This window comes from Pseudomonas sp. NPDC088885 (genome assembly GCF_044750025.1).
In the GTDB taxonomy this organism is placed as follows: Bacteria; Pseudomonadota; Gammaproteobacteria; order Pseudomonadales; family Pseudomonadaceae; genus Aquipseudomonas; species Aquipseudomonas rustica.
In genome coordinates, this window is sequence record NZ_JBIVJB010000001.1 from 346,030 (window position 1) to 402,003 (window position 55,974).

Annotated in this window: 53 protein-coding genes and 2 pseudogenes (2 of these 55 cut by a window edge); 35 read left to right on the top strand and 20 right to left on the bottom strand. The window is 58.3% G+C overall.

Translation table 11 applies throughout. From position 1 onward, the window contains the following. Positions 1-116, top strand: partial view of an NIPSNAP family protein gene (locus ACIP1X_RS01315; protein WP_159811344.1) — the final stretch only. The gene continues 190 nt to the left of window position 1, outside the view; only the last 116 of its 306 coding nucleotides appear in the window; its start codon lies beyond the left edge, outside the window; it ends in the stop codon at positions 114-116. Between the two features lie 30 nt (positions 117-146). On the opposite strand, the pseudogene ilvA reads toward ACIP1X_RS01315, so the two are convergent. Beyond that, positions 147-1,136, bottom strand: a pseudogene (ilvA, locus tag ACIP1X_RS01320) (threonine ammonia-lyase, biosynthetic); the annotation flags it as partial. 358 nt (positions 1,137-1,494) lie between these two features. Between ilvA and ACIP1X_RS01325 the strand changes: the two are divergent. Continuing rightward, entirely contained in the window at positions 1,495-1,830 is a 336-nt protein-coding gene (locus tag ACIP1X_RS01325) for a DUF2834 domain-containing protein (protein WP_400748584.1), read from the top strand. A gap of 129 nt (positions 1,831-1,959) precedes the next feature. Here ACIP1X_RS01325 and ACIP1X_RS01330 read toward each other — a convergent pair whose 3' ends face one another. Both ACIP1X_RS01330 and ACIP1X_RS01335 read right to left on the bottom strand, forming a co-directional pair. Then, positions 1,960-2,883, bottom strand: coding sequence for a magnesium transporter CorA family protein (locus tag ACIP1X_RS01330; protein ID WP_212549427.1), 924 nt, complete (start codon positions 2,881-2,883; stop codon positions 1,960-1,962). A 7-nt stretch (positions 2,884-2,890) separates the two neighbouring features. Next, on the bottom strand, positions 2,891-4,465 hold the full coding sequence (locus ACIP1X_RS01335; protein WP_400748587.1) for a RimK family protein: 1,575 nt from the start codon (positions 4,463-4,465) through the stop codon (positions 2,891-2,893). Positions 4,466-4,557: 92 nt separating this feature from the next. On the opposite strand from ACIP1X_RS01335, the gene ACIP1X_RS01340 reads away from it, so the two are divergent. Next, the gene (locus ACIP1X_RS01340; RefSeq protein WP_400748590.1) at positions 4,558-5,658 is read left to right on the top strand and encodes a GNAT family N-acetyltransferase/peptidase C39 family protein; all 1,101 of its coding nucleotides are present in this window, start codon (positions 4,558-4,560) and stop codon (positions 5,656-5,658) included. A 129-nt stretch (positions 5,659-5,787) separates the two neighbouring features. Here ACIP1X_RS01340 and ACIP1X_RS01345 read toward each other — a convergent pair whose 3' ends face one another. Next, positions 5,788-6,933, bottom strand: a complete 1,146-nt coding sequence (locus ACIP1X_RS01345; protein ID WP_400748593.1) for a PQQ-dependent sugar dehydrogenase — start codon at positions 6,931-6,933, stop codon at positions 5,788-5,790. Between the two features lie 52 nt (positions 6,934-6,985). Beyond that, positions 6,986-7,327, bottom strand: coding sequence for a hypothetical protein (locus tag ACIP1X_RS01350; protein ID WP_400748596.1), 342 nt, complete (start codon positions 7,325-7,327; stop codon positions 6,986-6,988). 191 nt (positions 7,328-7,518) lie between these two features. Between ACIP1X_RS01350 and ACIP1X_RS01355 the strand changes: the two genes are divergently transcribed. After that, the gene (locus tag ACIP1X_RS01355) at positions 7,519-8,373 is read left to right on the top strand and encodes a Ku protein (protein ID WP_400646914.1); all 855 of its coding nucleotides are present in this window, start codon (positions 7,519-7,521) and stop codon (positions 8,371-8,373) included. 148 nt (positions 8,374-8,521) lie between these two features. On the opposite strand, the gene lpxO is transcribed toward ACIP1X_RS01355, so the two are convergent. Beyond that, complete coding sequence (gene lpxO / locus ACIP1X_RS01360) at positions 8,522-9,421, bottom strand: lipid A hydroxylase LpxO (protein ID WP_053120461.1); 900 nt, start codon at positions 9,419-9,421, stop codon at positions 8,522-8,524. Between the two features lie 380 nt (positions 9,422-9,801). Here lpxO and ACIP1X_RS01365 point away from each other — a divergent pair, with 380 nt between their 5' ends. After that, positions 9,802-11,388 carry an ABC-F family ATPase gene (locus tag ACIP1X_RS01365; RefSeq protein WP_082341426.1) on the top strand — a complete coding sequence of 529 codons (1,587 nt, stop codon included), beginning with the start codon at positions 9,802-9,804 and terminating at the stop codon, positions 11,386-11,388. 265 nt (positions 11,389-11,653) lie between these two features. Further along, a complete protein-coding gene (locus ACIP1X_RS01370; protein WP_159811353.1) occupies positions 11,654-12,847 on the top strand; it encodes an MFS transporter in 1,194 nt (397 codons plus the stop codon). 131 nt (positions 12,848-12,978) lie between these two features. On the opposite strand, the gene ACIP1X_RS01375 is transcribed toward ACIP1X_RS01370, so the two are convergent. Both ACIP1X_RS01375 and ACIP1X_RS01380 read right to left on the bottom strand, forming a co-directional pair. Beyond that, complete coding sequence (locus ACIP1X_RS01375; RefSeq protein ID WP_282357606.1) at positions 12,979-14,016, bottom strand: dienelactone hydrolase; 1,038 nt, start codon at positions 14,014-14,016, stop codon at positions 12,979-12,981. 237 nt (positions 14,017-14,253) lie between these two features. After that, complete coding sequence (locus ACIP1X_RS01380; protein ID WP_400748598.1) at positions 14,254-14,865, bottom strand: FMN-dependent NADH-azoreductase; 612 nt, start codon at positions 14,863-14,865, stop codon at positions 14,254-14,256. Positions 14,866-14,993: 128 nt separating this feature from the next. On the opposite strand from ACIP1X_RS01380, the gene ACIP1X_RS01385 reads away from it, so the two are divergent. Together ACIP1X_RS01385 and ACIP1X_RS01390 are read left to right on the top strand one after the other, a co-directional pair. After that, complete coding sequence (locus tag ACIP1X_RS01385) at positions 14,994-15,902, top strand: LysR substrate-binding domain-containing protein (RefSeq protein ID WP_400748601.1); 909 nt, start codon at positions 14,994-14,996, stop codon at positions 15,900-15,902. Next, complete coding sequence (locus ACIP1X_RS01390; protein ID WP_159811356.1) at positions 15,899-16,258, top strand: MmcQ/YjbR family DNA-binding protein; 360 nt, start codon at positions 15,899-15,901, stop codon at positions 16,256-16,258. Before ACIP1X_RS01385 ends, ACIP1X_RS01390 begins: the two co-directional genes overlap by 4 nt. A gap of 115 nt (positions 16,259-16,373) precedes the next feature. On the opposite strand, the gene ACIP1X_RS01395 is transcribed toward ACIP1X_RS01390, so the two are convergent. Together ACIP1X_RS01395 and ACIP1X_RS01400 are read right to left on the bottom strand one after the other, a co-directional pair. After that, positions 16,374-16,802: a DUF1294 domain-containing protein gene (locus ACIP1X_RS01395; RefSeq protein WP_400646926.1), complete on the bottom strand. Its 429-nt coding sequence runs from the start codon at positions 16,800-16,802 to the stop codon at positions 16,374-16,376. Beyond that, positions 16,799-17,629, bottom strand: coding sequence for an undecaprenyl-diphosphate phosphatase (locus tag ACIP1X_RS01400; protein WP_282357602.1), 831 nt, complete (start codon positions 17,627-17,629; stop codon positions 16,799-16,801). Before ACIP1X_RS01400 ends, ACIP1X_RS01395 begins: the two co-directional genes overlap by 4 nt. A 395-nt stretch (positions 17,630-18,024) precedes the next feature. Here ACIP1X_RS01400 and ACIP1X_RS01405 point away from each other — a divergent pair. From ACIP1X_RS01405 to ACIP1X_RS01450, 10 genes and pseudogenes are all read left to right on the top strand, one after another. Next, positions 18,025-18,711 (top strand): annotated as a pseudogene (locus ACIP1X_RS01405) (cache domain-containing protein); the annotation flags it as partial. A gap of 123 nt (positions 18,712-18,834) precedes the next feature. After that, positions 18,835-19,569: a methyl-accepting chemotaxis protein gene (locus tag ACIP1X_RS01410; RefSeq protein ID WP_400748971.1), complete on the top strand. Its 735-nt coding sequence runs from the start codon at positions 18,835-18,837 to the stop codon at positions 19,567-19,569. Between the two features lie 259 nt (positions 19,570-19,828). Further along, entirely contained in the window at positions 19,829-20,392 is a 564-nt protein-coding gene (gene pnuC / locus ACIP1X_RS01415) for a nicotinamide riboside transporter PnuC (protein ID WP_159811360.1), read from the top strand. Next, positions 20,389-20,913 carry an AAA family ATPase gene (locus tag ACIP1X_RS01420; RefSeq protein ID WP_400748973.1) on the top strand — a complete coding sequence of 175 codons (525 nt, stop codon included), beginning with the start codon at positions 20,389-20,391 and terminating at the stop codon, positions 20,911-20,913. Before pnuC ends, ACIP1X_RS01420 begins: the two co-directional genes overlap by 4 nt. A gap of 357 nt (positions 20,914-21,270) precedes the next feature. Further along, positions 21,271-21,720 (top strand): hypothetical protein, encoded by a 450-nt coding sequence (locus ACIP1X_RS01425; RefSeq protein ID WP_159811362.1) that lies wholly within the window; start codon positions 21,271-21,273, stop codon positions 21,718-21,720. 1 nt (position 21,721) lies between these two features. Further along, positions 21,722-22,291: an adhesin gene (locus ACIP1X_RS01430; RefSeq protein ID WP_400748606.1), complete on the top strand. Its 570-nt coding sequence runs from the start codon at positions 21,722-21,724 to the stop codon at positions 22,289-22,291. Positions 22,292-22,364: 73 nt separating this feature from the next. Further along, positions 22,365-23,375, top strand: a complete 1,011-nt coding sequence (locus tag ACIP1X_RS01435) for a hypothetical protein (protein WP_053119822.1) — start codon at positions 22,365-22,367, stop codon at positions 23,373-23,375. Between the two features lie 64 nt (positions 23,376-23,439). Continuing rightward, the gene (locus ACIP1X_RS01440) at positions 23,440-24,120 is read left to right on the top strand and encodes a C39 family peptidase (protein WP_053119820.1); all 681 of its coding nucleotides are present in this window, start codon (positions 23,440-23,442) and stop codon (positions 24,118-24,120) included. A 45-nt stretch (positions 24,121-24,165) separates the two neighbouring features. Further along, on the top strand, positions 24,166-24,975 hold the full coding sequence (locus ACIP1X_RS01445) for a hypothetical protein (protein WP_159811364.1): 810 nt from the start codon (positions 24,166-24,168) through the stop codon (positions 24,973-24,975). Positions 24,976-25,020: 45 nt separating this feature from the next. Further along, a complete protein-coding gene (locus ACIP1X_RS01450) occupies positions 25,021-26,337 on the top strand; it encodes a transporter (protein WP_053119816.1) in 1,317 nt (438 codons plus the stop codon). A gap of 391 nt (positions 26,338-26,728) precedes the next feature. Here the strand turns inward: ACIP1X_RS01450 and ACIP1X_RS01455 are convergent, their stop codons facing one another. Further along, positions 26,729-28,054, bottom strand: a complete 1,326-nt coding sequence (locus ACIP1X_RS01455) for a sigma 54-interacting transcriptional regulator (RefSeq protein WP_400748611.1) — start codon at positions 28,052-28,054, stop codon at positions 26,729-26,731. Positions 28,055-28,399: 345 nt separating this feature from the next. On the opposite strand from ACIP1X_RS01455, the gene ACIP1X_RS01460 reads away from it, so the two are divergent. The 3 genes from ACIP1X_RS01460 (at position 28,400) to nhaB (ending at position 31,975) form a co-directional block, all read left to right on the top strand. Continuing rightward, on the top strand, positions 28,400-28,666 hold the full coding sequence (locus ACIP1X_RS01460; protein WP_053119811.1) for a hypothetical protein: 267 nt from the start codon (positions 28,400-28,402) through the stop codon (positions 28,664-28,666). A 283-nt stretch (positions 28,667-28,949) separates the two neighbouring features. After that, the gene (locus ACIP1X_RS01465) at positions 28,950-30,239 is read left to right on the top strand and encodes a hypothetical protein (protein WP_400748614.1); all 1,290 of its coding nucleotides are present in this window, start codon (positions 28,950-28,952) and stop codon (positions 30,237-30,239) included. Positions 30,240-30,472: 233 nt separating this feature from the next. After that, the gene (gene nhaB, locus ACIP1X_RS01470) at positions 30,473-31,975 is read left to right on the top strand and encodes a sodium/proton antiporter NhaB (RefSeq protein ID WP_400748616.1); all 1,503 of its coding nucleotides are present in this window, start codon (positions 30,473-30,475) and stop codon (positions 31,973-31,975) included. Positions 31,976-32,075: 100 nt separating this feature from the next. On the opposite strand, the gene ACIP1X_RS01475 is transcribed toward nhaB, so the two are convergent. Genes ACIP1X_RS01475 through gnd form a run of 3 tightly spaced genes read right to left on the bottom strand, consistent with a single transcriptional unit; the run spans position 32,076 to position 35,391 of the window. Continuing rightward, complete coding sequence (locus tag ACIP1X_RS01475) at positions 32,076-32,894, bottom strand: HAD family hydrolase (RefSeq protein ID WP_400748619.1); 819 nt, start codon at positions 32,892-32,894, stop codon at positions 32,076-32,078. Then, positions 32,891-34,414 (bottom strand): glucose-6-phosphate dehydrogenase, encoded by a 1,524-nt coding sequence (gene zwf, locus ACIP1X_RS01480; RefSeq protein ID WP_400748622.1) that lies wholly within the window; start codon positions 34,412-34,414, stop codon positions 32,891-32,893. Before zwf ends, ACIP1X_RS01475 begins: the two co-directional genes overlap by 4 nt. Next, on the bottom strand, positions 34,411-35,391 hold the full coding sequence (gnd, locus tag ACIP1X_RS01485; protein ID WP_400748624.1) for a phosphogluconate dehydrogenase (NAD(+)-dependent, decarboxylating): 981 nt from the start codon (positions 35,389-35,391) through the stop codon (positions 34,411-34,413). Before gnd ends, zwf begins: the two co-directional genes overlap by 4 nt. A gap of 274 nt (positions 35,392-35,665) precedes the next feature. On the opposite strand from gnd, the gene ACIP1X_RS01490 reads away from it, so the two are divergent. Together ACIP1X_RS01490 and ACIP1X_RS01495 are read left to right on the top strand one after the other, a co-directional pair. Further along, entirely contained in the window at positions 35,666-35,848 is a 183-nt protein-coding gene (locus tag ACIP1X_RS01490) for a DUF6026 family protein (RefSeq protein WP_212549414.1), read from the top strand. 208 nt (positions 35,849-36,056) lie between these two features. Then, a complete protein-coding gene (locus ACIP1X_RS01495; RefSeq protein WP_400748627.1) occupies positions 36,057-37,808 on the top strand; it encodes a phosphoethanolamine transferase CptA in 1,752 nt (583 codons plus the stop codon). Positions 37,809-37,835: 27 nt separating this feature from the next. Here the strand turns inward: ACIP1X_RS01495 and ACIP1X_RS01500 are convergent, their stop codons facing one another. Further along, the gene (locus ACIP1X_RS01500; protein ID WP_400748629.1) at positions 37,836-38,078 is read right to left on the bottom strand and encodes a hypothetical protein; all 243 of its coding nucleotides are present in this window, start codon (positions 38,076-38,078) and stop codon (positions 37,836-37,838) included. Here ACIP1X_RS01500 and ACIP1X_RS01505 point away from each other — a divergent pair. Together ACIP1X_RS01505 and ACIP1X_RS01510 are read left to right on the top strand one after the other, a co-directional pair. Then, positions 38,053-40,299, top strand: a complete 2,247-nt coding sequence (locus ACIP1X_RS01505; protein ID WP_400748632.1) for a TonB-dependent siderophore receptor — start codon at positions 38,053-38,055, stop codon at positions 40,297-40,299. The genes ACIP1X_RS01500 and ACIP1X_RS01505 overlap by 26 nt on opposite strands. A gap of 279 nt (positions 40,300-40,578) precedes the next feature. After that, entirely contained in the window at positions 40,579-40,788 is a 210-nt protein-coding gene (locus ACIP1X_RS01510) for a hypothetical protein (protein ID WP_053119794.1), read from the top strand. A gap of 76 nt (positions 40,789-40,864) precedes the next feature. On the opposite strand, the gene ACIP1X_RS01515 is transcribed toward ACIP1X_RS01510, so the two are convergent. The 3 genes from ACIP1X_RS01515 to zapE all read right to left on the bottom strand — a co-directional run bounded on the left by ACIP1X_RS01515 (position 40,865) and on the right by zapE (position 43,257). Continuing rightward, a complete protein-coding gene (locus ACIP1X_RS01515) occupies positions 40,865-41,362 on the bottom strand; it encodes a GNAT family N-acetyltransferase (protein WP_053119792.1) in 498 nt (165 codons plus the stop codon). Between the two features lie 177 nt (positions 41,363-41,539). Beyond that, positions 41,540-42,121, bottom strand: coding sequence for a DinB family protein (locus ACIP1X_RS01520; RefSeq protein ID WP_400748634.1), 582 nt, complete (start codon positions 42,119-42,121; stop codon positions 41,540-41,542). 17 nt (positions 42,122-42,138) lie between these two features. Continuing rightward, the gene (gene zapE / locus ACIP1X_RS01525) at positions 42,139-43,257 is read right to left on the bottom strand and encodes a cell division protein ZapE (protein WP_400748636.1); all 1,119 of its coding nucleotides are present in this window, start codon (positions 43,255-43,257) and stop codon (positions 42,139-42,141) included. Positions 43,258-43,539: 282 nt separating this feature from the next. On the opposite strand from zapE, the gene ACIP1X_RS01530 reads away from it, so the two are divergent. Next, positions 43,540-44,592, top strand: a complete 1,053-nt coding sequence (locus ACIP1X_RS01530) for an aldo/keto reductase (protein ID WP_400748639.1) — start codon at positions 43,540-43,542, stop codon at positions 44,590-44,592. A 128-nt stretch (positions 44,593-44,720) separates the two neighbouring features. On the opposite strand, the gene speB is transcribed toward ACIP1X_RS01530, so the two are convergent. Both speB and ACIP1X_RS01540 read right to left on the bottom strand, forming a co-directional pair. Continuing rightward, entirely contained in the window at positions 44,721-45,680 is a 960-nt protein-coding gene (gene speB / locus ACIP1X_RS01535; RefSeq protein WP_053119787.1) for an agmatinase, read from the bottom strand. 22 nt (positions 45,681-45,702) lie between these two features. Beyond that, positions 45,703-46,794, bottom strand: coding sequence for a polyamine ABC transporter substrate-binding protein (locus ACIP1X_RS01540; RefSeq protein WP_400748642.1), 1,092 nt, complete (start codon positions 46,792-46,794; stop codon positions 45,703-45,705). A 99-nt stretch (positions 46,795-46,893) separates the two neighbouring features. Here ACIP1X_RS01540 and ACIP1X_RS01545 point away from each other — a divergent pair, with 99 nt between their 5' ends. The 9 genes from ACIP1X_RS01545 to ACIP1X_RS01585 all read left to right on the top strand — a co-directional run. Then, on the top strand, positions 46,894-47,787 hold the full coding sequence (locus ACIP1X_RS01545) for a LysR family transcriptional regulator (RefSeq protein WP_400748645.1): 894 nt from the start codon (positions 46,894-46,896) through the stop codon (positions 47,785-47,787). Between the two features lie 301 nt (positions 47,788-48,088). Then, positions 48,089-49,555 (top strand): nucleobase:cation symporter-2 family protein, encoded by a 1,467-nt coding sequence (locus ACIP1X_RS01550; protein ID WP_053119783.1) that lies wholly within the window; start codon positions 48,089-48,091, stop codon positions 49,553-49,555. Positions 49,556-49,622: 67 nt separating this feature from the next. Further along, entirely contained in the window at positions 49,623-50,096 is a 474-nt protein-coding gene (locus ACIP1X_RS01555) for an LEA type 2 family protein (protein ID WP_159811380.1), read from the top strand. A gap of 53 nt (positions 50,097-50,149) precedes the next feature. Continuing rightward, positions 50,150-50,695, top strand: coding sequence for a GNAT family N-acetyltransferase (locus tag ACIP1X_RS01560; RefSeq protein WP_400748648.1), 546 nt, complete (start codon positions 50,150-50,152; stop codon positions 50,693-50,695). Positions 50,696-50,705: 10 nt separating this feature from the next. Next, positions 50,706-51,224, top strand: coding sequence for an AAA family ATPase (locus tag ACIP1X_RS01565; protein WP_400748651.1), 519 nt, complete (start codon positions 50,706-50,708; stop codon positions 51,222-51,224). Between the two features lie 58 nt (positions 51,225-51,282). Next, positions 51,283-52,137, top strand: coding sequence for an NUDIX domain-containing protein (locus ACIP1X_RS01570; protein WP_400748654.1), 855 nt, complete (start codon positions 51,283-51,285; stop codon positions 52,135-52,137). A gap of 215 nt (positions 52,138-52,352) precedes the next feature. Then, the gene (gene chrA, locus ACIP1X_RS01575; protein WP_400748657.1) at positions 52,353-53,561 is read left to right on the top strand and encodes a chromate efflux transporter; all 1,209 of its coding nucleotides are present in this window, start codon (positions 52,353-52,355) and stop codon (positions 53,559-53,561) included. Positions 53,562-53,667: 106 nt separating this feature from the next. Then, positions 53,668-54,174, top strand: a complete 507-nt coding sequence (msrA, locus tag ACIP1X_RS01580) for a peptide-methionine (S)-S-oxide reductase MsrA (RefSeq protein WP_400748659.1) — start codon at positions 53,668-53,670, stop codon at positions 54,172-54,174. Between the two features lie 139 nt (positions 54,175-54,313). After that, positions 54,314-55,974 carry the 5' portion of an ABC transporter ATP-binding protein gene (locus tag ACIP1X_RS01585; protein ID WP_400748662.1) on the top strand. The gene runs 199 nt beyond the window's last position, so only the first 1,661 of its 1,860 coding nucleotides appear in the window; the start codon lies at positions 54,314-54,316; its stop codon lies beyond the right edge, outside the window.

Below are 55,974 nucleotides of genomic sequence, written 5' to 3' on the forward strand. Positions count from 1 at the left end.
GCTATCGGCATATCGCGATGACCGACCCAGAGAGCACCGCGCTGGTCGCCTCTTTGGTCGAGAAGAAGTTCATTGTCAGCTACGAGCGCACGTTCCTGCGCCCGCTGCTGCCCTGAACACCGTTACGCCGGGACGCCGCACGCAGCGGCGCGCTCGGCGACGTGACGCAGGCTGTCAAAGTTGATGTTGGCGCCTGAGTCGATCGCCACGAAGGTTTGACCGCGCACGCCGCTTCGCGCCACGTATTGCTTGATGCCCGCGACGGCCAGGGCGCCGGAGGGTTCGGTGATTGAGCGCGTGTCGTCGTAGATGTTTTTGATCGCGGAACAGAGGTCGTCGTTGCTGACGGTGATCACCTCGTCCACGCAGAAACGACACACTTCAAAACCGTATTCACCGATCTGCGCCACGGCCACACCGTCGGCGAAGGTACCGACGTTGGGCAACACGACACGTTCGCCTGCGTGCAGAGCGGCTTTCAGACACGCGGAATGTTCGGATTCGACACCGATGATCCGCACTTCCGGGTGCAGGTATTTGATGTACGCGGCGATGCCGGCGATCAAGCCGCCACCGCCTACCGGGATGAAAATGGCATCCAGCACGCCTTGGTGTTGCTGAAGGATTTCCATGGCCACGGTGCCTTGTCCGGCGATCACGTCCGGGTCATCGAAGGGGGACACGAAGGTGCGGCCGGTTTCTTCGGCCAATTGCAGGGCATAGGCCAACGCAAAGGGAAAGCTTTCACCGTGCAGCCGCGCTTCCGCGCCTCGACTGCGTACGCCCAGCACTTTCAGTTCAGGGGTGGTGCACGGCATGACGATGGTCGCGGCGATGCCCAGTTCGCGCGCCGCCAATGCCACGCCTTGCGCGTGGTTGCCGGCCGATGCGGTGATGACGCCTTGTGCCTTCTGCGCATCGCTCAGTTGCACCAGTTTGTTGTAGGCACCACGGATCTTGAAAGAGAACGTCGGTTGCAGGTCTTCGCGCTTGAGCAGGATGCGGTTGCCAAGCGCTTCGGACAACGCCGGGGCTGCCTGCAATGGCGTACGCACAGCCAGGTCGTACACGGGAGCGGCGAGAATCCTTTTCACGTAGTGCTCAAGCAGGGCTTGCTGGTCGTTGGTGTAACTCATGCTGATCTCCTTGATAGCGATTCGGTCTCGCTCATGTAGGAGCTGCCGCAGGCTGCGATCTGTTGATCTTCAATAATCAACATCAAAAGATCGCAGCCTGCGGCAGCTCCTACATGAGCGGTATTTCGAACCCCGGAGACAGAAAGTAAAAACCCGCCTCTAGGGCGGGTTGGGTGCTGCAGTCGTGAGCTAGCCCGCCAAGTGAGGAATGGCGGTAATAATAATGCTTGGCTGGCAGCGCAATACGTAGGTAGTCATGGCCTGAAAATTAGCCTGAACGCTGCTGGCACGTCAATGGCCAATTTTGCGTGGCGCGGGTAATCTGGCGATTCTGCTCATCAGTTCAAGGAAGGAATGCATGATGTCTGTCGCCCTACCCCTCACGGCTTTGCTGGCTTTTTCCGGTTACACCGTTTCGGTGATGCTCCAGGCTGAACAGTCGCTGATTGATTTTGGGATCAGCTTGATGTCGCGGCCCGACACAGCGCAGGTGGTGATTGATTTGTATCTGCTGGCGACGTTGGCCGGGGTTTGGATGGTCAAGGATGCCAAAACTCGCGGGCAGTCGGTTTGGTCGGTGGTGCCTTATTTGTTGCTGACGGCGGTGTTTGTGTCGGTGGGGCCATTGTTGTATCTGGTGGTTCGTGGTGTTCGGGAGCGTAGGAAGATCAGCAGTTCGGCGAATGCGGGCTGATCCGGATTTTTTGGCGTTTGGGAAATAGCTTTCGCGAGCAAGCCCGCTCCCACAGGGGATCTATGCCATTGCGCAGATCCATTGTGGGAGTGAGCCTGCTCGCGATGGGGCCGGGCCAGACAACACAAATCACCTGGCCAAGCGCCTCAGCCCAAACAACATCCCCCCCGCCCCCATCAACATCACCAGCAAAAACACCGGATAAGACACCCACCACGGTGTCCCCGCCGTCATCATGCTGAACTCCGACATCCCGCCAATACTCGCGATCAGGTTCAGCGGCAAAAACACCACGTTGATCAACGTCAGTTTGCGCAGCAGGTTGTTCATGCTGTTGTTCATCAGGTTACCGCGCGCGTCGATCAGCCCGGAGAACACCGTTGAGTAGATTTCAGCCTGTTTGTAGCACTGGTTGTTTTCGATGATCAGGTCATCGATCAGGCCGAGCGCCTCGCTGGAAAAATGCTGTTTCTCGGCGTGATTACGCAGCCGTGTCAGCACCGCGCCGTTGCTGTGCAGGGCGTTGATGTAATAGATCAGGCTCTCGCTGAGATTGAACATCTGCACCAGATGCTGGTTCTGCATCGAGGCGTTGAATTTTTGCTGCAACTCGCGGGCGACCAGTTTGATCACCTTCAGGTGACCGAGGTAGTGATGGATGTTGTTGAACAGCAGATCAAGCAGCACATCCAGCGGCGTGTTTAATGGCTGCCGAGTGCCGAGGCCATGCAGCGGTGTGTCGTCGGTGGCGATCACCAGCAATTGCCCCGGCGCGAACAGCAAGCCGCAGGACGACACCTCAAAGGCCAGGCTACCGCCACCGGAATAGTTTTCCGGGCGTTTCCAGATCAGGAACAGATGATCGGGGTGAAACTCGATGCGCGAGACTTCGTCCGGGTCGAGCGCCGAGGCCAACGCGTGTTCATCGACCTTGAAATGACTGTGCAGCAAGTCGCGCTCGGCGGCGTCGGGATTGCTGAACAGCATCACCTCGGCGTCCAATCGTTCAACCCGCTGTAACGCGCCGTGGCTCAGTGAGAAACTGCTGATCATCGGCAGATCACCACGCTTGCCCGCGACGTTTGAGTTCCAGCCGCCGCACAAACTCTTCCAGCACCAGCGAATACAAATCGTCCTGTAAATACGCGTCTTCGATGCCTGCATCGAGGTTCGGGTTGTCGTTGACTTCGATCACCACCACTTTGTCGCCGGCCTGTTTCAGGTCGACGCCGTAGAGGCCATCGCCGATCAGGTTGGCAGTTTTCACCGCAAGGTCGACGACCGCGCGCGGCGCTTCATGGATCGCCATGGTTCGGCATTCGCCGTTAACGTCCTGGCCTTTGGCTTTGTGGTTGTAGATCTGCCAGTGGCCCTTGGACATGAAGTATTGGCAGGCGAAGATCGGTTTGCGATTGAGCACGCCGATGCGCCAGTCGTATTCGGTGTAGAAGAATTCCTGGGCCAGCAACAACACCGAGTGCTCGAACAATTCCGCGGTGGCTTCGAGCAGCGCTTGTTGGCTTTCGACTTTGATCACGCCTCGTGAAAAACAGCCGTCGGGGATCTTCAGCACCAAGGGAAAACCGAGGCGTTCGCCGACCCGTTCGAAGTCTTCGGGTCGCTCTTTGTAGAGGATTTCGGTGGCGGGCATGCCCAGTTGATGGCTGTTGAGCAGATCCGTCAAATAGACCTTGTTGGTGCAGCGCAGGATCGACGTCGGATCGTCCATCACCACCAGCCCTTCGCTCTCGGCCTTCTTGGCGAACCGGTAGGTGTGGTTGTCGACGCTGGTGGTTTCGCGAATCAGCAGCCCGTCGTACTCGGCCAATCGTGCGTAATCCTTGCGCTCGATCAACTCGACATCGATGCCCATGGTTTTGCCGACCCGGACGAAACTTTCCAGTGCTTTGGGATTCGACGGCGGCAAGGCTTCCTGTGGGTCGTGAAGAATAGCCAGGTCATAACGCGCAACTTGCGGCGAGCGCGGCACACGCCAGACTTTACGACTGAAACCGTCCAGCGCATTGGCAAACTGATCTTCCTGATCATCGCGTAACTTGTGCAACGCACCGGACTTCACGCCCTCGATGTGCCAACCGTTAGTTCGGCGAAACTCAACTAACAGAATCGGACAAGGAAACACTTCAAACAACTGCCGCGCCAGATCCTGCAACGGCTCGATATGAGTCCTGCCGAAATACAGTGTCAAGGTAAACCCTTCGGTATCGCTGTAGAGGTGATGACTAAGGGCTTTTTCCAGGGTTTTATCCAGGTCATCCAGTGCCAGGCCATAAAGTGATTTTTTCGTCAGTTCGCTGATGGTACGCACCGACGGAATCACCTTGTGCCCACGGGCTTCCGCCAGCAGCGAGCAGTAATAGCCATGGCCCAAGTACTTGTAGCTGCGGCACAGGTTGATCACTTGAACCCGTTTCCCAGGCTCGCTTTCGCGTGTTTGCTCGAGGTATTCCTGAGCGGTGACGATGTCTTCGCTGGGAAAATAAGAAGCCCAATCTTCCTTGCGCTCGACAATGATCAACACTTGACTGGAGGTTCTAACCGCTGGTTTTAAATAAGTTGCCGTCGGCAAACTTTGCTCGGATACTTCGCGCCAATGACCCTGTACCGCTGACATAGAGATTGATCCGTTGGAGAACAAGACCTTTTCTATTAAGCACGAAGTTTTACGAAAGTCTCGTTTCGTTACGCAACTTTTACGGTGGTCATATGAGTACTGTTTTTCGCCTGGCCGTAGTTGAAGACTTGCCGGCGTTGCTGGCATTGGAAATGCAATGTTTCACCACGGATCGGCTCACCAGTCGCAGTTTTCACTGGATGATTACGCGCGCCCATGCGCAGTTGCTGGTCGCAGAACGCGATGAACATCTGCTCGGTTACGCGCTGGTGCTGTTTCATCGCGGCACCTCGTTGGCGCGGCTGTATTCGATAGCCCTGGCTGCCGAGGCTCGCGGCACAGGGCTGAGCAAGCAATTGCTGCAGAAAATCGAGGCCTGCGCGCTGGAACATGATTGCGCTTATCTGCGTTTGGAAGTGCGTACCGACAACCCCACCGCCATTGCCCTTTATGAGCGCAACGGTTACCGAAGTTTTGCGCTGATCCACGATTACTACGAAGACCACGCCGATGCGTTGCGCTTGGAGAAACGCATTCTCCAGCACCGCGACTCACGTAGCATCACGGTGCCTTACTACGCGCAGACTACCGACTTCACCTGCGGCCCGGCCTGTCTGTTGATGGCCATGGGCGCCTTACAGGCCGGACGCTTGCTGGAGCGTCGTGAGGAATTACAGATCTGGCGCGAGGCGACGACCGTGTTCATGACCTCCGGCCATGGCGGCTGCAGCCCTCAAGGTTTGGCACTGGCGGCGTGGCGCAGAGGTTTTCGCGTGCGTTTGGAGCTGAGCCTGGAGGGGCCGCTGTTCCTTGATGGCGTACGCGATATGCATAAAAAAGACGTCATGCGTTTGGTGCATGAAGAGTTCACTGCGCAACTGGCAGAAACCGATGTGGAACGTGTGATCGGCGCAACAGTGGATTTGCCGCGATTGCTCGACGCCGGTGGCCAGCCTTTGCTGCTGATCAGCAGCTATCGTCTGACCCGCTCAAAATCACCGCACTGGGTTGTAGTGACCGATTGCGATGAGGACTTCGTTTACCTGCATGACCCCGATATCGATCACAGCCAGCACCGACAACCGATGGACTGCCAGCACGTGCCAGTCAGCCATGGCGAGTTTGAAAAAATGTGCCGATTTGGCCGAGGAAAACTACGCGCCGCAGTGGTGCTATTCCCCCAAAACCTATAGCCACCAAAACCCCTGTGGCGAGGGGATTCATCCCCGATGGGCAGCGAAGCAGCCCTCTCTTCCTGGAGAAGCTGCACAATCCATCGGGGATAAATCCCCTCACCACAGGTATAGAGCGCTCTCAGCGCCTTACTTCAAGCCAAGCTTGTACAACGAACCCTTCGACTCATCCGTAAGCACATACAAATAACCATCCGGCCCTTGGCGCACATCCCGAATCCGCTCTTTTAGCTCGCCGAGCAAACGTTCCTCATGCACCACCTTATCGCCATCAAACTGCAACCGGATCAACTCCTGCGTCACCAATGCACCAATAAACGCGTTGTGCTGCCATGGTTTAAACCGGTCAGCATCGTAAAACGCCATGCCAGACACACCCGGTGATTTCTCCCAGACATGGTGCGGCGCAACCGTGCCTTCAGCCGTTTTACCCTGCGCTTCAGGGATCGGCTGCATCGAATAGTTGATGCCGTGAGTCGCCAGCGGCCAGCCGTAATTCTTCCCACGCTCGATGATGTTCACCTCATCGCCACCGCGTGGGCCGTGCTCGTTTTCCCAGAGCGTGCCGTTCCAAGGGTTGAGCGCCGCACCCTGCGGGTTACGCTGACCATAAGACCAGATTTCTGGACGCACACCGGATTGCCCGACAAAGGGGTTATCGTCCGGCACTCGGCCATCGGGATAAATGCGTACGACCTTGCCTTGCAGCTTGTCGAGATCCTGAGCGGTTGATCGATCATTGTTTTCACCCAAAGTGATAAACAGATAGCCGTCGCGATCAAACACCAGCCGTGAGCCGAAGTGATTGCCAACCGAGAGCTTCGGCTCCTGGCGGAAGATCACTTTGAAATCCTTCAGCGTTTTCAAATCATCCGACAGGCGCCCCCGCCCGACCGCTGTGCCGGCCTTGTCGCCCTTGCCACCACCTTCGGCGTAAGACAGGTACACCATGCGATCCTGTTTAAAGTCCGGCGACAGCGCTACATCGAGCAAACCACCCTGCCCCTTGGCCCAGACTTGCGGTACGCCACTGATTGGCTCGGACAACTTGCCGTCCGTGCCCACTACACGCAGATTGCCCGGCCGCTCGGTTACCAACATGCCTTGGCGTTCCGGCAAAAAAGCCAGTGCCCAAGGATGGTCTAGTCCTTGAGTAATCGTGGTGACTTCGAGGATGCCCTGTTCGCTTTTCAGCTCTTTGGGCGCTGCGGCGAATACCGGAGCACTGATCAGAACGCCGGCACACAGGCTGGCCAGTAGGGTTTTACGCAACATGCACGATTCCTTATGTTCGCTTGAAAGGCTGACAGAACCTCAGTCCTGCCGTTCAACGGTTGCTGTCGGTACCCCGTGAGGGTGGATTGGGAATAAACGTCGGCGGTGTACTTGGCACCGAACGAATCGGCTGGCCGTTGCCGATGCCACGGTTTTCCACGGTGGGCGTACGCGGCGTCGGCGCAGTGCTCGGCCCACGAATCGGCGGGTTGCTCGGCTGAGTGCCTTGCATGCTGTTGGGGTTGGCCCGGCGGATCGGACTGTTGTAGGGATTATTACTGTTGCCGGTCGGACTCTGCGCCAGCCACAGCGTCGAGGCTGGCACCGAGACGCCCGCATAAGCCCAACCCACGCTCAAGCCGAGGACGGCGATGCCAAGCAGAATTCGGTTCATGGGGCAGCCTCTCGATGCAAGTGGATTAGAGCCTTCGAGTCCACGCTACGCCCAGGGTTCGCATTTGTTAAGTCACAGGCTTTAAACAACATGTAACCAGACACGACCGCTGGCCCCAGAGCCCGCGCAATCACTGGAAACTTTCACGCTGGGCCACAGGTCACCTGATCATCACTTGGGAGATCATCACCATGGCTCGGGCAATCTGGAAAGGCGCGATCAGTTTTGGACTGGTTCACATCCCCGTCGCGCTGGTTTCAGCGACATCGTCCCAAGGCGTGGACTTTGACTGGCTCGACAGCCGTAGCATGGATCCGGTGGGCTACAAACGGGTCAACAAGGTCACCGGTAAAGAGGTCACCAAAGAAAATATCGTCAAAGGTGTGGCCTATGAAAAGGGTCGTTACGTAGTGCTAAGCGAAGAGGAAATCCGTTCGGCACACCCGGTCTCTACGCAAACCATTGATATCTTTTCTTTTGTTGATGCCGAGCAGATTCCACTGCAAAACATCGACACACCTTACTACTTGGCGCCCGACAAACGAGGCGGCAAGGTGTATGCGCTGCTTCGGGAGACGCTGAGCAAAACCAACAAGGTCGCCCTTGCCCGCGTCGTTTTACATACTCGTCAGTACCTGGCGGCGCTGATGCCACTTGAGTCGGCACTGGTGTTGGTGAAGCTGCGCTGGCCGCAGGAGGTGCGCAGCCTCGATACACTAGAGCTTGGGAGTGAAGTGACCAAGCCGCAACTGGCAAAGGGTGAACTGGACATGGCCAAACGGCTGGTGCAGGACATGAGCGCGGACTGGAAGCCTGAAGATTACAACGACGAGTTTGAAGACAAGATCATGGCGCTGGTGGAGAAGAAAGCCCATGAAGGCAAGATCGAGGATGTCGAAACGGTGGGTGGCGAGGAAGAGCGAAAGACTGCCGATGTGATCGATTTGACGGAGCTGCTGAAACGCAGTCTGGGCGGGAAAGCGGCGGCGAAGCCGAAGGCCAAAGCCGCGCCAGCGAAGAAAACGAAGAAAGCGTCAGCCAACTGACAGGTTGCTTTTGCGAGAGTCATGTAACCCAGCCAGACAAACGCCATGTAGGAGCTGCGGCACGCTGCGATCTTTTGACTTTGAAGTGTGTAAAAAACAAGATCAAAAGATCGCAGCCTCGTTGCACTCGATAGCTCCTACAGGAGGATCAGATCAGGATAAAGATCGCCAACAAACTACCGAAGATCGCCCACTTTTCCATGTAGTACAGCTTGCGATTACGTTTTTTCAGCTCTTTACCACGCAGACGAATCTTGTAGATCCTGGCAAACAGACGGTTGATGCCGCCAGTCCGGTCACCGGCATCGTTCGGCGCACCCGCCGCGGACATTACGTTACGGCTGAACCAGCCATTAAACGCCGCCGCCCAGCGATATTTCATCGGACGCTCGATGTCGCAGAACAGGATGATGCGGTTCTTATCAGTGGTGTTTTCCGCGTAGTGAATGAACGTTTCATCGAACATCACCGCTTCACCGTCACGCCAGTGGTAGTTTTCGCCATCGACGTTGATGTAGCAACCGGCATCATTTGGCGTATCGAGACCCAAATGATAACGGTACGAACCGGCGTACGGGTCACGGTGTCGCACCAGTTTCGAGCCCGGTGGCAGTTCGGCAAACATGGCCGCTTTGATCGAGCCGATGCTTTGCACCAGTTCGGTGGTGCGCGGGCACAGTTTCATCGCCGACGGATGGCTGTCGCCGTACCACTTCAGGTAGAAGCGCTTCCAGCCAGTCTTGAAGAACGAATTGAAGCCGACATCGTTGTACTGATCCGAGCGTTTGATCTCGCCGGCACGCAGCAGATTCTGGCCTTCTTCACGGATTTCCTGCCAATGTTCCTGCAATGGACTCAGATCGGGAAACTCCGACGGATCCAGATATGGCTTGTTCGGTTTTTTCGAAAACAGATAGAGGAAGCAGTTGATCGGCGCGAGAAACGACGAATGATCGCTCAGTTGGCGACCCAATTTGTGCCGCACCCGTCCACGAAGATGAACGTATGCAATGGAAATGACATAAATAGCAGCAATGATGAGTTTCACGGAAATCGTCACATGTCAGTAGTGAACAAACTGCGCGCCTAAAGGCCTCTGGCCCGGCGTCTGATGCAGTGGTCGGATTACAAATGGCACGTCCCTGAGCCCGCGCCGTTGAAGGCCGCTGGGTGAATGGATGGCATTTTAGCCACACTTTGTATCCGATAGTGAACCTATAAGTGTTAAAAACTGTCCCGGGTGTGCGCCAATCAGCGGTCATGGCGTGTTCGCCCTATCGTTTAGAGCGCCAGACCAGTACAATTGCCGCCAAACTTTACGCGCCCCCCTTGGTTGATGCCGGGACTTTCCCGCCTCAGCGCACTTTGACTCGGGCCAAGCGCTCCGGCCGCACCCTCGCTACTCAGAATGCTTCGCAGGAATAACTCTTGATCTCTACAGCTAACATCACGATGCAGTTCGGCGCCAAGCCGCTGTTCGAAAACGTTTCGGTCAAATTCGGCGCGGGTAACCGCTACGGCCTGATCGGCGCCAACGGTTGCGGCAAGTCGACCTTTATGAAAATCCTCGGCGGTGATCTCGATCCGTCCGGTGGTCAGGTCATGCTTGAGCCGAACGTACGCCTGGGCAAGTTGCGTCAGGATCAGTTCGCCTACGAAGAATTCACCGTGATCGACACCGTGATCATGGGTCACGAAGAGCTGTGGAAGGTCAAGGCTGAGCGCGACCGCATCTACTCGCTGCCGGAAATGAGCGAAGAAGACGGCATGGCCGTGGCCGAGCTGGAAACCGAATTCGCCGAGATGGACGGTTACACCGCCGAATCCCGTGCCGGTGAACTGCTGCTGGGTCTGGGTATCGGCATCGAACAGCACTTCGGCCCGATGAGCGAAGTGTCGCCAGGCTGGAAGTTGCGTGTGTTGCTGGCTCAGGCACTGTTTTCCGATCCGGAAGTGCTGTTGCTCGACGAACCGACCAACCACCTGGACATCAACACCATTCGCTGGCTGGAAAACATCCTGACCCAGCGTAACAGCCTGATGATCATCATCTCTCACGACCGTCACTTCCTGAACAGCGTGTGCACGCACATGGCTGACCTGGATTACGGCGAGCTGCGCCTGTTCCCGGGCAACTACGACGAGTACATGACTGTGGCGACCCAGTCCCGCGAGCAACTGCTGTCGGACAACGCCAAGAAGAAAGCACAGATTTCCGAGCTGCAATCGTTCGTTAGCCGCTTCTCGGCCAACGCCTCGAAAGCCAAGCAGGCGACTTCCCGCGCCAAGGCGATCGACAAGATCCAACTGGCCGAGGTCAAGCCTTCGAGCCGCGTGAGCCCGTTCATCCGCTTCGATCAGAACAAGAAGCTGCACCGCCAGGCAGTCATCGTCGAGAAGATGGCTAAAGGCTTCGACGGCAAACCATTGTTCAAAGATTTCAGCTTCCAGGTTGAAGCCGGCGAGCGCGTCGCGATCATCGGCCCGAACGGTATCGGCAAAACCACCCTGCTGCGCACTCTGGTCAACGAACTGACCCCGGATGCCGGTAGCGTCAAGTGGACCGACGCCGCTGAACTGGGCTACTACGCTCAGGATCACGCGCACGACTTCGAAGACGATGTCACCCTGTTCGACTGGATGGGTCAGTGGACTCAAGGCGAGCAGATGATTCGCGGTACTTTGGGCCGCATGCTGTTCTCCAACGACGAGATCCTCAAGTCGGTCAAAGTGATTTCCGGTGGTGAGCAAGGTCGCATGTTGTTCGGCAAGCTGATTCTGCAGAAGCCGAACGTGCTGATCATGGACGAACCGACCAACCACTTGGACATGGAATCGATCGAGGCGCTGAACCTGGCGCTGGAAAACTACCCGGGCACGCTGGTTTTCGTCAGCCACGACCGTGAGTTCGTATCGTCCCTGGCCACGCGCATCATCGAACTGAGCCCGGATGGCGTGACTGACTTCAGCGGCACCTACGATGACTACCTGCGTAGTCAGGGTGTGGTGTTCTAAAAGCAGCTTCGAGGTTTGAGCTGCTAGCTGCAAGTTAAAGGCCCTGTCCATGTGACGGGGCTTTTGCATTTGTAGGAGCCGAGCTTGCTCGCGAAGGGGCCATCAGCTTCAGCAACGGTGTTGAATGTTACGCAGCCTTCGCGAGCAAGCTCAGCTCCTACAAGGACGCAGCAGCTGGGATGCTTTAATAGTTAGCCTGCTTCCTTTTATCCCTCACCCACGCCATCATGCGAACTCTCCCACCGCCGCCCGCGAACGAGTCCTCATGTCTGCGCAGCAACTGCCACCGCAAAGCTCCATGGCGATCACCCTGCAGATCGTTTCCATCGTTTTCTATACCTTTATTGCCTTCCTCTGCATCGGTCTGCCGATCGCGGTGTTGCCCGGTTACGTCCACGAGCAACTGGGTTTCAGCGCAATCATTGCCGGGCTCGTCATCGGTTCACAGTACCTGGCCACTCTGCTCAGCCGCCCGATGGCCGGGCGCATGTCGGACACCATCGGCACCAAACGGGCGATCGTGTATGGCTTGCTGGGGATTGTGCTGAGTGGCGTGCTCACCCTGTTTTCGACGCTGTTGCAAAGTTTCCCGCTGACCAGCCTGCTGATTCTGATTCTCGGGCGTTTGCTGTTGGGCGTCGCGCAGGGTCTCATTGGTGTCGGCACGATCAGTTGGTGCATGGGCCAGGTCGGCGTCGAACACACGGCAAAATCGATTGGCTGGAACGGCATCGCCTCGTATGGCGCGATTGCGATTGGCGCGCCGCTGGGCGTGGTGATGGTCGCTGAATACGGCTTCGCCAGCCTCGGGATTGCCCTGTCGGTATTGGCTGCGGGCGCGTTGCTGTTGATCCGCAACAAACCTTCGGTACCGGTGATTCGTGGCGAACGTCTGCCGTTCTGGGCAGTGTTCGGGCGCATTGCCCCGTTCGGCGCAAGCCTGACCTTGGCGTCGATCGGTTACGGCACGCTGACCACGTTCATCACACTTTATTACCTCAACCGTGGTTGGAGTGGCGCGGCGTACTGCCTGACGGTGTTTGGCGTGTGCTTCATTCTGTCGCGACTGCTGTTTATCTCAGCGATCAGTCGTTTCGGCGGTTTTACCTCGGCGATTGCCTGCATGACCATCGAGACTGTGGGACTGGTGATGTTGTGGCTCGCGCCCTCCACCGCGTTCGCCTTGATTGGCGCCGGGTTGGCTGGGTTTGGTCTTTCGCTGGTGTATCCAGCGCTGGGGGTTGAGGCGATCAAACGCGTGCCGAGTTCCAGCCGTGGTTCGGGGCTTGGGGCTTATGCGGTGTTCTTTGATCTGGCGTTGGCGATTGCCGGGCCATTGATGGGCGCGGTGGCGTTGAATCTGGGCTATTCGTGGATTTTCTTCAGTGCGGCGCTACTGTCGGTGATCGGGTTGGGGCTGACCCTACTGCTTAAACGCCGAGCAACAACCCAAGCCTGAAATGCGATCAAAACTGTGGGAGCGGGCTTGCTCGCGAAGGGGTCGTATCAGACAACGCATGGGTTGAATGACACACCGCTTTCGCGAGCAAGCCCGCTCCCAAAGGGGACGTCGGTGTAGCGCAGAGCGGGTTATTGATCCGCGGTCTGCATCCCGGCCCGCGTCGGTTTACCCAGCGCATGCGAGAAGAACCGGCCAGCCTCGGAGATCAGGTTGCGGTGAATGTCTTCTCGATCCACGCCATCAGCGTCGGTACACAACGCCGGCATCGCCATGAGCTGCTCTTCAGTGCACGGCGCCATAAACACAAAGTGCCCTGCCCCGGCCAGCAACTTGAAGTCCGGCGCGGTCGGCAGTTTGCGCGCCAGCGCGGCGGCGTTTTTGTCGAAAGCCACCAGTTTGTCGCCATCACCGCTATAAAGAAGCACCGGCACGTGCACGTCGGCCAAGGTATGACGGCCGAATTTAAGACTCAGCGGCGCCATTAACAGCAAGGCATGTACGCGCGGATCGGCGACAGGCTGCAAATCATCGCGATCCACAATCAACTCGCCCTTAGTATTGCAGGCATCGCGATCGTCAGGACGCTCTTGGCAGTAGCGACGCAAGCGATCCAGATCCGGCTGCGCCCCCGAAAGGATCAGCGCGGTCTCACCGCCTGCCGAATAGCCGATCACCCCGACCTGGTCAGCGTTGACGAATGGCGCAAGCATTGGGTCGCCAAGCGTGGCGGTAATCGCTTCGGATATCTGGATCGGCCGCCCGTAGAGGTTGCTGAGGGTACCGAGCCGGCTGTGATCCTTGGAGTTGTCGCCGGGGTGAATGACCGCTACGACGACGAAGCCTTTACGCGCCAGTGAGGTCGCGAGGTCATGCAATGCGAGCGGCGTGCCGGTGTTGCCATGGGACAACATCAGCATGGGAAAACGGCCAATGGCGATTTTGGTGTCTTCACCCGCCTCGACTGTGTAGCCCTCAAGCAGCGCGGTATGCTCACGATCGCTGGAAGGATAGAAAGCGATGGCGCGCATCGGTTGCAGATCCAGCGGATCAAGGAACGTCATTTCGTGATAGCCGACGCTCCAGCGAGGGTGCAACCCGGGGGCGGCGTGCACTGTATTCAGGCTGCCTAGCAGGCAAATCAGTAACGTTGCACAAAGACGCATCATCGGATGCCCCACCCTGTTGTTACTCAATCGAAAGATCCGCCGTGTTGCGAAGGCCGAAGCGCCGAGGATTCGGCCTTAGGCGATGGCAATACACTCAGACGCTGTTCGTTTAACTGCATAACCCGGGCCAGATTATGTAACAGTCAGAAACAAAAAACTCCGTATTTGGCCCTTGCAGAACCAGAATACAGAGTTTTTTGGGTGTTACCTGAACAACAGCTGTTCTTTACGCAAGCCTTACGCAGCGGCGAACAGTTGCTCGCTGATTTTCGCTTGAGCAGCGGTCATCGCGTTGTTGCGTACTTCGTCGCCGTACGCCAGACCTTCAGCGCGAACGATTTCGATGTCGGTGATGCCGAGGAAACCCAGCACCAGCTTCAAGTAGTCTTCGTGAGCAACGCCGCTCGCTTGACCGGCGTGGATGCCGCCAGCGGTGGACACGATGACGACTTTCTTGCCACCGCACAGGCCTTCAGGGCCGGCTTCGGTGTAACGGAAAGTCTGGCCGGCAACGGCGATGCGGTCGATCCAGGCTTTGAGTTGGGTTGGCACGGTGAAGTTGTACATCGGTGCGGCGATGACGATCGCGTCAGCAGCGATGAATTCGGCCAGGGTGGTCGCGCTCAGGTCGGCTTCGTGCTGTTGTGCGGCGTTGCGCAGCTCAGCGGTGGTGCCGGCGGCAACCAGGGTAGTCGACGAGAAGTGGCTGATGGCGTCAGCGGCCAGGTCGCGGTAAGTGACCACGGCGCTCGGCTCGGCGACTTGCCAGGCTTTGGTGACTTGGCTGCTCAACTGACGGGAGGCCGAGTTGTCGCCCAGAATGCTCGAATCGATATGCAGCAGTTTCATGCGGAATCTCCTGGAATGCATCGCCTGTGGCGACTGAATGGAGACAATCCTACGCAAGAAACCAATGGATGATTAGCCGCCGACAATGCGATAGTTTGTCCCACTGATAGAACAGTTGGATTTCCCTGATGCAAGATCTCAACGATCTCTACTATTTCGCAAAAGTCGTCGAGGCCGGTGGCTTTGCGGCGGCGGGCCGTTTGCTGGGCATTCCCAAGTCACGACTGTCGCGGCGAATTGCCGAACTCGAAGAGCGCCTTGGCGCGCGTCTGCTGCAGCGCACCACACGCCAGCTCAATCTCACTGCGGTCGGCGAGCGTTATCTGCGCCACTGTCAGGCGATGTTGCTGGAAGCGGAAATGGCTGACGAGGCCGTGGCGAGCATGTCCAGCGAGCCACGCGGTCGATTGCGCGTGTCGTGCCCTACCGGGTTGGCCCATGAAATGTTGCCGATGGTCATCAGCGACTTTCTCGGCAAGTTTCCGCAGGTACAACTGGAAGTGGTGCTACTCAATCGACGGGTGGATCTGGTCACCGAAGGGATTGATGTCGCGTTGCGCGTGAGAGAACTGGGTGACGAAGATCCGTTGTTGGTGACCCGTCGCTTGCGTCAGGCGCAAATGGTGGTGATCGCCAGCCCGGCTTTTCTTGAAGGCAAGACGATCGAGCATCCGCAAGACCTGAAAAATCTGCCGGTGCTCGGCGCGCTGGAAGCTGATCGCATGGTGCATGTGCGCCTGCTCGATCAACACGGCAAGAGCTTCGAGCTAAGCATGGAAGCACGTTTGGGGATCGACGATTTTGTGGTGCGCAAGGCCTGCGTACTGGCCGGTCAGGGCTTTACGCTGTTGCCGATGATGTATTGCGAAAGCGAACTGCAAAACGGCACGCTGGTGCAGATGCTGCCGGAGTGGTCGCTGCCCGGCGGCTGGCTGCAAGCGGTGTACCCGCATCGTCGCGGGGTGATGCCGGCGGTGCGCGCGTGGATCGATCATCTGGTCGAGTCGTTCAATGCCTGTGGGGAGCGGTTGCTATGACGAAAGGAAAAATGAGCGAAGCGGACGTCGCCGCGTTTTGCCTGGGCCTGCCCGGTGCTCGGGAAGATTACAAATGGGGCGGCGTGCGCGTGTTCTCGATTGCCGGCAACAAGATGTTTGCCTTGCAGGGACTGCGCGGTGATTCACTGGCGTTCAAGGTTGACAAGGATCTGTTCCTCGGCCATTGCGACCGCCCGGGGATTCACCCGGCGCCGTATTTGGCAAGGGCACAGTGGATCATCATGCACCCGCCCTACCCGCTGGGCGCTGAGGAGTTGCGCGGATTGTTGCAGCGCTCGCACCAGTTGGTGGTAAGCAAATTGCCCAAGAAAACCCAGATCGGCCTACTGCTGTAAACCCAATCCCCTGTAGGAGCTGCCGAAGGCTGCGATCTTTTGATTTTGATGTTTAAAAAGAAAAATCAAAAGATCGCAGCCTTCGGCAGCTCCTACAGGGGGAGTCGGTATTTGTTTAGAACAGGGCCAGCAGGTTCGAGCCGAGGAATATCTGGTCGATCCAGAACACCTGGTGCAGCGCAACGATCATCCAGAACAGCACCTGAAACGACACCTTGCGCGTCTTGTGCCGAAACACTTGCTGGGCGATCAACGCACCCGGCCAGCCGCCGGCCAGTTCCACGGCGTGAAGGATGTTCTCCGGCGTGCGCCATGCATCGGCGCGGGCCTTGCGTTTATCTGCCCAGTACAGAAAAAACGCCAGCACGCTGACAATCCCGTACGCCGCCAAAGGCACCAGCGAGATCCCGCGCAGCCACATCGACAACGAGCCGAACAACGGCAACGCGAGAACGATCAGCAGCACCACCAGTTTCAATTTCAGATGCTGAATGTTGCCGCCCGAAGGTCGCCCTTCCGGCCGGCGTGCGCGGGAATCACTCATGGCTTGGCTGCCGACCAGTCCACCCAGCCAAACTGCCAGGTCGCCAGAATCACCAGACCGAAGACGATCCGGTACCAGGCGAACGCCGCGTAGCTGTGGCTGGCGATGAACTTGAGCAAGCCTTTCACCGCGATCATGGCGAAGATGAAGGCGGTGACAAAACCAATGGCGAATACTGGAAAGTCCGCCGGCACAAACAAGTGGCGGTACTTGAAGCCCGAGTAAACCGCTGCACCGACCATGGTTGGCATGGCGAGGAAGAACGAGAACTCGGTTGCGGTTTTGCGCGACAGACCGAAAAGCAAGCCACCGATGATCGTCGAGCCGGAGCGCGAAGTCCCCGGAATCATTGCCAGACACTGGGCGAAACCGATTTTCAAGGCGTCCGTCCAGCGAATCTCATCGACCGTTTCGGCATGCACTTCATGCTGACGCTTTTCCGCCCACAACATGATGATGCCGCCAATGACCAGAGCCGCCGCAACGGTGATCGGGTTGAACAGGTACTCATGGATCAGGTCGGCAAAAATCACCCCCAATACCACTGCCGGCAAGAAAGCGATCAGCAGATTAGCGGTAAAACGCCGCGCGCTCGGCTGGGTCGGTAAACCGATGACCACGTCGAGAATCTTGCGGCGAAATTCCCAGACCACCGCGAGGATCGCGCCGAGCTGGATGATGATATTGAACGCCATGGCCCGTTCGCCGCCGAAGTTGAGCAAATCGGCAACGATGATCTGGTGTCCGGTACTGGAAATGGGCAAAAACTCCGTGAGCCCCTCTACAACTCCAAGTATCAGTGCCTGCAAGGCGGTCCAAAGATCCATCAATCCCCCAAAGAGCGATGCACGCCGGCATGCCCCGATAGTATTTTTCTTACGTTCACTGCGATCAGCGTAGCTGTTTATGGCTGTACCGATTCCGCGCGCACAGGATCCACACGAAATGGTCAAAATTCCGTGAAATATCAACTTGGATTCAGGTTTTTACGCGCGGGGCCGAAATCCTATCAGACAAGCCGTAAAAGCGCTGCCGCGTTATACGACTTGGGTCGCGTAGGCCGCATCACCGAATCGTGGTTGGATGCTGGCGATGGTTTATGACAATAAAAAGAACCCGGAGTGACAGCGTTATGAACAGCTTGCGCAGTGTGTCGATCAGCCGACGCTTGTGGCTCATTTTGGTGGTAGCGGTTGTGATGTTGTTGACGTTGGGTGCGTTGATGCTCAAGCAGATCCACGCCGACCTCTATCACGCCAAAGCCCAGAAAACCCAGCATGTGGTGCAAACCGCCAGCGGTCTGCTGACCTATTACCACGACCTGGAAACCGCCGGCACCCTGAGCAAAGAGGCCGCGCAGAAGCAGGCGCTGACTGCGATCCGCGGCCTGCGCTATGACCAGAACGACTATTTCTGGATAAACGACCTCACGCCCGTGATGGTCATGCACCCGACCAACCCCAAACTTGAAGGCCAGAACCTTTCGGCAATCCGCGATCCGGACGGTTTTGCGGTGTTTAACGAGATGGTCGCCATCGCCAAAGCCAAGGGCGCTGGCATGGTGGATTACCGTTGGCCAAAACCCGGTGCCAGCGAACCTGTGGCCAAGACTTCGTACGTCAAACTGTTCGAGCCGTGGGGCTGGGTGCTTGGCTCAGGCGTGTATATCGACGACGTACAGGCCGAATTTCAGGGTCAGGTGATCAAAGCCTCGGCGATTGGTCTGGCGATCGCCGTGATCATGGCGCTGCTGGTGATTCTGATTGCGCGCAGCATCGTCCGGCCGTTGCAGGAAACCGTGAACGCCATGGCCAACATCGCCAGCGGCGAAAGCGATTTGACCCGCAGTCTCGATACCCACGGTCAGGACGAAGTCACTGAGCTGGCGCACCACTTCAATGCCTTCACGGCCAAGCTGCGCGGGGTGATCGGCGACTTGCAGGTCTCGGCCAGTGCGCTGGGGGTGTCGTCCAGCGAACTGGGCAACGATGCCTCGCAGGCGCAGCAACGCAGTCAGCAGCAATCGCAGCAAATGGAGTTGGTAGCCACCGCGATCAACGAGGTGACCTACGGCGTGCAGGACGTGGCGAAAAACGCCGAGCACGCGGCCGCCGAAATGCGCGACGCCGAAGCGCAGGCACAACAGGGACAGATCAATATCGATGGCAGCTTGCAGCAAATCGACAAACTGTCGGGGACGATTGATCAGGCGGTTGACGTGATTCGCACATTGGCTACCGAGAGCACGCAGATTGGCAGTGTGCTGGAAGTGATTCGTTCGATTGCCGAGCAGACCAATCTACTCGCGCTCAACGCTGCTATCGAAGCGGCGCGTGCTGGCGAACAGGGTCGCGGTTTTGCGGTGGTGGCGGATGAGGTTCGATTGCTGGCGCAACGGACGCAGAAGTCGACGGCGGAAATTCAGACGATGATTGAGCGTTTGCAGAATCATTCCGAAGCCGCCGTTAAGGTGATTGGCGACAGCAGCAAGGCTTCGCAGTTGACCATTGAGCAAGCAGGACTGGCCGGGGCCAGTTTGAGTGCGATTGGCCAGGCACTGCGCAATCTGAATGGCTTGAACGCTTCGATTGCCAGCGCCACGCTGCAACAGGCGCATGTGGTTGAGGACATTAACCAGAACGTGACGCAAGCGGCCGGGCTATCGCACAGCACGGCGTTGGCGGCGGAACAGTCGAGTGTGGCCAGCGTACGGCTTGCGCAACTCAGCGAACAGCTGAACGGCTTGCTGCGCCAATTCCGTGTCTAACCCCCCAATTGCCTGTGGAACACTAATCCTGTGGTGAGGGGATTTATCCCCGTTGGAGTGCGCAGCGCTCCCAAACCCGGCAACCGCGGTCTTCCAGATAGAACGCGTTCTGCGGTTTTGCGACGGCTGCGCCGCCGAACGGGGATAAATCCCCTCGCCACAGGGAAATTTGTTGCCAACAGTGCGTGTGCGGTAGCTAACGCCCCTTAGCCGTCTCTGGGTACAATCCGCCCCCCTTCAACTCCCCCAAGGAAGACTCATGTCCGGGCTCGAACTGTTTGCCGCCGCTCTCGGTGTGATTGCCGTGTGGCTGACGGTTAAACAGAATCCGCTGTGCTGGCCGATCGGGCTGGTCATGGTGTTGCTCTACAGCTGGATCTTCTTTGAGGTGAAGCTGTATTCGGACATGTTGCTGCAAGTGATCTATGCCGCCCTGCAAGTCTACGGCTGGTGGCAGTGGACGCGGGCCGGGACGATGCATGACGGGCGGCAGGTCACCCGCCTTGATCAGCGTTCGATTCTGTTGGGGCTGGGTGTCGGCGCGGTTGGCAGTTTGTTGCTGGGCGCGGCGATGGCGCACTGGACGGATGCTGCGCAACCTTGGCTGGACGCAGCGCTCACCGGTTTTAGCCTGGTCGCGCAGTTGTGGATGGCGCAGAAACGTCTGCAATGCTGGGCGCTGTGGTTTGTGTTGGATGTGATCTTCGTCGGGTTGTTCATCTATAAAGGCCTATACCTCACCGCTGCGCTGTACGCCTTGTTCACCCTGATCGCCGTGCAAGGCTGGCGTGAATGGCGGGCGGATCCGGCGTTGCGCACATGAAAGTCGTGGTGCTCACCGGCCCTGAATCGACGGGCAAGAGCTGGCTCGCCGCCGGCCTGCAAAAGCAATTCGGCGGGGTTCGGGTGGATGAGTACGTGCGCCGGTTCATCGAAGATAATCCGCGCGATACTTGTCTGGCCGATATTCCCGCAATCGCCCGTGGCCAGTTGCAATGGGAAGATGAGGCGCGCGCGCAGCGGCCAGCGCTGCTGATTCTCGACACCCACCTGTTGAGCAATATCCTCTGGAGCCAGACGCTGTTCGGTGATTGTCCGGACTGGCTGGAGCCCGAGCTGTTGGCGCGGCATTACGATCTGCACCTGTTGCTGTCCCCTGAGCAGATCGACTGGACGGATGACGGTCAGCGCTGCCAACCGGATCTGCAGGAACGTCTGATGTTCTTTCGAGCCACACAAAACTGGCTGGAAAAACACCAGCAGCCCTTTCAAATCATTCAAGGCAATTGGGCCGAGCGACAGGCGCAAGCCGTAGCCGCGGTCGCAGATCTATTGGCTGAGTGATCAGCGACGTGGGGCTTTTGCCCCACTAATTTCCCCTGTTCTGGGGCAATTGTGTCCGTTTCTGAAACACTCGCCCGAGTGCAAAGTGGCCGTTTCAACGCCCTTCATCGTTTTGTCATGCCGCTTGTTACGCTGATGAAACACATCCCCGCAAACCCTTGTTCCAGAGCTTTGTTCAGCGAACAGACAGATCTTCTGGCCAAGCACTGTTTCAGCAATGAAACATCACGTGTTTCAGCCCTGCGAACTTTTCCGATAAACCATTGAAAAACCGTCTTTTTTAAAAAGCGGCACAGCTTTCGCTCTCTCCTTCCCAACGCTGACTAGGGCCAGCCCACTGAAGAAGGAATTGCCGCCGTGGGGAATATCAAAAAAGGCTTCACCTGCCTGGTGCTGATCGGATCTGCAGCCAGCACATTCATCAGTTTCAACGCTCAGGCCGAAGGCAACGGCGTGATTGTGCTCAATCGCGATGTGCAGGTTCATTCGATCGGCCGCGAGAGGGGCAAAGACCCCTACCCAACCACCGTCAACGCCAACCCTTCGGCACGCGTCAATCAGGCCGTGAACAGCGGTGAACTCAGCGATGGCGAGTTTGCCAGCGTCGCCAGCGGTTCCTCCATCAGCGGCACCATCATGAATCAGAACGGTGCGCTGCCCGGTACCAACGTCATCACCAACCCCAACGGGTTGCCCGGTATGAGTGCCGGTCACGGTGGCGGCAGCGGCGGCAGCATTTCCAACACCATCAATCGCTCTCTGAGCACCGGTCTCGCCCCGCTGACCCGCATGGCTGGAGGCCAATGAGATGAATCGCACTCTACTCATTCTGGCCCTGCTCAGCTGCACCAGCGCCATGGCCGACTCCAGCAACAACAACGCAGACATTCAGAACACCGGCATCCAATACAAAGGTAACTACAACGTTAACCAGGCCGCCGGCGACCAGATGCAACAAACCAACACCAAAGCGATCGCCATCGGCACCAATGCCAGCGCATCGACCAGCGTGATTCAGCGCATCGACACCCCGGCCGAACGCTCGGCAAATGCCAGCGCGAACATCGGCGGCAACTCTTTCAGTAATGGTAACGGGATTCTGGGCGTGAACCAGGGTGCCGGGGCCAACAACCAAATGGCCAACGTTACGCGCGTCAGCATCAGTGCTGCCCCGCAGAGCGTTGACGATAGCGCCCTTTCGCAACAGAACGTGGCGTTGTTACCGAGCTCAGGAGCAACTGGTACCTCAATCGGCAGTCGCCAGGTCACGACGAGTGATCAGGCCTTCACCGGCAGCCGCGGGGTAATCCAGGTGAACCAGAGTGCCGGGGTGGGGAACCGAATGGCTAACACCCTGAGCATCCGGGTCGCAGACTGACCCAAACAATAAAAGCTGTGCAATTAGAAAGTACCAACACTTAACCAACTAATAAGCACGATGGAGAAACACCATGAAACCTACAATGGCTCTCAAACCACTGGTTTTCGCACTTGCAGCAGTGATGGCAATCGCAGCACAGGCAGGCGGTCGTGATGACGATCACGGTCATGGTAACGGCGGCCACAATAACGGTGGTCATAACAATCAACCAAAAGGCCCTACTCTCGAAGAGCTTCTGCAAATCGGGGCCGGCGCTGGGGCTGCTGTACTCGACTCGCAAAACAGCGATAGCAACATCGTTGGCAACCAGGGCACTAAAAACAATGCCACTGTCGATAACTCGGCGAACGGTTCCAACGGCAACCTGGGCATGAACAACACCGCCGGCGACGGCAACCAGCAAGACAACGCTGCTGCACTGGCCACTGCTGACGAAAGCTTCATCTTCGGCACCGCCGTTGCTGTTTCCAGCGCTACCCAGGTTAACAACAACAACGCTGTGGCTAACGCCTCGACGACTAACAATGCTAGCTTGAACAATGTGGGTAACGGCGGTTCCGGCAACATTGGTATCAACAACAGTGCCGGCAACTTTAACCAACAGAAAAACAACCTGGCAATTGCTGTATCGGGTGGCCGTGTAGCGAATGCTGCCGCTGCAGCCAACCAAAGCTCCACCGGTCTGACTGTGGCCAACTCCGCCACTCAAACCTACAAAACCACTACCCTCACCGGTACTGTCGCCGCTCTTGGCGCGTTCGGTGCAGTTGGCGAAGCAACCATCAAAGGCGATAGCGGTCACGGCGGTGGCGGCTATGACGATCGTGGCCACGGTGGCAACGGTGGTAGCAAAGATCAGAAAGCTACCTTCGAAGCTGTGGGTGTCTTCGGTCTGGCTGGCGTAACCACTCAACAAGTGATGACTCCAGATGGCTGGAAAAACCCTGTGACCAACAATGCCACCCTGAGCAACGTTGGCAACAACTTCTCCGGCAACGCTGGTTTCAACAACGCCGCCGGTGTTGGCAACCAACAAAGCAACTCGCTGTCCATCGCCGCAGGTTGCAAAGCCTGCATGTAATCGCGATCGAACTGAAAGCCCCGGCAACGGGGCTTTTCCTTCAGTCCGCCAAGGCGTATCGATCATGCGTAAAACTGCCCTTATCGCTTTGCTTTGCCTGTCTGGCTTGAGCCAGGCGGCGCAAATGCCAGTGGCCGCCCTCCCCGGTGGCGTACTCATTTACAAGGATGTGCAGAGCATTCGTGAGCGCAAGTTTGCCGACATCGTCGAACAGAAAACCGACTTCAGCTGCGGCGCTGCTGCACTGGCGACGGTGTTACGCCAGGCCTATTGGCTCGACGTCGATGAGGAGCACATCATCAAAGGCATGCTGGTCAACGCTGACCAGGACCTTGTCCGTACTCAAGGTTTTTCCATGCTCGACATGAAGCGCTACATAGAAAGTATCGGCATGCGCGCCAGGGGCTACAAGATTCCACCGGAGAAGCTCGACGCAGTAACAATCCCGGTGGTGGTACTGATGGAAATTCGCGGCTACAAGCATTTCGTCGTGCTACAGCGTTCGGATAAGGATTGGGTTTACATCGGAGACCCGGTGCTGGGACACAAACGCTATAAACATGATGATTTTGTCAAAGGTTGGAACGGCATCGTCTTCGCCATTGTGGGCCCCGGTTATGACAAGGCAAACGCACTACGCAGCCCACCGGTACCGCTGACCGCGAAGAACAAGCTGGATGGCTTCAACCCTGTCAAAGATGCTGAATTGATGGACTTCGGATTCATTCAGAGCGACTTCTTTTAATCGCCGCTTATAAAAAAATGGGACTGGATGTCCCGGGAGCAGCAGATGAAAACCTCATACTGGCTGGCCGCCGCCTGCCTGGCCGCGAGTGCGTCAGGCTATGCCAATGCAGGATTCACACCCATCGAAATAAAAGATCAGGAGCTCTCTGAGCTGCGTGGTCGGTATGTCATGCCGGGGCGGATTATCAGCTTCGGCATTGTTATGAGCAGTACCTGGCGCAACGCCAGCGGCGATCTGATCGGTGCAGCCGCCTCGATGCAGATCCAGCAATCCACGATCAAACCCGAATTCTATGTTTCGACCATCAAAGAGGCGGGCAATATCGTCAATTCGGCGCAGAACGCCGTCGCCAGCGCCAACAATGGCGGCGCCGCCCCAACGACCCAACCGGCCCAACAACAAGGCACCGGCACCATCATTGGTGGCGCAGCCTTGAATACCAGCCAGGGCGTAACGCAAAGCGTGCGCGCAGCCGGTGATGACAATACCGCTTACAACAATGTTGCGATCAACGTCAAAGAAGCCAGCCAGGCCCCCGCCATTACGCCTTCCCAAGGCCAGGCTTTGATTGCAGGCCAGACCATCACCGGCAGCAACGCCGCCGGCAATGTCGCGGTTTCCGCTACCGGCGGTGGCGTGCAAATGGCAATTCAGGCCAGCGGCAATCAGGGCACCGCCCTGCAACAGGTTGCCCAGAGCGGACTGCTGCAGAACACCCGTTTGCTGGGCAGTTCGAACGTGGTCAATAACATGACTCAACTCAACGTTGTGTTGAACAATAACGGCATGAGTGCCGGCGCACTGGATTGCAACCTGACTCAACTCAGGGCCCTACGCAACATAGGATATTGAACTACGCTGAGTCTCGATCATTGGGCTTAAAGGGACGGCTTTTTCATGTATCGATCAGTATCACTGCGTGCTGCTGTATGTCTGAGTACGCTTCTCCCGGCGGCAATGTTGCAAGCTGCACCTGACGCCGATGTAGAAGCGCTAAAACAAGAACTGATGGAACTCAAGCAACGATACGAAGTGCAACAAAAAGCCCTGGCGGTCCTTGAACAACGTGTCCGCCAGGTCGAAGACCAACCCGCTGCGCCGCAACCCAAACGCCTGGTGAAATCGCCGGCCGACCTCAGAACTCAAAAAGTGGCGGCCGCAACAGGGACTGGTGCAGCAGCCGCGTCGGGGGGCGCAGCCGGAGGGGGCACGGGCAGTTCTTATGGCCAATCACTGGCCGATGATTCGCAACCCGCGCAATCGGTATCCAACCTTTACGACGAGGCCAGCGGCTTCTTCGGTGGCGGTCGTTTCAGCGTTGAAACCGGTATCACCTATTCGCGTTACGACACTCGTCAACTGGCGCTCAATGGCTTCCTGGCGCTGGATTCGATCTTTCTCGGCAGCATCAACCTTGACCGGATCAAGGCTGATACCTGGACCCTCGACCTGACGGCACGCTACAACTACAACAACCGTTGGCAGTTCGATATCAACGCTCCAGTCATTTACCGCGACTCGACTTACCAGTCCGGCGGTGCGCAAGGCGGCGCATCGGGCGCCCTCAGTGAACAGGATGTCACTCAGGATCCGACCCTTGGCGATGTCAACGTCGGCGTGGCGTACAAATTCCTCGACGAATCGCCAAACCTGCCGGATGCGGTGGTCACGTTGCGTGTCAAGGCGCCAACCGGCAAGGATCCTTTCGGGATCAAGCTGAAACAGGCTCCGGGCGACAACACCAACCTGTTCGTGCCTGACAGCCTGCCGACCGGTAACGGTGTCTGGTCGATCACGCCGGGCATCTCGCTGGTGAAAACCTTCGACCCTGCCGTGCTCTTTGGTAGCTTGTCCTACACCCATAACTTTGAAGATTCGTTTGACGACATCAGTCCACGGGTCAACGAGAAAATTGGCGGTAAAGTGCAACTGGGCGACAGCTTCCAGATCGGCGCCGGTGTAGCGTTCGCATTGAACGAGAAGATGAGTATGTCGTTCTCGGTCTCCGACCTGGTGCAACGCAAGAGCAAGATCAAACAGGATGGCGGCGATTGGGAGTCGGTTGTCTCCAGTGACGCCAACGCCGGTTACTTCAACATTGGTATGACCATCGCGGCCACCGACAACTTGACGATCGTGCCTAACCTGTCCATCGGCATGACCGAAGATGCGCCGGACTTTTCCTTCAGCCTGAAATTCCCGTATTACTTCTAACTACAGAAATCTGTAGGAGCAGAGCTTGCTCGCGAAGGCGTCAGTACATTCAATATTGATGTTGAATGTACCGGCCTCTTCGCGAGCAAGCTCGGCTCCTACACTGGTTTGTGGTGCAAATTAAACTGCGCGTACGCCATGATTCTGTAGGAGCAGAGCTTGCTCGCGAAGGCGTCAGTACATTCAATATTGATATTGAATGTACCGGCCTCTTCGCGAGCAAGCTCGGCTCCTACACTGTTTTGCGGTGCAAATTAAACTGCGCGTACGCCATGATTCTGTGGGAGCAGAGCTTGCTCGCGAAGGCGTCAGTACATTCAATACTGATGTTGAATGTACCGGCCTCTTCGCGAGCAAGCTCGGCTCCTACAGAAGGCTGCGATCTTTTGATTTAACGAATTTGATGTTTGTGCAGTAACCGGTAGAACGTAGGTCGCGAAACGCCCAGCACTTTTGCTGCCACACTCAAGTTGTCGCTGTGCCGATTCAATACATCGCACAAGGCCTGGCGTTCGGCGCGGGTTTTATAGTCTTCCAGGGTGCCCATCGGCGTGGCGATCGACTGCTGGCTGATCAAACCCAGATCTCGCGCTTCAATCTGTCGCCCTTCGGCCAGCACCAAACCACGACGAACGCGGTTGGCCAGTTCGCGCACATTGCCCGGCCAGTCGTGTTTGCCCATCGCAATCAGCGCGTCCTCACTGAAACTGCGCGGCCGGCGACCGGTTTCGTGGCTGTAGAAATGCGAGAAGTGGTTGGCCAGCATCGACAGATCGCCATGGCGTTCGCGCAACGGCGCGGTGACCACTTGCAGCACATTCAGCCGGTAATACAAATCCTCACGGAAACGTTTTTTCTCGATGGCCGACTCCAGATCAACGTGGGTCGCAGCCAATACCCGAACATCGACGGGGATCGGCTGACTGCCCCCGACTCGTTCAATGTGTTTTTCCTGGAGAAAACGCAGCAGATTGGCTTGCAGTTCCAGCGGCAGATCGCCGATTTCATCAAGAAACAGCGTGCCACCGTTGGCCGCTTCGATGCGCCCGATCTTGCGTTGATGAGCGCCCGTAAACGCGCCCTTCTCATGGCCAAACAATTCTGACTGGATCAAATGTTCAGGGATCGCCCCGCAGTTGATCGCTACAAAAGGTTTGCTGTGACGCTGCGATTGGCGATGCAGGGTGCGCGCCACCAATTCTTTGCCGGTGCCGCTTTCGCCACGGATCAGTACCGGCGACTCAGTCGGCGCCAGTTTGCTGAGCAATTTGCGCAGTTCACGAATCGGTCGACTGTCACCGAGCAACTCATGCTCTGGTTGATCGACGTGGATCGTGCCCTGCCCGCGTAGACGCGCCATGCCGAACGCGCGACCAAGGGTGACCTGCACCCGCGAGACGTCGAACGGCAAGGTATGAAAATCGAAAAACCATTCGCAAACGAAGTCGCCAACGTTCTGTAAACGCAGGACTTCCTGATTCAGCACGGCGATCCATTCAGTACCGCTGCGGCTGATCAGTTCTTTGACGGCTTCGGGGCGTTCGAGGTGAAACGGTTGCAATCGCAGCAACCCAACATCACAACTGCGGTCAGCGGCGTTTTCCAAAGTACAGCTGTCGACATCCCAGCCTATCGCACGTAAACCGGGCAACAGGCGATGACAATCGTCGCAAGGATCGACGACCAATAAACGTCTTAATGCAGGCGCTTCGCTCATGACTGTTCCTTGGCGCCAAATTATAAGAAATGATTGTAAAAACAGTCATTTGGCAGACCTGGCTGTAACATTAGCAAGATTTTGACAGCGCCTTGTATCGATTGCTTATAGGCATACAAGCGAACCAGTTATAAGAAGCGAAGTTGTTAGTCAGCTATCGACTTTGAATCTTTCAGCCAGCTTTCAATAGCTGTCGACAAACTGAGTATATGAAAGAAAGTTGAAATTTCTTTGTTTCAGGTGTGACCTGTCACCGGGTTGCGTGCATCAGTACAAGTAACCAGCCGAACGGTAAGCCCAACCGACGGCACATCACTTGATTGGGCACGACAGAGAGAAGACCCCATGACCGCCCCGCTCCGTATCAACGAAGCTCTTTTGATTGCCAACCACGCGTTCAAACCGTTCCAGTGCGTGGCTTGGGCCCCACAAGACGGCAATGGCGAAGTCAGCCTGACCGTCATCGACCGCACCAACAATCACATTGGTCGCAAACAGATTTCCAGCAGTGACTATTCGGATCCGGCACAACTTGAATTGGTCTTGCAGCAAGCTCGCGCACAATTGAGCGAAGAAGGTTACGAGCTGCAATCGTGGTCGATGCCGCACTGAGCAGAGTGCATTGCGGATGACTTCAATGTCATCCGCCCTCTTCTTGGTTAGTTGCCGTCTAGTTTTCACCCCGCGCACTTTTTACAACGTTCAGCAACGAAACCAGGCATAACTGCTTGGCAGGCTTGCAATTGGTTCAAAAAGACACTGTTTCGGCACAGTGCGACCCTCCGCCTGTTAGTTCTTACCGTTGTGCTTCTTTGTTATCAGGGATTGAATGTTCCGCTCATGCAGTTACCCACCCGGCTCCCGGGTTATGGTCAACTCGCAAGGAGATGCGTGCATGTTCAGCTCGAATGCTTTTGCGCTGGCACCCCCCATAAATAAAGTCGGACATCTTGATCAGACATTCGCTGCGACCGGCGTGGCGCAGGTTTATTTCGCCGGCAGCCTGTCGAGCATGACGCAAGGCGTGGCACTTGATCAGCAAGGTCGTGTATTGGTCGCCGCAAAAATCGGCACCGCTCATGGCAGCCGGTTTGGCCTGGCGCGATTGCTGGCCGATGGTTCTGCCGATCTTGGGTTCGGCCATCAGGGCAGCGTCATCGGCGAGTTCGCCGCCGGTTTCGAGGCCGCTGCCAGCAAGGTGCTGGCGCTGCCGGACGGCCGAATCCTGCTCGCCGGCCTGCATTATGAAAGCGCCCATCAAACCCTTCCCGCCTTCGCCTGCTTCGACGCCCACGGCCAGCCAGACCCGACCTTCGGCGACAATGGCCGGCAAGTCGTGCGCCTGCCGGGCAATCTGTCCATGGGCTCGCGCGATACCTGGCTACCGCCGGGCGTGCCCGGGGCCGAAGCCTGCGACTTCGCTGTGCAGGATGACGGGCACATCCTGCTGATCGCCAACCACCATTTCGAACTGGCCGATCACGCCGGAATGCTGATTCGCCTCAAACCCGACGGCAGTCTCGACGACACGTTCAACGGTCGCGGCTTTGTGATGATCCGCCATCTGTTGCTCAATACCTGGCTCAGCAGCCTGCTGTTGCAGGAGGACGGGCGGATCGTGGTGGCCGGTTCGATCGACTTTCCGCAGGAGGGCCTGCTCGCGCGCTATCTGCCCGACGGCAGTCTGGATGAACGTTTTGCGGTGGACGGCTTTATGGCGTTCAAGGCTCAGGGGCGAAGCGCGCAGGTCAGCCAGGTGATTGAATCGGCGGAACACCTGCATTGTTTCGGCAGCAGCCGTGATCCGATTCGCTGCGTGGCATTGTCGCTGCACCATAACGGCCGCCCGGATCTGCACAGTCATGACGGGCTTGCGCAGCTGTTGGAAATCGGCCCGAGCGGCTGCCAGTGGAGCGCCGCGCAACGCATGGCGGACGGTCGCATGATCGCAGTCGGCGCGACCATCGGCGGCGTTGAAGCGGATTTTATCGTCGCGCGCTATTTGGCTGACGGCAACCTCGACCCAAGTTTCGGCGATGGCTGCGGCTGGCTGCGCACACGGCTGGGACGCAGCCTCGACACCGCCAACTCACTGGCCCTGCAAGCCGATGGCGGGATTCTGGTCGGCGGTTATTCACTGGATGGCAACTACCGGGCAATGGTCGCGCGCTACCTCAACCCATAACGGGCTGTTGGCCTGTTGACCCGTTGACCCGTTGACCTGTTGACCTGTAGGAGCTGTCGAGTGAAACGAGGCTGCGATCTTTTGATCTTGTTCTTCATCTTGCAAAGTCAAAAGATCGCAGCCTCGTTTCACTCGACAGCTCCTACAAAGGAAGGCCGGGCCAAGTCATTAACAACTTGAACTTGCTCGACACATGCGGCAACTTGCGCGCTTCTTAAGACAAGGAGCAACCGATGTCCGGTTCAATGGCCCAGGCGTTCGCGCAAAATTTTCTCGGGCATTCGCCACGTTGGTATAAGGCGACCATCGTCGGATTCCTGATCCTCAATGCTGTAGTGCTGTTCACCGCAGGCCCGGTCGCTGCCGGTTGGTTGCTGGTGATCGAGTTCATTTTCACCCTGGCCATGGCGCTCAAGTGCTATCCACTGATGCCGGGCGGCCTGCTGCTGATCGAAGCGCTGCTGCTGAAGATGACCACGCCGCAGGCTCTCTATGATGAACTGGTGCACAACTTCCCGGTGATTCTGCTGCTGATGTTTATGGTGGCGGGCATCTACTTTATGAAGGATCTGCTGCTGTATTTGTTCTCGCGGCTGTTGCTGGGGGTTCGCTCGAAAGCGGCGCTGGCGTTGATGTTCTGCTTTCTCTCGGCGTTCCTGTCGGCGTTCCTTGATGCTTTGACCGTTACGGCTGTGATCATCAGTGCGGCGGTCGGTTTCTATTCGGTGTATCACCGCGTTGCCTCGGGCAACGATCCGCGTCAGGACAGCGAGTTTGGCGACGACCAACATTTGCCGAAACTGCATCACGACGATCTCGAACAATTCCGCGCGTTTCTGCGCAGCCTGTTGATGCACGGCGCGGTCGGCACGGCGCTGGGCGGTGTCTGCACGCTGGTCGGTGAGCCGCAAAACCTGTTGATCGGCCATGAAATGGGTTGGCACTTTGGCGAGTTTTTCAGCAAGGTCGCGCCGGTGTCGTTGCCGGTATTGGCGGCCGGTCTGGTGACCTGCGTGCTGCTGGAGAAACTGCGTTGGTTCGGCTACGGCACGCTGCTGCCGGACAACGTGCGCGCTGTGCTGGCCGATTACGCCGCCGAAGACGATGCCGAGCGTACCCCTCGTCAACGCGCCGCTTTGCTGGTGCAAGGTGCGGCGGCACTGATTTTGATTGGTTGCCTGGCGTTTCACGTCGCCGAAGTCGGCCTGATTGGACTGATGGTGATCGTGCTGATCACGGCGTTTACCGGGATCACCGATGAGCATCGTCTCGGTAGCGCGTTCAAGGACGCGATGCCGTTTACCGCATTGCTGGTGGTGTTTTTTGCGGTGGTGGCGGTGATTCATGATCAGCAATTGTTTGCGCCGCTGATTCAGTGGGTGCTGGCCCTGCCGGTCGAGCAACAACCGGGGATGCTGTTTATCGCCAACGGCGTGTTGTCGGCGATCAGTGACAACGTGTTTGTCGCGACCATTTACATCACCGAAGTGAAACAGGCCTTCCTCGCTGGGCACATGAGCCGCGAGCACTTCGAGACCTTGGCGATTGCGATCAACACCGGCACCAACCTGCCGAGCGTGGCGACGCCGAATGGTCAGGCAGCATTTCTGTTTCTGCTGACCTCAGCGATTGCCCCGCTGGTGCGCTTGTCGTACGGGCGGATGGTGTGGATGGCGCTGCCATACACCTTCGTGATGGGCCTGCTGGGCTGGTACGCCGTGAGCTACTGGCTCTGACAACAACCTCATGTAGGAGCTGCCGAAGGCTGCGATCTGTTGATCTTGCTGCATAAAAACAAGATCAAAAGATCGCAGCCTTCGGCAGCTCCTACGGGTGTTACTGGAGGATGTATTTTTCGATAGCTTGGGCGACGCCGTCTTCGGTGTTGGGGGCGGTGACTACGTCGGCTTGGCGCTTTACCGCGTCCTCAGCCTGGCCCATGGCAATCGATAATCCGGCGCAATGGAACATCGCCGGGTCGTTGCCGCCGTCACCGATCGCGGCGGTCTGTTCCAGCGGGATGCCCAGGTGCTCGGCAATCGTCGTCAGTGCGGTGCCTTTGTTGGCTTCCAGCGCGGTCACGTCGAGGTACACCGGTTGCGAGCGCGAGACTTGCGCCATGCCGTTGACTTTTGGAATCAAGCGAGCTTCCAATTCGATCAGCAGTTCAGTGTTGTTGCTGGTCGCGACGATCTTATCGATGCGCTCCAGATACGGCTCGAAACTCTCAACCACCACCGGCGGATAGCCGAGGCCATGCTGCTCGCGCGGCACCATCGGCCCGTGCGGATCCTTCAGCAGCCAGTCGCCGCCGCTGAACACCCAGATTTCCACGTCCGGCTGATCGGCGAACGTCGCCAGTGCAATCAGCGCGGTGGTGGCCGGCAAATAATGCGCGGCCAGCAAACTGCCGTCCGGATTGACGATGGTGCCGCCATTGAATGCCGCCGTCGGCAGATCAACGCCCAAGGCTTCGATCTGCTGCAACATGGCTTTCGGTGGACGCCCGGTGGCGAGGCTGAACAACACGCCCGCCTCACGCAAGGCACGAACCGCATCAATGGTGCGCTGGCTCAGCGTGTGATCGGGCAGCAACAGCGTGCCGTCCATGTCACTGAGCAGAAAACGGATGGGTTGTTTCGGCAGGTCACTCATCCGAGGCCATGCCAGACGCGACCATCGCGAGTCAGCAAGTCTTCGGCGGCTTGCGGGCCATCGTCACCGGCAGCATAAGTCTGCACGCTCGCGTCCTGTTGCCAGGCATCGAGGAACGGTTGCACGGCGCGCCAGCCGTTCTCGATGTTGTCGGCGCGCTGGAACAGCGTCTGATCGCCGGTCAGGCAGTCGTAGATCAGGGTTTCGTAACCCGTCGACGGCTGCATCTCGAAGAAATCCTTGTAGGCAAACCCCAACTCGATGTTGGCCATGTTCAGCGCCGGCCCCGGCCGTTTGGCCAGCAGGTCGAACCACATGCCTTCGTTGGGCTGGATCTGGATGCGCAGGTAAGTCGGCTGCAACTCGTCGACTTCGGTGTCACGGAACTGCGCATAAGGCGCCGGTTTGAAGCAGATGACGATCTCGGTGTCGCGCACGCTCATGCGTTTGCCGGTGCGCAGATAGAACGGCACGCCGACCCAGCGCCAGTTATCGATCATGACTTTCAGCGCCACGTAGGTTTCCGTGGTGCTGTCTGGCGAAACGTTGGGCTCTTGGCGATAACCGTTCAGGGCTTTGCCGTCGACTTCACCGGCACTGTACTGACCGCGAACCGAATTCGCGCGCGCCTCTTCAGTCGTCCACGGACGAATCGCGCCGACTACCTTGGCCTTTTCGCCACGCACCGCATCGGCGCCGAACGCGGCCGGCGGTTCCATGGCGACCATGGCCAGCAACTGGAACAGGTGATTGGGCACCATGTCGCGCAGGGCACCGGTGTGTTCGTAAAAACTGCCACGGGTTTCAACACCGACGGTTTCCGCCGCGGTGATCTGCACGTGGTCGATGTAATGGTTGTTCCAGAACGCTTCGAACAGGCTGTTGGAAAACCGGCTGACCAGAATGTTCTGCACGGTTTCCTTGCCCAGGTAATGGTCAATCCGATAAATCTGCTTCTCGGACATCACCTTGAGCAAACAGGCGTTGAGCGCTTCAGCGGTGTGCAAATCGGAGCCGAACGGCTTCTCGATCACCACCCTTCTGAACGCTTCTGGAGTTTCCTCCAGCAAACCGGCGCTGCCCAGTCGGCGCACCACTTCACTGAAGAAACGTGGCGCGGTGGCCAGATAGAACACCGCATTGCCAGTGCCGCTGTCGGCGATTTTCGCCGCCAGCGCGGAATAGGTGCTGTCGTCCAGGAAGTCGCCCTGGACGTAGCTGATACCTTTGGCGAGCTTGGCCCACAAGGCCGGATCAAGCATCTGATCGCCCTTGCCGACCTTCGCCGCCACTTCGGTACGGATGAAGTCTTCGAGCTTTTGCGCGAAGGCCTCATCGGTAATGGCGTTGTGGTCAACGCCGACGATCCGCAGGTTCTCGTCAAGCAGGCCGTCGCGACTGAGGTTGTACAGCGCCGGCATCAGCAAGCGCTTGACCAGGTCGCCGTGGGCACCGAACAGGAACAGCGTGGTCGGTGGAGCGGGTTCTGCCTTGGATTTCTTGCGGATCGTATGACTCATTTCTTCGGTGTCTCCACATGGCCGCCGAAGCCGAAGCGTTGGGCCGAAAGAATCTTGTCGCCAAATGTACCCTGACCGCGTGAGCGGTAGCGCGAGAACAGCGAGTTGGACAGCACCGGTACCGGCACCGCTTGTTCCATGGCCGCTTCGATGGTCCATTGACCTTCGCCGCTGTCCGCTACCGAACCGGAGAAGCCGTCGAGTTTCGGATCGCTGGCCAGCGCATCAGCCGTCAGATCGAGCAACCACGAGGACACCACGCTGCCACGACGCCACACTTCAGCGATGTCAGCCACGTTCAGATCAAAACGCTGATCTTCCGGCAGACGCTCGCTGGATTTGGTCTTGAGGATGTCGAAGCCCTCAGCGAACGCGGCCATCATGCCGTACTCGATGCCGTTGTGAATCATCTTCACGAAGTGCCCGGCACCGGCAGGACCGGCATGGATGTAGCCGTGTTCGGCACGTTGATCATCGGACTTGCGATCCTTGGTGCGCGGGATGTCACCCATGCCCGGCGCCAGTGCAGCGAACAGTGGGTCGAGGCGCTGCACGGTTTCAGCGTCGCCGCCGATCATCATGCAATAGCCGCGCTCCAGGCCCCAGACGCCGCCCGAGGTACCGACGTCGATGTAGTGCAGGCCCTTCTCGTTCAGGGTCTTGGCCCGGCGAATATCATCCTTATAGTTGGTGTTGCCGCCGTCGATGATGGTGTCGCCGGCCTCCAGCAGTGTGCTCAGGGTGTTGATGGTGTCTTCGGTCGGCGCGCCGGCCGGCAGCATGACCCAGACCGCACGCGGTTTGGCCAGACCGGCAACCAGCGCCGGCAAGTCGGCGACGCCCGTGGAGCCCTCGGCGACCAGGTTGTCGATGAAAGCGGTATTGCGGTCGTAAACAACGGTGGTGTGACCGTTGAGCATCAGACGCCGCGCAATATTGCCGCCCATGCGGCCCAGTCCAATAATCCCGAGTTGCATGTGCTGATGCTCCTTACTACAAATAAATGTGTGTCATTGGTTATAGCCCAACGCGACTGATAGGAGGTTAGTCCAGAGCGTTGCGATGAAGTTTCCGGGCATTGTGCCCGATCCAGACTGATAACGCCCCGAAACGTGGCAAAGACACACCGACCATGAAAAATAAAAAAGTTCCATTCACAGGTAAAAGAAATCAAAATTGGCGCCGATAGTAAGTCACTGCCCCAAAACGGGGGTGGTTTACAGTTGAGACACGCCATTTGCGAGGTGAGCAATGGGCACAGTACACACAGCAATGCCGCCACAAACCCTGTACGTGACAATCCGTCGCGATGAATTGCGCCAGTTGAAAGACGAGCGCGACCAATTGAAACAGGAGCTGGCGCAACTGCGCGCGCTGACTCAGGGTCCCGCGTCCAAGCCGCTGCCGGTTGTCCTTCGCGCGCCCAACGCTTGATCCCCGCCTCTTTCGGGAACGGCCTGTGTCGTTCCCGACATGATTCACCTCCTGTTGTAACTCGCAACTAACAAAGTTTTCACATTGCCTTGCCCATACTCCGGCGCATTCTGGCCGGGCGTTCGCGTTCGGCCTCCGTTCGTCGGTTTCATGCTCTCGTTTCATGAAGCGTTCCGGCGGTGGTTGTGAAACAGAGCTGGAGTGCTGAATGGCATTGTTCAAACGCAGCAAAACGACTGCGACAGGTTTTGACTGGGCCGGTTTTCTCTGGCTGTTCGTTTTCTTCTGGTACTTCTCGGGTATTACCCAACTGCTGATCCAGTTGACCGGCACTTCAGGCTTCACCGGTTTCCGTCAGGCGTTTGTGATGAGCGCCATCTGGCTGGCGCCGATGCTGCTGTTCCCCAAGCGCACGAAACTGATTGCCGCCGTGATCGGCGTGGTGCTGTGGGCCTGCTCGATGGCCAGCCTCGGTTACTTTTTCATCTATCAGCAAGAATTCTCGCAAAGCGTCATCTTCATCATGTTCGAGTCGAACATTTCTGAAGCGGGCGAGTACATGACCCAGTACTTTGCCTGGTGGATGGTGCCGGCGTTCCTTGCTCACACTCTGTTCGCCTACTTCCTGTGGACGCGTCTACGCCCGGTGTACATGCCGCGTGGCCGTGCCTACGTGGCTGCCGCCGCGATCGTGATTGCAGTGGCTGGCTACCCGCTGATCAAGCAAACCATGCGCACCGGCAGCTTTACTGAAGGCTTCGAAAAGTTCGAAACGCGCATCGAGCCGGCCGTGCCGTGGCAGATGGCGGTGGCCTATCACCGCTACGTCAACACCCTGGCCGACATGCAGGACATGCTGCACAGCGCGAGCAAGATTCCGCCGCTGAAAAACCTCCAGGACGCGTCTGCCAATCAGCCAGCGACTCTGGTGTTGGTTATCGGCGAGTCGACCAACCGTCAGCGCATGAGCCTTTATGGTTACCCGCGCAAGACCACGCCGGAACTGGACAAGCTCAAAGATCAGCTCGCGGTGTTCGACAATGTCATCACCCCGCGCCCTTACACCATCGAAGCCTTGCAGCAAGTGCTGACCTTCGCTGATGAAGAGAATCCGGATCTGTACCTGTCGACGCCGTCGCTGGTCAGCATGATGAAACAGGCCGGTTACAAGACCTTCTGGATCACCAACCAGCAGACCATGACCAAGCGCAACACCATGCTTACGACCTTTTCCGAACAGGCCGACGAGCAGGTGTACCTGAACAACAACCGCAACCAGAACGCCGCGCAGTACGACGGCGACGTGATCGAGCCGTTCAACAAGGCCCTGACCGATCCGGCACCGCGCAAGTTGATCGTCGTGCATTTGCTCGGCACGCACATGAGCTACCAGTACCGTTATCCACCGAGCTTCGACAAGTTCCAGGATCGCACCGGCGTACCGGCCGGCGTGCGTGACGATCAGGTGCCGACTTACAACAGCTACGACAACGCCGTGTTGTACAACGACTTTGTGGTGTCGAGCCTGATCAAGGACTACGCCAAGTCCGATCCGAACGGCTTCCTGCTGTACCTCTCCGACCACGGTGAAGACGTGTTCGACTCGGTCGGCCACACCACGCTGGGCCGTAACGAGAACAAACCGACCGCGCCGATGTACACCATTCCGTTCATGGCGTGGGCATCGCCAAAGTGGCGTGAAAACCATGACTGGAATTTCGCCGGCGATCTCGATCGGCCGTACAGCAGTTCGCACCTGATTCACACCTGGGCGGATCTGGCCGGTTTGAGTTCCGATGAACTGGATCGCAGCAAGAGCCTGGTGAGTGACAGCTTCAAGCCGCGTCCGTTGTTGATCGGCAACCCGTATGAGAAGCAGCAACGTGCCTTGATCGACTTCAGTCTGATGAAGCCGAAAAAACCTGCAGAGGCACCACCCGAAGTGGCGCAACAGCATTAACGAAAAGGGGCCTAAAAGGCCCCTTTTTCATGCCCACCATTCCCCTGTAGGAACTGCCGAAGGCTGCGATCTTTTGATCTTGTCTTTTAAAAATAAAGCCAAAAGATCGCAGCCTTCGGCAGCTCCTACCGGGTTTTGAAACATCTTCAAATAACAATATTTCTTGTTTGTTACTAAATCGCATCCGCTCTCTTCGTCTTTGAACCAAAGGATATTTCCCCTCGAAGACAAGGAGTCGGCTGCGATGTTCGCGCCTATCACCCGTTCCATGACCCTCACCCTCGGCCTCTGCGGTGTTGCACTGAGCCCTGACTTGCTGGCCGAAACAGACGTTGAAAAAAAGCCAGAGCCAGCCTCAACGGCGCTCGAACTGGCGTCGACCAACGTTACCGCCCAAGGTTTGGGCACCACCACCGAAAACACCGATGCCTACACCACCGGCGCCATGAGCACCGCGACCCGACTGAACCTGTCGATCAAGGAGACCCCGCAATCCGTGTCCGTGGTCACCCGTCAGCAAATGGACGATTTCAAACTCGGTACCTTGTCCGAAGCCATGAGCCAGACCACGGGTATCGTCGTGCAGCACAACGATTCGGATCGGGTCGGTTATTCGTCGCGCGGCTACTCGATCAACAATTTCCAGATCGACGGGATGCTCAACACCTTCGACCGGATGAAGACCGATGCCGACACCATTATCTACGACCGCATCGAAGTGGTACGCGGCGCTACCGGCCTGACCACGGGCGCTGGCGACCCTTCGGCGACGATCAACATGGTGCGCAAACGCCCGACGGCTCAATGGCAGGCGCTGGCCGGGGTCAGCGGCGGCAGTTATGACGATTACTACAGCTACGTCGACGTTGGCGGCCCGTTGGCATTCGATGGTCGTTTACGCGGGCGCACGGTGCTGGCGTATCGCGACAGCCAGTCGTTCCGCGACAGCTACGCCCTGCAACGTGAAGTCGGCTACGGCATTCTTGAGGCGGATCTGACTGACTCCACCGTGTTGGCAGTGGGTTATGACTATCAGGACAAACAGGTTCAGGGCACCTCCTGGGGCACCCTGCCGTACTGGAATGCCGATGGCACGAAGGCCGGGCTCGGTCGTTCGACCAACATGGCGACGTCATGGAGTTCGTGGCCGCTGCGCGATAAAACCGCGTTCGCCACGCTGGATCAGCATCTGGCCGGTGGCTGGCACCTGAAAGCCGCCTATACCCACCGCGACAGCGATGTCGACGGCAAGGTTTATTACGGCGGCACCGGGTTCCCGGAAGCCGATCGCAGCGGCATGTACGCCTACCGGGGCCATATGCTCGGGAACCAGAAAATGAATGTGTACGACTTCAATCTGTCCGGGCCGTACAGCCTGCTCGGCCGTGAGCACGAAATGATGCTCGGTTATGGCGAGGCGAATCACCGTTCGTATTCCCCGTCCATCGTCGCGGGCGCGGTGCCTGAGGGTTATGACAGCATTCGTGACTGGAAATACATGGGCGATATCGCCAAGTTCTCCGACACCGTTACCGGCCGCACCGGCTCGCGCAGCAGCACCCGCCAGAAGGCCGGCTACATCGCCACGCGCCTGAGCCTGACCGATGAACTGCACGCGGTGATCGGCAGCCGCTATGGCAGTTGGGAAGGCAAAAAGGACGATCGTTACTATGACGAGAACCTGCAACTGACCAGTGTCGACAGCACCACTCAGCGCCAGAACGACATCTGGACGCCGTATGCCGGTCTGCTCTACGACCTGACGCCGGAATACACCGTCTACGCCAGTTACACCGATATTTTCAAACCGCAGAGTTACCGCGACAGCAGCCGCAACTACCTGGATCCGGTGGTGGGCAGTAACTACGAAGTCGGCCTCAAGGGCAGCCTGCTGGAAGAACGCCTGAACGTCGCGACAGCGGTGTTCTGGAGCAAGCAGGACAACGTGGCCGAACTCGACGATTCGGTCCCACCGGATCCGGCTAGCGGCGAAGAGTTTTATAAGTCTGGCGGCAAGGGCAACAAGGTCAACGGTTTTGAGGCGGAAGTGTCGGGCGAAGTGATGACGGGCTGGAACATGACGGCCGGTTACACCTATACCCACTCGGTTAACGGCGACAAACAGCGCACCAATACCAGTTCGCCGTTGAACATGCTGCGCGTGTCGACGGCGTATCGTTTGCCGGGTGATTGGCAGGCACTGACGGTGGGCGGTGCGGTGAATTGGCAGAGTGCGATGTTCGACTACGCTGATCGACCGGTGGGGCGTGAGGCGAATGGTGATTTCATTACAGAGAACACCAAGATTCATCAAGGTGCTTACACCGTGGTCAAGCTGATGTCGCGTTATCAATTCGACGAGCACGTGTCGGCGTCGCTGAACGTCGACAACCTGTTTGACGAGAAGTATTACGACAATGTCGGCTTCTACAACGGCGTGTTCTGGGGTGATCCGCGCACGGTGACGCTGAGTCTGGACTGGAAGCTTTAGTCCCTCCCCTATCCGAGTAGTGCAGGGTTTATCGGTGGTGAGGGGATTTATCTGTGGCGAGGGGATTTATCCCCGTTGGGGCGCGCAGCGGCCCCGCTTTTGATCTGAAAAAGCAGGGGCCTGCTGCGCAGGCCAGCGGGGATAAATCCCCTCGCCACAGATAAATCCCCTCGCCACAAGTATTAGGGTGTTAACCCCGAGTTAATTCGTAAGGAACACACTCGCTTTCGAGTTCTGCTTCATGGACGAACGGCTCCGACTTGTTCAGTAGGAGGCACCATGAAAACCACGACTGTAATGCTTGCCGGGCTGCTAGCCCTTGGCTCTGCCAGCGCTTTTGCCGAAGGGGGCGCCGAACGCATGCGCTACTACTTCAACAACTTTCCCGTTCACCACGCGCAAAGCGAACAGGTGAGCGACGCCAAGACCAAAGAACTGCGGGTTCCCGACGACCAGACGGCCCAAGTGACCGAGTCTTATCGCAACTGAATCACCGATGGACCTGCGAGGACTGTGCTCCGGTCACCGCAGATGACAGTTGGGCGCCCTGTTGGGGCGCCTTTTTTTATGCCTGCAAATCCTTGATCCAGAACAGCATGCGGCCGTGCTCCGGGTTGAACATCCCCGGGGCAAAACCGAATTTGCGGTAAGAGCCCTGGGCGATATCGTTGCCTTCGAGCACTTCAAGGGTGATCTTGCAGCAGCCACGCTGGCGGGCGATGTCCTCGACCTTGCGCAGCATCTTCTGGCTTAAGCCGAGACCGCGAAACTTGTTCACCACCGCCACATCGTGAACATTGACCAGCGGTCGGCAGGCGAACGTCGAAAAGCCTTCAAAGCAGTTCACCAAACCGGCCGGCTCACCGCCAACGAACGCCAGCACGCTGAACGCATGCGGTCGCCGGGCCAGCTCTTCCGGCAGGCGTTGCAGCAGCTCGGGGGCAATCGGATGACCGCCGCCCATGGGATCTTCTGCATAGTTGTTGAGCACCACGCCGATGGCCTCGGCATGCACTGGATTGGTGTAACTGGCCTGAAGTACAAGAATTTCTGCGGAATCCATTTCCATCCCCAAACACACAACCCCGGCGCGCAAAGTGCGCACTGATAGGCTGCCTGACCTTAGCGCGAGCACGGTGTTGTCGACAAGATCAAAAGATCGCAGCCTTCGGCAGCTCCTACATGGACCCCATTCCCCTGTAGGAGCTGCCGAAGGCTGCGATCTTTTGCTTTTGAAAAATCAATGCCCCCAAATCAGCTCTTCCGTCCAGCCGAGTTCGGCGAAGTCTTCAGCCCGCAACCCGGCCTCTCCCGCGCAGAAAAACTCATCCAGTTGCGGCGGCTTCACCGAGGTGGCGCTGAGCATTGCGTGCACCTGCCCACGATGATGAATCTGATGTTCAAACAGATGCGAAAGCATGCGCAAACGGCTGTCATGTTGCGGCGTGTCGCGGGCGATGGTGACGATTCGGCCCAGATCGGCATCGCGCATCTGCTCGCAATAGGCGATCAGCCGGCGATCCACATGCGCCTGTTCCTCGCGCAGGGACGCTGCCTCGGTAAACGGCTCGTCCTGATTGAAAAAAACGTAACAATCCGGGTGCGGCTCGGCCCCGCGCAACTCGCGTTCCAGCGCGTCGACATAGAACCAGTCGCAAGTGAGGATGTGATGGAGGGTCAGACGAATACTGGGGAAAAAACTGATGCGCGGCGCGACGAGATCCGCGCCATCGAGCTGCATCCAGGCCTTGGCCAGACGATGGTTGGCCCAGGCATTTTGATAGGCCATGGTCAGCAAATGATGGGAAAGCGGCTGGGTCATGTTGGCGCCCTCTTCACTCACGCTTCGGCAAAGCGCTGCAATTGCATCTCCTGCAAACGGCTGAGGGTGCGACGGAACGGGAATTCCAGATAACCCTCGGTGTACAGCGCATCCATCGGCACTTGCGCCTCAATGTACAGCGGCACCTTGCGGTCGTAGCACTCGTCGACCAGGGCGATGAAGCGCCGTACACCGTCGTCATGCACCGACAACTGCGGCAACTCGCGATCCCCCGCCGCCACGCGCTCGGCGTTGTCCTCGGTGCCACGGGCAATGCGCCCTTCGCGTTTCTGCGCGCTGAGGTTGGGCACCTCGCTCAACAGAATAGACTGATAGGCATCACACAGCGCGATGAAATCCATGGCGGCGAACGGTTGCTCGCAGAGATCGGCGTAGCGACACCAGAGCACCGTCGCACTGGCCTGCACCACGTTCAACACGCGGTGGCCGACCGACACAGGCTCAGCGCTGGCGGGTTGCCCGGCGTTCAGCGTTTGAAACACCTCATCCAGCGCGCTGCCCTGCTCCGGCGTGGCGACGAAGTAACGCTGCAGCCCGGTGCCGGGGTGCAGACGATGGTCTTCGGCGCCGTTCACCGGCACCACCTGCATGTGCGCCTTGATCGAAGCGATTGCCGGCGTGAAGCGGTCACGGTTGAAGCCATCGGCGTACAGATCATCCGGCGGCAGATTGGACGTGCAAACCACCACCACGCCTTCGTCGAACATCACCTGAAATAGCCGACCGAGAATGATCGCGTCACCAATGTCGTTGACGAACAGTTCGTCGAAGCACAGCACCCGCACTTCGGCTGCCAGTTCCTTGGCCAGCGCGCGCAACGGGTCGGCGATGCCGGTCAATTGGAACGAACGCTGATGCACCCAGCCCATGAAGTGATGGAAATGTTGCCGCCGCGCCGGCACGCGCAGGCTTTGATAGAACTGATCCATCAGCCACGTTTTGCCCCGCCCGACCGGGCCCCACAAATAAACGCCAGTGACCGAACGGGCCCCGGCGTGCAGAGCTTCGTGGCATTTTTGCAACGCCCAGACGGCGTGCTCCTGAGCTTCATCCTGGATGAAGCCCTTGTGCTCGATGGCGTGTTGCCAGGCGCTGAGGGGGGAATCGAAAGTCATGCGCGGGAGTATGCCACGACGGCCTTAAAAACGGACTCATCGCCGTTAGCCAACCAGGCTTGAGAACACCGCAAAACCCTGTAGGAGCCGAGCTTGCTCGCGAAGGCGGCGTATCAGTCGACGCATGAATTGACTGATCCACCGCCTTCGCGAGCAAGCTCGGCTCCTACAAATACGAGGGTACCGTTGAGCGGAGTGTGTCTTGACAGAAGAATATTACCAACATCATATTGGCGCCATATTTCAACCGTAATCTTACTGAATCGGATCGGGAGCATTGCCATGCACTACAAGGTTTTTGGCCGTAAAACCGGCTTGCGCGTATCGGAACTGGCGCTGGGCGCCGGCAACTTTGGCACCGGTTGGGGGCATGGCGCAGAGCGTGACGAAGCCAAACGCATGTTCGACGGTTACCTCGAGGCCGGCGGTAATTTCATCGACACCGCCAATGGTTATCAGGGTGGGCAATCGGAATCGATGCTCAGTGAGTTCATCGCCCCGGAACGCGATCGACTGGTCATCGCCACCAAATACAGCATGGGCACCACGCCGGCGGCCGGTATTTCCCACACCGGCAACAGCCGCAAAAACATGGTGCGTGCCGTCGAAGAAAGCCTGAAGCGCTTGAAGACCGATCACATCGATCTGTTCTGGGCGCACATCAGCGATGGCGTGACGCCGATGGAAGAGATCCTGCGCGGGTTCGATGATCTGGTGCGCGCCGGCAAGATTCACTACGCCGGTTTGTCGAACTTCCCGGCCTGGCGCATCGCTCGCGCCGACGTGCTGGCAGAGGTGCGCGGGTTCGCGCCGATTGCTGCGATTCAAGTCGAGTACAGCCTCGCCGAACGCACCGCCGAACGGGAATTACTGCCGATGGCCGAAGCACTCGGACTGGCCGCAACTCTCTGGTCGCCATTGGGCGGCGGCTTCCTCACCGGCAAGTATCGCGGCAACGATGACAACAACCGCGCGGCCAAACTCGGCATGCTGGTGCATGCGGAAAAAAGCGCACGGGAAACGACTTTGCTCGATGCCTTGCTTGCGGTTGCCAGCGAGATCGGCGCTAGCCCCACTCACATTGCGATTGCCTGGCTGCGCGAAAAAGCCAAGCGCTCGACCACGGCGCTGATCCCGATTCTGGGTTCGCGTACCCGTGAACAACTGGATGCGACGTTGGGGGCGCTAGCGGTGCAACTGAGCGATGAACAACTGGCGAGGCTGGAGGGTGTGAGTAGCGTGCCGGCGGGCGTGCCGTTCGAGACGATTGCCAGTTCAGCACCCCGCTACACCGGGCCGGAGACGCTGGATCGGCCAATCATTCCAGTGGCCTGACACCCGCAACGCGACACACCCTTGTAGGAGCAGAGCTTGCTCGCGAAGGCGGTGGTTCAGTCAACTCATGCATCGACTGATACGCCGCTTTCGCGAGCAAGCTCTGCTCCTACAAAGGTCCACCGCGGTTAGAGGTCGACTTTGTGCTTGGCGGCGTAGAGGCAAAGCATTTCCATGGCCAGTGTGGCGGCGGCCAGTGAAGTGACTTCGGCGTGATCGTAGGCCGGGGCCACTTCGACGACGTCCATGCCCACCAGATTGATCCCGCGCAAACCGCCAAGAATCTCCAGTGCCTGCACCGTGCTCAAACCGCCGCACACCGGCGTACCCGTGCCAGGCGCAAACGCCGGATCAAGGCAGTCGATATCGAACGTCAGGTACACCGGGTTATCGCCGACCCGCGCGCGGATCGCTTCGACAATCGCCTCGCAACCGCGCCGATGCACTTGCCGCGCATCAAGCACCTGAAAACCCATGTTGTCGTCATTGGTGGTGCGCAAACCGATCTGCACCGAACGCGCCGGATCCACCAGACCTTCCTTCGCGGCGTGCCAGAACATGGTGCCGTGATCGACGCGTTTGCCCTCCTCGTCCGGCCAAGTGTCGCTGTGCGCATCGAAGTGGATCAGCGACAGCGTGCCGTGCTTGCGCGCATGGGCCTTGAGCAGCGGATAGCTGACGAAATGGTCGCCGCCGAAAGTGAGCATGGCCGCGCCGGATTCAAGAATCTGCTCGGCGTGGGCCTCGATGCTTTCCGGGATGCTGTGCGGCGAGCCGTAATCGAAATCGCAGTCACCGTAATCGACCACTGCCAGATGATCGAACGGGTCGAACGTCCATGGCCAGTGGCGTTCCCAGGCAATCCCGGTCGACGCCGCACGAATCCCGCGCGGCCCGAAACGTGCGCCCGGGCGGTTGCTGGTGGCGGTGTCGAACGGCACACCGCTGACCGCCACATCAACACCGCGCAGATCACGGCTGTAACGCCGGCGCATGAAACTGGTGATACCGGCGTAAGTGCTTTCGGCAGAGGTGCCATACAGGCTGTCGCGCGTCAGGGCTTGGTCGTTGAGCATCGGCACGTCCATCGGAGTGCTCCTTTTTTTATCGTTACTGGTGGCTACGGAAAGTGGTCCACAGACGCGTGCGCTGACGCATGTCCTTGAGGCTCATGCTGCGGTCGGCGTAAAGCAGCTCGCGCACATTGGCCGGCGGATAAATGTCCGGATCGTTGCGCACCGCTTCATCCACCAGCGGCGTCGCTGCCTGGTTGGCGGTGGCAAAAAACAGCGTGTTGGTCAGCTCGGCGACCGAGTCAGGCCGCAGCATGAATTCGATGAACGCCCGCGCAGCTTCAGGGTGTGGCGCGTCCTTGGGGATGGCCAGGTTGTCTTGCCAGATCAACGTGCCCTCCTTGGGAATGCGGTAAGCGACTTCGAACGGCTTGTTGGCCTTGTGCGCCTGATCCGCCGCCATGCTCGCGTCACCGTTGTAGGTCAGCGCGAGACAGACCGTGCCGTTGGCCAGATCGCTGATCTGCCGACCCGTGGCGACGTAGAGCACGGACGGTTGCAGTTTTTGCAGCAGCGCTTCGGCAGCGGCCAGATCAGTTTTGTCGGTGCTGTACGGATCTTTGCCGAGGTAGTGCAGCGCGAGGCCGATGACTTCCTGCGGCGAATCAAGAATCGCGATGCCGCAGTCTTTGAGCTTGCTGGCGTATTCCGGTTTGAACAGCAAATCGAGGCTGTTCAACGGCACGTCCGGCAAACGTTTTTTCACCGCTTCGACGTTCATGCCCAACCCCAGCGTGCCCCAGGTGTACGGCACGGCATAACGATTGCCGGGGTCAACGGCCGCCAGTTTCGTCAACAAATCCGCATCGAGATTGGCGTAGCCCTTGAGCCCTTCGTGAGGAATTTCCTTCAGCGCCCCCGCGGCCAATCCACGGGCCAGCACGCTGGACGACGGCACCACCACGTCATAACCGCTGCCGCCGGTGAGCAATTTGGTCTCGAGCACTTCCGAGGTATCGAACGTGTCGTAACGCACATGAATACCGGTCTCTTTCTCGAAACGCTGCAGCGTCTGCGGCGGCACGTAATCGGCCCAACTGTAGAGGTTGAGGGTCTTGTCCTCGGCTTGAGCCATGCTGACAACGGTAAACAGCAACGCGGGGAAACACAGCTTGAACATGGGAGCCATGACGCACACCTGACCGAGGGAAGTGGTTGCAGCGTGCGCCGTCGGATACATTAGAAAAATACCTGAATAGTTATCCTGACTTTATTGCGGAGTAATGTGATGCTCGGTCAGCTCCACGATGTCGATTTGCAGCTGTTGCGCCTGTTCGTCAGCGTGGTCGAGTGCGGCGGTTTCAGCGCGGCGCAGGGTGAGCTGGGGCTCAGCCAGTCGAGCATCAGCCAGCAAATGGCCAAGCTCGAAACCCGCCTCGGCTATCGTCTTTGCAGCCGTGGCAAGGGCGGCTTCAGCGTGACGCCCAAGGGCGAGCAACTGCTGATCGCCGCGCGCACGCTGTTTGAATCCATTGAAACCTTTCGCCATCAATCCAACGGCGTCGCCGGGCGTTTGATCGGTGAGGTGCGGCTGGGCATTTCTGAAGCGGTCGATCAATCGGTGTTGCAACGGGTGGCGCAAGCGATTCGGCGCTTTCGCGAGCGTGATGAATCGGTGCGCATCGAAGTGATCAGTGCGATGCCCGGCGAGATGGAGCGCTTGTTGTTGCGGCAGCGGCTGGATCTGGCGATCGGTTATTTTTCGCAGGTGCAAAGTGCGTTCGACTATCACGAGTTGTTCAGCGAAACCCAGCATTTGTATTGCGCGGCGGGACATCCGCTGTTCACCGATGATGCGCCCAGCGATGCGGCGCTGGCGGCGTGCGACCGCGTCGATCATCCGTACCGGTTTCTGCGCAGTGACGAGCCGTTTCAGGGCAAGGTGTGTTCGGCGCGGTCTGAGCAGGTAGAAGGCACATTGGCGTTTATTTTGTCGGGCAAGCATGTGGGGTATTTGCCGGATCACTATGCGCGGGGTTTGCAGGACAAGGGTTTATTGCGACCGGTGCGTGAAGGTGAGTTGAGTTTCGATGTGGCGTTTCACCTGGCGCGGCACCGGGCGCAAGTGCCGGGGGATGCGCAGAAAGCCTTCGAAGAAGACTTGCTCACTGCTTTCACCTAAGCCAACGCAATACCTGTGGCGAGGGGATTTATCCCCGATGGACTGCGCAGCAGTCCCCTGCATTTCAACTGGCAAAAAAAGCGAGGGCCGCTGCGCGCCCCATCGGGGATAAATCCCCTCGCCACAGTTGAATCCTGTCACCTCAAGATAAATGTCAGGTTCAAAGTTATATACAAAAGCCGCCACGCCCAATAAAACCTGACCTTTCAGGCAATTTTTGCTCGTTGCCCTCGCCGCGCTCTTGCGGCATCCTGCGCCTCCATTTTCTGACCCGGCCCCGCCTCGCGGCGCATAAATCACCATGACCGCCTCTGAAAAAGCCCCGCGCAACAACGACTTGATCTACGGTCTCAACGACCGTCCGCACCTCACCGCCACTGTGTTCGCCGCGCTGCAACATGTGCTCGCCAGCTTCGTCGGCATCATCACGCCGACCCTGATCATGGGCGGCGCCCTCGGTCTGCAAAGCGAAATTCCCTACCTGATCAGCATGGCGCTGTTCGTCTCCGGCCTCGGCACGTTCGTCCAGGCCAAGCGTTTCGGCCCGGTCGGTTCCGGATTGTTGTGCCTGCAAGGCACCAGTTTCTCGTTTATCAGCGTGATTCTCAGTGCCGGTTTCATGGTCAAGGCGCGCGGTGGTGGCACCGATGAAATCCTCTCGACGATCTTCGGCGTGTGCTTCTTCGCCGCGTTCATCGAGGTTGCGCTCAGCCAGTTCATCGGCAAATTGCGCATGCTGATCACCCCGGTGGTCACCGGCACCATCATCACCTTGATGGGCCTGTCGTTGATCAAAGTGGCGATGACCGACATTGCCGGCGGTTTCGGCGCGGCGGATCTGGGCGCGTCCAGCCATCTGTTTCTGGCCGCGCTGGTGATCGGCACCATTGTCGTGTTGAACCGCGTTGACGTGCCGTTCCTGCGCCTCGGCGCGATCGTTATCGGCCTGACCCTCGGTTACTTCGTTGCATGGCTGATGGGCACCGTCGATTTCGCTTCGATGCCAGAAGTGCCGCTGGTCAGCGTGCCGGTGCCGTTCAAGTACGGTTTCAATTTCGACTGGGTCGCGTTTGTGCCGATCGCGGTGATTTTCCTGGTGTCGCCGCTCGAAGCTGCGGGCGACCTGACTGCCAACTCGATGATCTCGCGCCAACCGGTCAAAGGCCCGCTGTACATCCGCCGGATCAAGTCCGGCCTGCTCGCTGATGGCCTCAACTCGGCCATGGCGGCGGTGTTCAACAGCATGCCGATGGTGACCTTCGCGCAGAACAACGGCGTGATCCAGCTCACCGGCGTCGCCAGCCGCTATGTCGCCTTCTTCATCGCCGGTCTGCTGGTGCTGCTCGGGCTGTTCCCGATGATCGGCGCGGTGCTGCAATTGATGCCAAAACCGGTGCTCGGCGGCGCTGAGCTGGTGATGTTCGGCACCGTCGCGGTGGCCGGGATCAAGATCCTCGCCGAAGCCGGCCTGCACCGTCGCAACATGCTTATCGTGGCGATTTCCCTCGGCATGGGCCTGGGCATTGCCGCTGTGCCGGAGGTGCTGCGTGAGCTGCCGCAAGCGCTGCGCAACATCTTCGAATCGCCAATCACCGTCGGTGCGTTGTGCGCTATCGTGCTGAACGTCTTCCTGCCGGAAGAATTCATCGAACTGGAAGAAGACGATTTCGACCCGGAAGCTTCTATTCTTCAGGTCATGGAAAACCCGGACATGCCGTCCAAAGCTGAACCTGGCCAACCGGCGGCTGTCGCACAGTTGAACCGCTGACGTCCGGCCTTTAACAGAAAGGGCTGCACCGGCAACGGTTCAGCCCTTTTTTGTTGAGAGACCGTTTATGCGCCGCGTCCACGCCGTCATTCTGTCGTTACTGTTGCTGTCCCTCAGTGCCTGCGCGCTGTTTCCCAACCGAGACCCGGTGAACATCAACGTGGTCGGCCTCGAACCGTTGCCGAGCCAGGATCTGGAAGTGCGCTTCGCGATCAAGATCCGCGTGCAGAACCCCAACGAAACCGCCATCGACTACAACGGCATCGCCCTCGATCTGGAAGTCAACGGCCATTCGCTGGCCTCCGGCGTGAGCGATCAGAGCGGCTCGATTCCGCGCTTCTCCGAAACCATCGTCAGCGTGCCGGTGAGCATTTCCGCGTTCTCGGTACTGCGCCAAACCCTCGGCCTCAGTCAGACGCAAACCCTCGACAATCTGCCGTACGTGCTGCGCGGAAAACTCGCCGGCGGCTTGTTCGGCACCATGCGTTTTGTCGACAGCGGCAAGCTGAGTTTGCCGAAAGCCACTGCCGCGACCTGGTAAAGATGGGTTAGCCTTGGGCGTTCATTAGCAATGCTCAAGGAGGCGGCACGATTATGGAAGAGATACCGACGTTGTACACCGAACGGCTGATCCTGCGTCCGCTGGAACTGGCCGACGCTGATGCCGTGCAGCAGCAATTTGCGCACTGGGAAGTGGTGCGTTACCTGAACGCCCTCGTCCCTTGGCCCTACCCCGCCGACGGCGCCCTCACCTACCTGCGCGACATTGCATTGCCGGCGATGGCCGCTGGCAAGGAGTGGCATTGGTCGCTGCGGCTGAAATCGGCACCTGAACAATTGATCGGCAACATCAGCCTGATGGATGAGCAGGACAACAACCGTGGGCTCTGGCTCGCGCCGGCATGGCACGGTCAAGGCCTGATGACCGAAGCCTGCGCCGCCGTCACCGATTATTGGTTCGAAACCCTTGATCGCCCGCTCATGCGCGTGCCGAAAGCGGCGCCTAATATCGCCTCGCGCCGGCTCTCCGAACGCAGCGGCATGCGCCTGATCGGCAGCGATGAAGGCGACTTCGTCAGCGGCCGCTGGCCTCGGGATCTCTGGGAAATCAGCCGCGAAGAATGGCTGAGTCAACGCTGAGGAGCTCCCCATGCTTATTGTGTTCAGCGGTTTGCCCGGCACCGGCAAAACGACCCTCGCCAAATCTGTCGCGACGCGGTTAAAAGCCACGTACCTGAGGATTGATTCGATTGAACAAGCGATCCGTAACGCCGACGTTCTCGCAGGCGATGTCGGCCGCAGTGGTTATTTTGTTGCGCTTGAACTGGCGCTGGTCAATCTTCGACCGGGTCACACTGTCATCGTCGACTGCGTCAATCCTGTGGCTGAAAGCAGACAAGCGTGGGCCGATGTTGCCGCCTGTGCTGACGCTGCGCTGCTGAATATCGAAGTGATCTGCTCAGACCTGCAAGAGCACCGTCGGCGCGTTGAACAGCGGCAGTCAGATGTTCCGGGGTTGATCCCACCCTCGTGGCAATCGGTGCTTGATCATGACTATGAACCCTGGTCGCCAGCACCGCTCACGGTTGATACGGCGCAACTGAGCATCGATCAAGCCGTCGAACTCATCTTGCTCAACGGGGCTGTGCAAGGTGTGTCTCCCGATTAGCGAAGTTCGTGCAGACGTGTGGTATTAATTCATAAATTTCCAGCAAGGCTGCTTGTTCATGAATCACCGCAATGTGCGCATCGTCGCCCAGCATCTGCTCTCGGACAACTGGTACATCCTGAAGAAAATCGATTTCGAACTGCAACGCCGTGACGGCAGTTGGCAGGCGCTCACCCGCGAGGTCTACGATCGCGGCAATGGTGCCACGATCGGTCTCTATAATTTGGCTAAGCGCACCGTCATTCTCATCCGCCAGTTCCGCATCCCGACGTTCGTCAATGGCCATGACGGCTACCTGATCGAAACCGCTGCCGGTTTGCTGGATGACGCCAGCCCTGAAGAGCGCGTGCGCCTTGAAGCCGAAGAAGAAACCGGCTATCGCGTGCAATCGGTGCGCAAGGTCTACGAAGCGTTCATGAGCCCCGGCTCGGTGACTGAACGCCTGCATTTTTTTGTCGGTGAGTATCAGCCGCAGGATCGCATCAGCGATGGCGGTGGTCTGGCCGAGGAAGGCGAAGACATCGAGGTACTGGAGTTGCCGTTTGCCGAAGCGCTGGCGATGGTTGATGACGGGCGGATCATGGATGGCAAGACCATCATGCTTTTGCAGTACCTCAAGCAAGTGATGCCGAGCTCGGATGCGTTGACGATTGTGGTTTGCGGTTCTGATGATCGGGTGGCGTTGGCTACTGGCAGTGAATTGCTGCAGGCGGGACATTTTCCGTTGGTGGCGTCGACAGGGTTCGGTGGCGAGGTTTATCGCGACTATGCGAAGGCGCTGTTGCAGCGCTGCGATGGGGTTTTGCATGTTGGTGGTACCGCCGGGAGCGCCGATCTGATCGAAGAACTGGCTGTGCAACTGGGGCTGCCGATTTATCGCGCCCTCGACGACATACTGGTTGCTAAACAGTAGGTTTGTGGTGGCGCGGCCGGCCTCTTCGCGAGCAAGCCCGCTCCCACAGGGGTTCTGCGTCAAACGCAGATTTTGAGCCCGACACAGAACCCATGTGGGAGCGGGCTTGCTCGCGAAGGGGCCCGCCCGTTCCCCCTCAAAACATCTGAAAACGCTCCACTCAAGGAAGACACCATTGAAAAAAGCTCCGGGCACCCTGCTGAGTAACCGAATTAATGGCCCAATCCCCTAACGAAACGCGCAGCACTGCCTGGTCGGTGTTGGCAATCTTCTTGCGCCTCGGCTTGACCTCATTCGGGGGCCCCATCGCGCATTTGGGTTACTTCCACCATGAGTTCGTCACAAAACGACACTGGCTGAGCGAACGCAGTTATGCCGATCTGGTAGCGCTCTGCCAGTTTCTGCCCGGACCGGCCAGCAGTCAGGTGGGCATCGCATTGGGCATGTCCCGCGCTGGCTATCGCGGAGCGCTGGCGGCGTGGGCCGGCTTCACGTTGCCGTCGGCCGCTCTACTGATTTTGTTCGCCTTGGGTGTTTCCCGTTACGGCGACGCGCTTGGGCCCGGCGCCCTTCACGGCCTCAAAGTGGTCGCTGTCGCGGTCGTTGCTCAAGCCGTCTGGGGCATGGCGAAAAACCTCTGCACTGATCTCACGCGCATCGCTCTCATGGTTATTGCTGCGTGTGGCGCCCTGCTTGAACCGTCTGCGTGGGGACAGGTCAGCGTGATCGTCATTGCCGGACTTGCCGGTGTGATGCTGTGCAAACCCGGGCCAAGCGATGCGCACGATTTACTGCCAATTCCGATCAGCCGCAAGTCCGGCGCAATCTGGCTGACGCTATTTTTTGCACTGCTGTTTGGCCTGCCACTGTTAGCCGGACTGACCGCTGACAGAAGCGTGGCAATGATCGACGCCTTCTACCGCACAGGCTCTCTGGTATTCGGCGGCGGGCATGTGGTTTTGCCGCTACTACAAGCCGAGGTGGTGCCGCCCGGTTGGGTCAGTAATGAAACCTTTCTTGCCGGTTATGGGGCTGCTCAGGCGGTTCCAGGCCCATTGTTTACGTTCGCAGCGTTTCTGGGAGCGTCGATGAACCAGACACCTTACGGCTGGACAGGCGGCCTGCTTTGCTTGCTGGCGATCTTCGCCCCGTCCTTTTTATTGATCGCAGGGGTTTTGCCTTTTTGGGAGCGCTTGCGACGCAGCGTGCGCACGCGGGCTGCGCTTGCCGGGATCAATGCGGCGGTGGTCGGCTTGCTGTTGACGGCGCTGTACGACCCCGTCTGGACGAACGCCATTTTCACGCTTCAAGACTTCGGACTGGCGCTGGCTGCCCTGATCGCGTTGATGTTTTGGCGGCTTCCCGCGTGGCTGGTCGTGATCGGCAGCGGTGTAATCGGCGGATTGATGAGCACCACTATGTGAGCGCCGTCGAAAGACCGGAAAACTAATCCGTGCCTTTTTCCTTGGAATCCGCCAACCCGCCCTCATAACTACGCAGACACCAATGCCCTCAAGAGGAAGCACTGACATGACCACTCAAACCGAAACTGCCCTTCTCGCCGGCGGCTGCTTCTGGGGCATGCAGGATCTGCTGCGGCGTTATCCGGGCGTGTTGCAAACGCGGGTCGGTTACACCGGCGGCGACGTGCCGAACGCCACATATCGCAATCACGGCAACCACGCCGAAGCTATCGAAATCGTCTTCGATCCGGCGGTGATCAGCTATCGGCAGATTCTTGAATTCTTCTTCCAGATCCACGACCCAAGCACGCCGAACCGTCAGGGTAACGACCTCGGCCCGAGCTATCGTTCGGCGATCTATTACCTCAGCGAAGAACAACGCGACACTGCTGAAGACACCGCGGCCGACGTCGACGCATCAAAACTGTGGCCGGGCCGCGTCGTTACTGAAATCGAACCGGCGGGGCCATTCTGGGAGGCGGAACCTGAGCATCAGGATTACCTCGAACGTATCCCGAATGGCTACACCTGCCACTTCATCCGGCCAAACTGGAAACTGCCAAAGCGCGCCTGAGGGCCAGCGCAACGGGCATCTCCATTAGGCGCCACACTGCGTCGGGGTCGAAATCAGTCATGGGTAAATGACGGCTTCCGACCCTGATGCAGTCTTAAAGTGGCAAAATCGCTCCATCTTTATCGTTTCGGAAACCACCATGCTTCGCGCTTTTGAAAAAAGACTCGACCCCTTCCCGCCAGACGAAGTACCGCCACCACCCGCAGGTCTGGCGCGGTTCCTTTGGGCCTGCACTCGCGGCGCGCGCGGCTATATCCTGCTGTTTGCGCTGCTCAGTGCCGCGGTGTCGATCTACGAAGCGTGGCTGTTTTCGTTCCTCGGTCAGGTCGTCGACCTGCTCTCGACCTGGAAGGCTGGTGGCGACGCCGGCGCGCAGGAGACCCGCGTGTTGTGGGGCATGGGCATCGTCATGGTGGCGAGCATTGGCCTGGTCGCGCTGCGCACGATGGTGCAGCACCAGATTCTGGCGATCAATTTGCCGCTGCGCCTGCGTTGGGATTTCCACCGGCTGATGCTGCGGCAGAGCCTTTCGTTTTTTTCCGATGAATTCTCCGGCCGGGTCACCACCAAGGTGATGCAGACCGCGTTGGCCGTGCGTGACGTGCTGTTCACCCTGATCGAAATCCTTCCCGGGATCGGCGTGTATTTCATCGCGATCATCGCGCTGGCCGGCGGGTTTGCGCTGAAACTGATGCTGCCGTTCGTTGGCTGGATCGCCTTGTTTGGCCTGGCCATGGTCTATTTCGTCCCGCGTCTGGGCAAAGTCGGCCAGGAACAGGCGCATGCGCGCTCGTCGATGACCGGCCGTATTTCCGACGCCTACACCAACATCACCACGGTAAAACTGTTCTCCCACTCCAACCGTGAAGCGCACTTCGCGCGCGCGGCGATGGAAGATTTCAAACAGACCGGTTTTCGTCAGATGCGCCTGGTCAGCCAGTTCGAGATCGTCAACCAGGCATTGGTCGTCGGCCTGATCATGAGCGCCGGCGGCTATGCGCTGTGGTTGTGGCACTTGGGCGAAATCGGCACCGGTGCCGTGGCGGCGATCATCGCCATGGCCTTGCGCATCAACGGCATGTCGCACTGGATCATGTGGCAGATGACCGCGTTGTTCGAAAGCATCGGCACCGTGCAAGACGGCATGGCGACTTTCACGCGCAGCCCGAAAGTGCAGGATGCGCCGGACGCGAAGGGTTTGGTCACCTCCGGCGGCGCGGTCACGTTCGACAACGTCAGCTTCAACTACAACGGCGAACGCCAAGTGCTCGATGGCCTGAGCCTGAACATTCGTCCGGGCGAAAAAATCGGTCTGGTCGGTCGCTCCGGCGCCGGTAAATCCACGCTGATCAACTTGCTGCTGCGCTTCTATGATGTCGACAAAGGCCAGATCCGCATCGACGGGCAAGACATCGCGCACATCACCCAGGACAGCCTGCGCAGCGCCATCGGCATGGTCACGCAGGACACGTCCCTGCTGCACCGCTCGATTCGCGACAACATCGCCTATGGCCGCCCCGATGCCACCGACGCGCAAGTGCGCACTGCCGCCGCCAACGCGCAGGCCGATGAGTTCATCAGTCAACTGAGCGATCGCCAGGGCCACAGCGGTTACGACACCTTGGTCGGTGAACGCGGCATCAAGCTGTCTGGCGGCCAGCGTCAACGTGTGGCGATTGCCCGAGTGATGCTCAAAAACGCGCCGATCCTGCTCCTCGACGAAGCCACCAGCGCGCTGGACTCGGAAGTCGAAGTGGCGATTCAGGAGAGCCTCGACAAAATGATGGAAGGCAAAACCGT

Excerpts from the sequence above, each read along its gene's own strand:
- ACIP1X_RS01325 (WP_400748584.1), top strand. The coding sequence starts at position 1,495 with ATGATGTCTGTCGCCCTACCCCTCACGGCTTTGCTGGCTTTTTCCGGT.
- ACIP1X_RS01330 (WP_212549427.1), bottom strand. The coding sequence starts at position 2,883 with ATGATCAGCAGTTTCTCACTGAGCCACGGCGCGTTACAGCGGGTTGAA.
- ACIP1X_RS01335 (WP_400748587.1), bottom strand. The coding sequence starts at position 4,465 with ATGTCAGCGGTACAGGGTCATTGGCGCGAAGTATCCGAGCAAAGTTTG.
- ACIP1X_RS01340 (WP_400748590.1), top strand. The coding sequence starts at position 4,558 with ATGAGTACTGTTTTTCGCCTGGCCGTAGTTGAAGACTTGCCGGCGTTG.
- ACIP1X_RS01345 (WP_400748593.1), bottom strand. The coding sequence starts at position 6,933 with ATGTTGCGTAAAACCCTACTGGCCAGCCTGTGTGCCGGCGTTCTGATC.
- ACIP1X_RS01350 (WP_400748596.1), bottom strand. The coding sequence starts at position 7,327 with ATGAACCGAATTCTGCTTGGCATCGCCGTCCTCGGCTTGAGCGTGGGT.
- ACIP1X_RS01355 (WP_400646914.1), top strand. The coding sequence starts at position 7,519 with ATGGCTCGGGCAATCTGGAAAGGCGCGATCAGTTTTGGACTGGTTCAC.
- ACIP1X_RS01370 (WP_159811353.1), top strand. The coding sequence starts at position 11,654 with ATGTCTGCGCAGCAACTGCCACCGCAAAGCTCCATGGCGATCACCCTG.
- ACIP1X_RS01375 (WP_282357606.1), bottom strand. The coding sequence starts at position 14,016 with ATGATGCGTCTTTGTGCAACGTTACTGATTTGCCTGCTAGGCAGCCTG.
- ACIP1X_RS01380 (WP_400748598.1), bottom strand. The coding sequence starts at position 14,865 with ATGAAACTGCTGCATATCGATTCGAGCATTCTGGGCGACAACTCGGCC.
- ACIP1X_RS01385 (WP_400748601.1), top strand. The coding sequence starts at position 14,994 with ATGCAAGATCTCAACGATCTCTACTATTTCGCAAAAGTCGTCGAGGCC.
- ACIP1X_RS01390 (WP_159811356.1), top strand. The coding sequence starts at position 15,899 with ATGACGAAAGGAAAAATGAGCGAAGCGGACGTCGCCGCGTTTTGCCTG.
- ACIP1X_RS01395 (WP_400646926.1), bottom strand. The coding sequence starts at position 16,802 with ATGAGTGATTCCCGCGCACGCCGGCCGGAAGGGCGACCTTCGGGCGGC.
- ACIP1X_RS01400 (WP_282357602.1), bottom strand. The coding sequence starts at position 17,629 with ATGGATCTTTGGACCGCCTTGCAGGCACTGATACTTGGAGTTGTAGAG.
- ACIP1X_RS01410 (WP_400748971.1), top strand. The coding sequence starts at position 18,835 with ATGGAGTTGGTAGCCACCGCGATCAACGAGGTGACCTACGGCGTGCAG.
- pnuC (WP_159811360.1), top strand. The coding sequence starts at position 19,829 with ATGTCCGGGCTCGAACTGTTTGCCGCCGCTCTCGGTGTGATTGCCGTG.
- ACIP1X_RS01420 (WP_400748973.1), top strand. The coding sequence starts at position 20,389 with ATGAAAGTCGTGGTGCTCACCGGCCCTGAATCGACGGGCAAGAGCTGG.
- ACIP1X_RS01430 (WP_400748606.1), top strand. The coding sequence starts at position 21,722 with ATGAATCGCACTCTACTCATTCTGGCCCTGCTCAGCTGCACCAGCGCC.
- ACIP1X_RS01435 (WP_053119822.1), top strand. The coding sequence starts at position 22,365 with ATGAAACCTACAATGGCTCTCAAACCACTGGTTTTCGCACTTGCAGCA.
- ACIP1X_RS01440 (WP_053119820.1), top strand. The coding sequence starts at position 23,440 with ATGCGTAAAACTGCCCTTATCGCTTTGCTTTGCCTGTCTGGCTTGAGC.
- ACIP1X_RS01445 (WP_159811364.1), top strand. The coding sequence starts at position 24,166 with ATGAAAACCTCATACTGGCTGGCCGCCGCCTGCCTGGCCGCGAGTGCG.
- ACIP1X_RS01450 (WP_053119816.1), top strand. The coding sequence starts at position 25,021 with ATGTATCGATCAGTATCACTGCGTGCTGCTGTATGTCTGAGTACGCTT.
- ACIP1X_RS01455 (WP_400748611.1), bottom strand. The coding sequence starts at position 28,054 with ATGAGCGAAGCGCCTGCATTAAGACGTTTATTGGTCGTCGATCCTTGC.
- ACIP1X_RS01460 (WP_053119811.1), top strand. The coding sequence starts at position 28,400 with ATGACCGCCCCGCTCCGTATCAACGAAGCTCTTTTGATTGCCAACCAC.
- ACIP1X_RS01465 (WP_400748614.1), top strand. The coding sequence starts at position 28,950 with ATGTTCAGCTCGAATGCTTTTGCGCTGGCACCCCCCATAAATAAAGTC.
- nhaB (WP_400748616.1), top strand. The coding sequence starts at position 30,473 with ATGTCCGGTTCAATGGCCCAGGCGTTCGCGCAAAATTTTCTCGGGCAT.
- ACIP1X_RS01475 (WP_400748619.1), bottom strand. The coding sequence starts at position 32,894 with ATGAGTGACCTGCCGAAACAACCCATCCGTTTTCTGCTCAGTGACATG.
- zwf (WP_400748622.1), bottom strand. The coding sequence starts at position 34,414 with ATGAGTCATACGATCCGCAAGAAATCCAAGGCAGAACCCGCTCCACCG.
- gnd (WP_400748624.1), bottom strand. The coding sequence starts at position 35,391 with ATGCAACTCGGGATTATTGGACTGGGCCGCATGGGCGGCAATATTGCG.
- ACIP1X_RS01490 (WP_212549414.1), top strand. The coding sequence starts at position 35,666 with ATGGGCACAGTACACACAGCAATGCCGCCACAAACCCTGTACGTGACA.
- ACIP1X_RS01495 (WP_400748627.1), top strand. The coding sequence starts at position 36,057 with ATGGCATTGTTCAAACGCAGCAAAACGACTGCGACAGGTTTTGACTGG.
- ACIP1X_RS01505 (WP_400748632.1), top strand. The coding sequence starts at position 38,053 with ATGTTCGCGCCTATCACCCGTTCCATGACCCTCACCCTCGGCCTCTGC.
- ACIP1X_RS01500 (WP_400748629.1), bottom strand. The coding sequence starts at position 38,078 with ATGGAACGGGTGATAGGCGCGAACATCGCAGCCGACTCCTTGTCTTCG.
- ACIP1X_RS01510 (WP_053119794.1), top strand. The coding sequence starts at position 40,579 with ATGAAAACCACGACTGTAATGCTTGCCGGGCTGCTAGCCCTTGGCTCT.
- ACIP1X_RS01515 (WP_053119792.1), bottom strand. The coding sequence starts at position 41,362 with ATGGATTCCGCAGAAATTCTTGTACTTCAGGCCAGTTACACCAATCCA.
- ACIP1X_RS01520 (WP_400748634.1), bottom strand. The coding sequence starts at position 42,121 with ATGACCCAGCCGCTTTCCCATCATTTGCTGACCATGGCCTATCAAAAT.
- zapE (WP_400748636.1), bottom strand. The coding sequence starts at position 43,257 with ATGACTTTCGATTCCCCCCTCAGCGCCTGGCAACACGCCATCGAGCAC.
- ACIP1X_RS01530 (WP_400748639.1), top strand. The coding sequence starts at position 43,540 with ATGCACTACAAGGTTTTTGGCCGTAAAACCGGCTTGCGCGTATCGGAA.
- speB (WP_053119787.1), bottom strand. The coding sequence starts at position 45,680 with ATGGACGTGCCGATGCTCAACGACCAAGCCCTGACGCGCGACAGCCTG.
- ACIP1X_RS01540 (WP_400748642.1), bottom strand. The coding sequence starts at position 46,794 with ATGGCTCCCATGTTCAAGCTGTGTTTCCCCGCGTTGCTGTTTACCGTT.
- ACIP1X_RS01545 (WP_400748645.1), top strand. The coding sequence starts at position 46,894 with ATGCTCGGTCAGCTCCACGATGTCGATTTGCAGCTGTTGCGCCTGTTC.
- ACIP1X_RS01550 (WP_053119783.1), top strand. The coding sequence starts at position 48,089 with ATGACCGCCTCTGAAAAAGCCCCGCGCAACAACGACTTGATCTACGGT.
- ACIP1X_RS01555 (WP_159811380.1), top strand. The coding sequence starts at position 49,623 with ATGCGCCGCGTCCACGCCGTCATTCTGTCGTTACTGTTGCTGTCCCTC.
- ACIP1X_RS01560 (WP_400748648.1), top strand. The coding sequence starts at position 50,150 with ATGGAAGAGATACCGACGTTGTACACCGAACGGCTGATCCTGCGTCCG.
- ACIP1X_RS01565 (WP_400748651.1), top strand. The coding sequence starts at position 50,706 with ATGCTTATTGTGTTCAGCGGTTTGCCCGGCACCGGCAAAACGACCCTC.
- ACIP1X_RS01570 (WP_400748654.1), top strand. The coding sequence starts at position 51,283 with ATGAATCACCGCAATGTGCGCATCGTCGCCCAGCATCTGCTCTCGGAC.
- chrA (WP_400748657.1), top strand. The coding sequence starts at position 52,353 with ATGGCCCAATCCCCTAACGAAACGCGCAGCACTGCCTGGTCGGTGTTG.
- msrA (WP_400748659.1), top strand. The coding sequence starts at position 53,668 with ATGACCACTCAAACCGAAACTGCCCTTCTCGCCGGCGGCTGCTTCTGG.